This is a genomic window from Polycladospora coralii (assembly GCF_014773435.2).
Classification (GTDB): Bacteria; Bacillota; Bacilli; order Thermoactinomycetales; family Thermoactinomycetaceae; genus Polycladospora; species Polycladospora coralii.
The window spans coordinates 57672-112485 of the sequence record NZ_JACXAG020000007.1 but is presented as its reverse complement, the minus strand read 5'-3'; the positions used below and the strand labels follow the sequence as shown (position 1 = coordinate 112485).

General features: G+C 40.6%; 71 protein-coding genes and 11 tRNA genes (1 of these 82 running past the window's edge). 11 read left to right on the top strand and 71 right to left on the bottom strand.

Features of this window, described 5'->3' with window-relative positions; genetic code table 11:
• Positions 1 to 42 precede the first annotated feature (42 nt).
• The 3 genes from tatC to IC619_RS13625 form a co-directional block, all read right to left on the bottom strand.
• The gene (gene tatC / locus IC619_RS13635) at positions 43 to 762 is read right to left on the bottom strand and encodes a twin-arginine translocase subunit TatC (RefSeq protein WP_191140574.1); all 720 of its coding nucleotides are present in this window, start codon (positions 760 to 762) and stop codon (positions 43 to 45) included.
• An 18-nt stretch (positions 763 to 780) separates the two neighbouring features.
• Positions 781 to 1443, bottom strand: coding sequence for a redox-sensing transcriptional repressor Rex (locus IC619_RS13630; protein WP_191140575.1), 663 nt, complete (start codon positions 1441 to 1443; stop codon positions 781 to 783).
• 196 nt (positions 1444 to 1639) lie between these two features.
• Complete coding sequence (locus tag IC619_RS13625; RefSeq protein WP_191140576.1) at positions 1640 to 2236, bottom strand: 5-formyltetrahydrofolate cyclo-ligase; 597 nt, start codon at positions 2234 to 2236, stop codon at positions 1640 to 1642.
• Positions 2237 to 2416: 180 nt separating this feature from the next.
• On the opposite strand from IC619_RS13625, the gene IC619_RS13620 reads away from it, so the two are divergent.
• Positions 2417 to 4339 (top strand): ABC-F family ATP-binding cassette domain-containing protein, encoded by a 1923-nt coding sequence (locus IC619_RS13620; protein WP_191140577.1) that lies wholly within the window; start codon positions 2417 to 2419, stop codon positions 4337 to 4339.
• 132 nt (positions 4340 to 4471) lie between these two features.
• Here IC619_RS13620 and tsaD read toward each other — a convergent pair whose 3' ends face one another.
• From tsaD to IC619_RS13520, 20 genes are all read right to left on the bottom strand, one after another.
• Positions 4472 to 5506: a tRNA (adenosine(37)-N6)-threonylcarbamoyltransferase complex transferase subunit TsaD gene (tsaD, locus tag IC619_RS13615; RefSeq protein WP_191140578.1), complete on the bottom strand. Its 1035-nt coding sequence runs from the start codon at positions 5504 to 5506 to the stop codon at positions 4472 to 4474.
• Positions 5469 to 5966: a ribosomal protein S18-alanine N-acetyltransferase gene (gene rimI / locus IC619_RS13610; RefSeq protein WP_191140579.1), complete on the bottom strand. Its 498-nt coding sequence runs from the start codon at positions 5964 to 5966 to the stop codon at positions 5469 to 5471. The genes tsaD and rimI overlap by 38 nt, the downstream gene beginning before the upstream one ends.
• Positions 5944 to 6687, bottom strand: a complete 744-nt coding sequence (tsaB, locus tag IC619_RS13605) for a tRNA (adenosine(37)-N6)-threonylcarbamoyltransferase complex dimerization subunit type 1 TsaB (protein ID WP_191140580.1) — start codon at positions 6685 to 6687, stop codon at positions 5944 to 5946. The genes rimI and tsaB overlap by 23 nt, the downstream gene beginning before the upstream one ends.
• Complete coding sequence (gene tsaE, locus IC619_RS13600) at positions 6684 to 7145, bottom strand: tRNA (adenosine(37)-N6)-threonylcarbamoyltransferase complex ATPase subunit type 1 TsaE (protein ID WP_191140581.1); 462 nt, start codon at positions 7143 to 7145, stop codon at positions 6684 to 6686. Before tsaE ends, tsaB begins: the two co-directional genes overlap by 4 nt.
• Before the next feature lie 9 nt (positions 7146 to 7154).
• Positions 7155 to 8153, bottom strand: a complete 999-nt coding sequence (thiL, locus tag IC619_RS13595; RefSeq protein WP_191140582.1) for a thiamine-phosphate kinase — start codon at positions 8151 to 8153, stop codon at positions 7155 to 7157.
• Positions 8154 to 8253: 100 nt separating this feature from the next.
• Positions 8254 to 8327, bottom strand: a tRNA-Gly gene (locus IC619_RS13590).
• A gap of 16 nt (positions 8328 to 8343) precedes the next feature.
• Positions 8344 to 8429: transfer RNA gene (locus IC619_RS13585), tRNA-Leu, on the bottom strand.
• Positions 8430 to 8446: 17 nt separating this feature from the next.
• A tRNA-Leu gene (locus IC619_RS13580) sits at positions 8447 to 8530 on the bottom strand.
• 81 nt (positions 8531 to 8611) lie between these two features.
• Positions 8612 to 8687, bottom strand: a tRNA-Lys gene (locus IC619_RS13575).
• Positions 8688 to 8703: 16 nt separating this feature from the next.
• Positions 8704 to 8778 (bottom strand) — tRNA-Gln (locus IC619_RS13570).
• A gap of 9 nt (positions 8779 to 8787) precedes the next feature.
• Positions 8788 to 8863, bottom strand: a tRNA-His gene (locus IC619_RS13565).
• 10 nt (positions 8864 to 8873) lie between these two features.
• Positions 8874 to 8950 (bottom strand) — tRNA-Asp (locus tag IC619_RS13560).
• Positions 8951 to 8962: 12 nt separating this feature from the next.
• Positions 8963 to 9038: transfer RNA gene (locus IC619_RS13555), tRNA-Val, on the bottom strand.
• A 5-nt stretch (positions 9039 to 9043) separates the two neighbouring features.
• A tRNA-Glu gene (locus tag IC619_RS13550) sits at positions 9044 to 9120 on the bottom strand.
• 14 nt (positions 9121 to 9134) lie between these two features.
• Positions 9135 to 9226: transfer RNA gene (locus IC619_RS13545), tRNA-Ser, on the bottom strand.
• A gap of 4 nt (positions 9227 to 9230) precedes the next feature.
• A tRNA-Asn gene (locus IC619_RS13540) sits at positions 9231 to 9305 on the bottom strand.
• Positions 9306 to 9483: 178 nt separating this feature from the next.
• Positions 9484 to 10188 (bottom strand): Bax inhibitor-1 family protein, encoded by a 705-nt coding sequence (locus tag IC619_RS13535; RefSeq protein ID WP_191140583.1) that lies wholly within the window; start codon positions 10186 to 10188, stop codon positions 9484 to 9486.
• A gap of 185 nt (positions 10189 to 10373) precedes the next feature.
• Entirely contained in the window at positions 10374 to 10697 is a 324-nt protein-coding gene (locus tag IC619_RS13530; RefSeq protein ID WP_191140584.1) for a hypothetical protein, read from the bottom strand.
• A gap of 109 nt (positions 10698 to 10806) precedes the next feature.
• Complete coding sequence (locus IC619_RS13525) at positions 10807 to 11121, bottom strand: ArsR/SmtB family transcription factor (RefSeq protein WP_191140585.1); 315 nt, start codon at positions 11119 to 11121, stop codon at positions 10807 to 10809.
• A 122-nt stretch (positions 11122 to 11243) separates the two neighbouring features.
• Positions 11244 to 11807 carry a thioredoxin family protein gene (locus IC619_RS13520; RefSeq protein ID WP_191140586.1) on the bottom strand — a complete coding sequence of 188 codons (564 nt, stop codon included), beginning with the start codon at positions 11805 to 11807 and terminating at the stop codon, positions 11244 to 11246.
• A gap of 70 nt (positions 11808 to 11877) precedes the next feature.
• On the opposite strand from IC619_RS13520, the gene cmpA reads away from it, so the two are divergent.
• Positions 11878 to 11991, top strand: a complete 114-nt coding sequence (cmpA, locus tag IC619_RS13515) for a cortex morphogenetic protein CmpA (protein WP_191140587.1) — start codon at positions 11878 to 11880, stop codon at positions 11989 to 11991.
• A 23-nt stretch (positions 11992 to 12014) separates the two neighbouring features.
• Here the strand turns inward: cmpA and IC619_RS13510 are convergent, their stop codons facing one another.
• The 14 genes from IC619_RS13510 to IC619_RS13445 form a co-directional block, all read right to left on the bottom strand.
• On the bottom strand, positions 12015 to 14162 hold the full coding sequence (locus tag IC619_RS13510) for a Tex family protein (protein WP_191140588.1): 2148 nt from the start codon (positions 14160 to 14162) through the stop codon (positions 12015 to 12017).
• 108 nt (positions 14163 to 14270) lie between these two features.
• On the bottom strand, positions 14271 to 15059 hold the full coding sequence (sigB, locus tag IC619_RS13505; RefSeq protein WP_191140589.1) for an RNA polymerase sigma factor SigB: 789 nt from the start codon (positions 15057 to 15059) through the stop codon (positions 14271 to 14273).
• On the bottom strand, positions 15022 to 15510 hold the full coding sequence (rsbW, locus tag IC619_RS13500; protein WP_191140590.1) for an anti-sigma B factor RsbW: 489 nt from the start codon (positions 15508 to 15510) through the stop codon (positions 15022 to 15024). Before rsbW ends, sigB begins: the two co-directional genes overlap by 38 nt.
• Positions 15507 to 15839, bottom strand: a complete 333-nt coding sequence (locus tag IC619_RS13495; RefSeq protein WP_191140591.1) for an STAS domain-containing protein — start codon at positions 15837 to 15839, stop codon at positions 15507 to 15509. The genes rsbW and IC619_RS13495 overlap by 4 nt, the downstream gene beginning before the upstream one ends.
• A 30-nt stretch (positions 15840 to 15869) precedes the next feature.
• On the bottom strand, positions 15870 to 16874 hold the full coding sequence (locus tag IC619_RS13490) for a PP2C family protein-serine/threonine phosphatase (protein ID WP_191140592.1): 1005 nt from the start codon (positions 16872 to 16874) through the stop codon (positions 15870 to 15872).
• Positions 16875 to 16981: 107 nt separating this feature from the next.
• Positions 16982 to 17332, bottom strand: coding sequence for a type II toxin-antitoxin system PemK/MazF family toxin (locus IC619_RS13485; protein ID WP_191140593.1), 351 nt, complete (start codon positions 17330 to 17332; stop codon positions 16982 to 16984).
• Between the two features lie 5 nt (positions 17333 to 17337).
• The gene (locus IC619_RS13480; protein WP_191140703.1) at positions 17338 to 17589 is read right to left on the bottom strand and encodes a CopG family ribbon-helix-helix protein; all 252 of its coding nucleotides are present in this window, start codon (positions 17587 to 17589) and stop codon (positions 17338 to 17340) included.
• Between the two features lie 228 nt (positions 17590 to 17817).
• The gene (gene alr, locus IC619_RS13475) at positions 17818 to 19008 is read right to left on the bottom strand and encodes an alanine racemase (protein ID WP_191140594.1); all 1191 of its coding nucleotides are present in this window, start codon (positions 19006 to 19008) and stop codon (positions 17818 to 17820) included.
• Positions 18986 to 19420 (bottom strand): hypothetical protein, encoded by a 435-nt coding sequence (locus tag IC619_RS13470; protein ID WP_191140595.1) that lies wholly within the window; start codon positions 19418 to 19420, stop codon positions 18986 to 18988. Before IC619_RS13470 ends, alr begins: the two co-directional genes overlap by 23 nt.
• A 79-nt stretch (positions 19421 to 19499) precedes the next feature.
• The gene (locus IC619_RS13465; RefSeq protein ID WP_191140596.1) at positions 19500 to 20510 is read right to left on the bottom strand and encodes a LolA family protein; all 1011 of its coding nucleotides are present in this window, start codon (positions 20508 to 20510) and stop codon (positions 19500 to 19502) included.
• A 16-nt stretch (positions 20511 to 20526) separates the two neighbouring features.
• Complete coding sequence (locus IC619_RS13460; RefSeq protein WP_191140597.1) at positions 20527 to 22077, bottom strand: NAD(P)H-hydrate dehydratase; 1551 nt, start codon at positions 22075 to 22077, stop codon at positions 20527 to 20529.
• Positions 22078 to 22200: 123 nt separating this feature from the next.
• Positions 22201 to 22575 carry a holo-ACP synthase gene (gene acpS, locus IC619_RS13455; RefSeq protein ID WP_191140598.1) on the bottom strand — a complete coding sequence of 125 codons (375 nt, stop codon included), beginning with the start codon at positions 22573 to 22575 and terminating at the stop codon, positions 22201 to 22203.
• On the bottom strand, positions 22576 to 23679 hold the full coding sequence (locus tag IC619_RS13450; protein WP_191140599.1) for an ABC transporter permease: 1104 nt from the start codon (positions 23677 to 23679) through the stop codon (positions 22576 to 22578).
• Positions 23676 to 24590, bottom strand: a complete 915-nt coding sequence (locus IC619_RS13445; protein WP_191140600.1) for an ABC transporter ATP-binding protein — start codon at positions 24588 to 24590, stop codon at positions 23676 to 23678. The genes IC619_RS13450 and IC619_RS13445 overlap by 4 nt, the downstream gene beginning before the upstream one ends.
• A 237-nt stretch (positions 24591 to 24827) precedes the next feature.
• On the opposite strand from IC619_RS13445, the gene IC619_RS13440 reads away from it, so the two are divergent.
• The 4 genes from IC619_RS13440 to floT all read left to right on the top strand — a co-directional run bounded on the left by IC619_RS13440 (position 24828) and on the right by floT (position 27743).
• Positions 24828 to 25115, top strand: a complete 288-nt coding sequence (locus IC619_RS13440) for an antibiotic biosynthesis monooxygenase family protein (protein ID WP_191140601.1) — start codon at positions 24828 to 24830, stop codon at positions 25113 to 25115.
• A gap of 14 nt (positions 25116 to 25129) precedes the next feature.
• A complete protein-coding gene (locus IC619_RS13435; protein WP_191140602.1) occupies positions 25130 to 25588 on the top strand; it encodes a DUF2269 family protein in 459 nt (152 codons plus the stop codon).
• A gap of 113 nt (positions 25589 to 25701) precedes the next feature.
• Positions 25702 to 26232, top strand: coding sequence for an NfeD family protein (locus IC619_RS13430; RefSeq protein WP_224749642.1), 531 nt, complete (start codon positions 25702 to 25704; stop codon positions 26230 to 26232).
• Between the two features lie 8 nt (positions 26233 to 26240).
• Positions 26241 to 27743: a flotillin lipid rafts scaffold protein FloT gene (gene floT / locus IC619_RS13425; RefSeq protein WP_191140603.1), complete on the top strand. Its 1503-nt coding sequence runs from the start codon at positions 26241 to 26243 to the stop codon at positions 27741 to 27743.
• A 50-nt stretch (positions 27744 to 27793) separates the two neighbouring features.
• Here floT and IC619_RS13420 read toward each other — a convergent pair whose 3' ends face one another.
• On the bottom strand, positions 27794 to 28831 hold the full coding sequence (locus IC619_RS13420; protein ID WP_191140604.1) for a ketopantoate reductase family protein: 1038 nt from the start codon (positions 28829 to 28831) through the stop codon (positions 27794 to 27796).
• 152 nt (positions 28832 to 28983) lie between these two features.
• Between IC619_RS13420 and IC619_RS13415 the strand changes: the two genes are divergently transcribed.
• The gene (locus IC619_RS13415) at positions 28984 to 29763 is read left to right on the top strand and encodes an SDR family NAD(P)-dependent oxidoreductase (protein ID WP_191140605.1); all 780 of its coding nucleotides are present in this window, start codon (positions 28984 to 28986) and stop codon (positions 29761 to 29763) included.
• A gap of 64 nt (positions 29764 to 29827) precedes the next feature.
• Here IC619_RS13415 and IC619_RS13410 read toward each other — a convergent pair whose 3' ends face one another.
• A complete protein-coding gene (locus IC619_RS13410; protein WP_191140606.1) occupies positions 29828 to 30205 on the bottom strand; it encodes a MerR family transcriptional regulator in 378 nt (125 codons plus the stop codon).
• Between the two features lie 106 nt (positions 30206 to 30311).
• Here IC619_RS13410 and IC619_RS13405 point away from each other — a divergent pair, with 106 nt between their 5' ends.
• Positions 30312 to 31076 carry an SDR family NAD(P)-dependent oxidoreductase gene (locus IC619_RS13405; protein WP_191140607.1) on the top strand — a complete coding sequence of 255 codons (765 nt, stop codon included), beginning with the start codon at positions 30312 to 30314 and terminating at the stop codon, positions 31074 to 31076.
• Between the two features lie 42 nt (positions 31077 to 31118).
• Here IC619_RS13405 and IC619_RS13400 read toward each other — a convergent pair whose 3' ends face one another.
• From IC619_RS13400 to IC619_RS13360, 9 genes are all read right to left on the bottom strand, one after another.
• Positions 31119 to 31286: a hypothetical protein gene (locus IC619_RS13400; protein WP_191140608.1), complete on the bottom strand. Its 168-nt coding sequence runs from the start codon at positions 31284 to 31286 to the stop codon at positions 31119 to 31121.
• A gap of 83 nt (positions 31287 to 31369) precedes the next feature.
• On the bottom strand, positions 31370 to 32026 hold the full coding sequence (locus tag IC619_RS13395) for an ArsR/SmtB family transcription factor (protein ID WP_191140609.1): 657 nt from the start codon (positions 32024 to 32026) through the stop codon (positions 31370 to 31372).
• Between the two features lie 15 nt (positions 32027 to 32041).
• Entirely contained in the window at positions 32042 to 33295 is a 1254-nt protein-coding gene (locus IC619_RS13390) for an MFS transporter (protein WP_191140610.1), read from the bottom strand.
• A 140-nt stretch (positions 33296 to 33435) separates the two neighbouring features.
• The gene (locus tag IC619_RS13385; RefSeq protein WP_191140611.1) at positions 33436 to 34518 is read right to left on the bottom strand and encodes an Mrp/NBP35 family ATP-binding protein; all 1083 of its coding nucleotides are present in this window, start codon (positions 34516 to 34518) and stop codon (positions 33436 to 33438) included.
• A 321-nt stretch (positions 34519 to 34839) separates the two neighbouring features.
• Positions 34840 to 36297: a multicopper oxidase family protein gene (locus IC619_RS13380; protein WP_191140612.1), complete on the bottom strand. Its 1458-nt coding sequence runs from the start codon at positions 36295 to 36297 to the stop codon at positions 34840 to 34842.
• A 49-nt stretch (positions 36298 to 36346) separates the two neighbouring features.
• Entirely contained in the window at positions 36347 to 37390 is a 1044-nt protein-coding gene (locus IC619_RS13375; RefSeq protein ID WP_191140613.1) for a sensor histidine kinase, read from the bottom strand.
• A complete protein-coding gene (locus IC619_RS13370) occupies positions 37390 to 38049 on the bottom strand; it encodes a response regulator transcription factor (RefSeq protein WP_191140614.1) in 660 nt (219 codons plus the stop codon). Before IC619_RS13370 ends, IC619_RS13375 begins: the two co-directional genes overlap by 1 nt.
• Before the next feature lie 449 nt (positions 38050 to 38498).
• Positions 38499 to 39236, bottom strand: coding sequence for an N-acetylmuramoyl-L-alanine amidase CwlD (gene cwlD / locus IC619_RS13365; protein WP_249669864.1), 738 nt, complete (start codon positions 39234 to 39236; stop codon positions 38499 to 38501).
• Positions 39237 to 39350: 114 nt separating this feature from the next.
• A complete protein-coding gene (locus IC619_RS13360) occupies positions 39351 to 39782 on the bottom strand; it encodes a hypothetical protein (RefSeq protein ID WP_191140615.1) in 432 nt (143 codons plus the stop codon).
• Between the two features lie 362 nt (positions 39783 to 40144).
• Between IC619_RS13360 and IC619_RS13355 the strand changes: the two genes are divergently transcribed.
• The 3 genes from IC619_RS13355 to IC619_RS13345 all read left to right on the top strand — a co-directional run bounded on the left by IC619_RS13355 (position 40145) and on the right by IC619_RS13345 (position 43076).
• Complete coding sequence (locus IC619_RS13355; protein WP_191140616.1) at positions 40145 to 41005, top strand: hypothetical protein; 861 nt, start codon at positions 40145 to 40147, stop codon at positions 41003 to 41005.
• Between the two features lie 82 nt (positions 41006 to 41087).
• A complete protein-coding gene (locus tag IC619_RS13350) occupies positions 41088 to 42092 on the top strand; it encodes a hypothetical protein (protein ID WP_191140617.1) in 1005 nt (334 codons plus the stop codon).
• A 522-nt stretch (positions 42093 to 42614) separates the two neighbouring features.
• A complete protein-coding gene (locus IC619_RS13345; RefSeq protein WP_191140618.1) occupies positions 42615 to 43076 on the top strand; it encodes an SRPBCC family protein in 462 nt (153 codons plus the stop codon).
• Positions 43077 to 43262: 186 nt separating this feature from the next.
• Here the strand turns inward: IC619_RS13345 and rpsI are convergent, their stop codons facing one another.
• The 23 genes from rpsI to rplN all read right to left on the bottom strand — a co-directional run.
• On the bottom strand, positions 43263 to 43655 hold the full coding sequence (rpsI, locus tag IC619_RS13340; protein ID WP_191140619.1) for a 30S ribosomal protein S9: 393 nt from the start codon (positions 43653 to 43655) through the stop codon (positions 43263 to 43265).
• An 18-nt stretch (positions 43656 to 43673) separates the two neighbouring features.
• Entirely contained in the window at positions 43674 to 44111 is a 438-nt protein-coding gene (rplM, locus tag IC619_RS13335; protein WP_191140620.1) for a 50S ribosomal protein L13, read from the bottom strand.
• Between the two features lie 138 nt (positions 44112 to 44249).
• A complete protein-coding gene (gene truA / locus IC619_RS13330; protein ID WP_191140621.1) occupies positions 44250 to 45026 on the bottom strand; it encodes a tRNA pseudouridine(38-40) synthase TruA in 777 nt (258 codons plus the stop codon).
• A gap of 173 nt (positions 45027 to 45199) precedes the next feature.
• Entirely contained in the window at positions 45200 to 45592 is a 393-nt protein-coding gene (gene rplQ, locus IC619_RS13325) for a 50S ribosomal protein L17 (protein ID WP_191140622.1), read from the bottom strand.
• 25 nt (positions 45593 to 45617) lie between these two features.
• Positions 45618 to 46562, bottom strand: a complete 945-nt coding sequence (locus IC619_RS13320; protein ID WP_191140706.1) for a DNA-directed RNA polymerase subunit alpha — start codon at positions 46560 to 46562, stop codon at positions 45618 to 45620.
• Positions 46563 to 46697: 135 nt separating this feature from the next.
• Positions 46698 to 47093, bottom strand: coding sequence for a 30S ribosomal protein S11 (gene rpsK / locus IC619_RS13315; protein ID WP_191140623.1), 396 nt, complete (start codon positions 47091 to 47093; stop codon positions 46698 to 46700).
• Positions 47094 to 47114: 21 nt separating this feature from the next.
• Entirely contained in the window at positions 47115 to 47483 is a 369-nt protein-coding gene (gene rpsM / locus IC619_RS13310) for a 30S ribosomal protein S13 (RefSeq protein WP_191140624.1), read from the bottom strand.
• Positions 47484 to 47501: 18 nt separating this feature from the next.
• Positions 47502 to 47615, bottom strand: coding sequence for a 50S ribosomal protein L36 (gene rpmJ / locus IC619_RS13305; RefSeq protein WP_022738894.1), 114 nt, complete (start codon positions 47613 to 47615; stop codon positions 47502 to 47504).
• A gap of 52 nt (positions 47616 to 47667) precedes the next feature.
• Entirely contained in the window at positions 47668 to 47886 is a 219-nt protein-coding gene (gene infA / locus IC619_RS13300) for a translation initiation factor IF-1 (RefSeq protein ID WP_191140625.1), read from the bottom strand.
• Between the two features lie 4 nt (positions 47887 to 47890).
• Positions 47891 to 48205, bottom strand: a complete 315-nt coding sequence (locus tag IC619_RS13295; RefSeq protein ID WP_191140626.1) for a KOW domain-containing RNA-binding protein — start codon at positions 48203 to 48205, stop codon at positions 47891 to 47893.
• Between the two features lie 15 nt (positions 48206 to 48220).
• Complete coding sequence (gene map / locus IC619_RS13290) at positions 48221 to 48967, bottom strand: type I methionyl aminopeptidase (RefSeq protein WP_191140627.1); 747 nt, start codon at positions 48965 to 48967, stop codon at positions 48221 to 48223.
• A complete protein-coding gene (locus IC619_RS13285) occupies positions 48964 to 49617 on the bottom strand; it encodes an adenylate kinase (protein ID WP_191140628.1) in 654 nt (217 codons plus the stop codon). Before IC619_RS13285 ends, map begins: the two co-directional genes overlap by 4 nt.
• Positions 49618 to 49700: 83 nt before the next feature.
• On the bottom strand, positions 49701 to 51002 hold the full coding sequence (secY, locus tag IC619_RS13280; RefSeq protein ID WP_191140629.1) for a preprotein translocase subunit SecY: 1302 nt from the start codon (positions 51000 to 51002) through the stop codon (positions 49701 to 49703).
• Complete coding sequence (gene rplO, locus IC619_RS13275; RefSeq protein WP_191140630.1) at positions 51002 to 51442, bottom strand: 50S ribosomal protein L15; 441 nt, start codon at positions 51440 to 51442, stop codon at positions 51002 to 51004. Before rplO ends, secY begins: the two co-directional genes overlap by 1 nt.
• 32 nt (positions 51443 to 51474) lie before the next feature.
• Positions 51475 to 51669: a 50S ribosomal protein L30 gene (rpmD, locus tag IC619_RS13270; RefSeq protein WP_213260924.1), complete on the bottom strand. Its 195-nt coding sequence runs from the start codon at positions 51667 to 51669 to the stop codon at positions 51475 to 51477.
• Between the two features lie 5 nt (positions 51670 to 51674).
• The gene (rpsE, locus tag IC619_RS13265) at positions 51675 to 52190 is read right to left on the bottom strand and encodes a 30S ribosomal protein S5 (RefSeq protein WP_191140632.1); all 516 of its coding nucleotides are present in this window, start codon (positions 52188 to 52190) and stop codon (positions 51675 to 51677) included.
• A complete protein-coding gene (gene rplR, locus IC619_RS13260) occupies positions 52187 to 52555 on the bottom strand; it encodes a 50S ribosomal protein L18 (protein WP_191140633.1) in 369 nt (122 codons plus the stop codon). The genes rpsE and rplR overlap by 4 nt, the downstream gene beginning before the upstream one ends.
• Before the next feature lie 35 nt (positions 52556 to 52590).
• Positions 52591 to 53127 (bottom strand): 50S ribosomal protein L6, encoded by a 537-nt coding sequence (gene rplF, locus IC619_RS13255; RefSeq protein WP_191140634.1) that lies wholly within the window; start codon positions 53125 to 53127, stop codon positions 52591 to 52593.
• A 27-nt stretch (positions 53128 to 53154) separates the two neighbouring features.
• Complete coding sequence (gene rpsH / locus IC619_RS13250) at positions 53155 to 53553, bottom strand: 30S ribosomal protein S8 (RefSeq protein ID WP_191140635.1); 399 nt, start codon at positions 53551 to 53553, stop codon at positions 53155 to 53157.
• Positions 53554 to 53577: 24 nt separating this feature from the next.
• On the bottom strand, positions 53578 to 53763 hold the full coding sequence (locus IC619_RS13245; protein ID WP_191140636.1) for a type Z 30S ribosomal protein S14: 186 nt from the start codon (positions 53761 to 53763) through the stop codon (positions 53578 to 53580).
• Between the two features lie 32 nt (positions 53764 to 53795).
• Positions 53796 to 54338 (bottom strand): 50S ribosomal protein L5, encoded by a 543-nt coding sequence (gene rplE / locus IC619_RS13240; protein ID WP_191140637.1) that lies wholly within the window; start codon positions 54336 to 54338, stop codon positions 53796 to 53798.
• Positions 54339 to 54367: 29 nt separating this feature from the next.
• Complete coding sequence (gene rplX, locus IC619_RS13235; protein WP_191140638.1) at positions 54368 to 54745, bottom strand: 50S ribosomal protein L24; 378 nt, start codon at positions 54743 to 54745, stop codon at positions 54368 to 54370.
• A gap of 41 nt (positions 54746 to 54786) precedes the next feature.
• Positions 54787 to 54814 carry the 3' end of a 50S ribosomal protein L14 gene (rplN, locus tag IC619_RS13230; RefSeq protein ID WP_191140639.1) on the bottom strand. 341 nt of this gene lie beyond the right edge of the window, so only the last 28 of its 369 coding nucleotides appear in the window; its start codon lies beyond the right edge, outside the window; the stop codon is at positions 54787 to 54789.

The following is a 54814-nucleotide window of genomic DNA, read 5'->3' as shown; positions in this document are numbered from 1 at the left end:
TTATCAGTAGGATATTTAGCACCACTGTCTTTAAGCTGCTTCTTAATCCAGCTTCTTCTCTAAACGCCATGCGAGTAGAATACTAAACTCATAGAGTAAAATCATGGGGATGGCTACCACCAAGTTGGTGATGATCTCAGCTGGGGTAATAATCGCAGCTAGAACGACAATACCTAAATAAGCAAAACGACGTATTTTCTTAAGAATAGCTACTGAGAGTATACGTATTCGGACTAAAAATAGCACAATAACGGGTAATTCAAAGTATATGGAAATGGGTAGAATAATACTAAATACAAAACCAAATGCTTTTTCGATGGTATAAACTTGCCCAATTCCCCAGCCATTTGCAAAGGCATCTAAAAATGTAATGAGAAAAGGAATCACTAAAAAGTAGCCAAAGCTGATACCAAGTATGAACAGCAAGATAGCAAATGGAATGTACATTAATGCGGCCTTTTGCTCTTTCGGATGTAATCCAGGTCTAACAAATTGCCATATATGGTAGAGAATAATCGGAACCGTAATGATTAATGCTCCGACAAAGGCGATCTGCATCCACACTTTTAATGGCCCTGCTAAGGTTATGGTATTTAAAGTGATTTCTTTAAATAGATCACTTTTGATGTATCGATAAATTTTTTCTGCAAAAACAAAGTTACCGATTAAAGCAACTACAAAACTAACCAGTATCCAGATAATTCGGTTTCGTAATTCTGTCAGATGCTGTGTTAGCGGTTCATTACGTTGTTCATCACTCATGGGGTGTAACTCCTTCAATTATGTGGGTTCCGGTTCTTGAATATCTTCTATAACAGGAAAATTTTTCAAAAAATAAATCAGTGTCTGCAATTCTACGGTAAGATCAATATTGTGAATGCGTACATGTGCAGGAGCAGTCAGTCTTGCGGGTGTGAAATTTAATATTCCCCGTATTCCCTTTTGGATGATAAAATCAGCTGTTTGTTGTGCGAAATTGACGGGTACAGTAAGGATCGCAACCTCTACTTGGTGTAACTGAATCACATCTTCCAATCTGTCCATATCATAAACAGTAATACCGTCAATATCCGTCCCCACTTTAGATGAATCACGATCAAATCCTGCTACGATTTTGGTATTATGGCTACGATAGAAATTATAGCGTAATAGTGCTGTGCCTAAATTACCGACTCCTATGAGCACGACACTCGTCACCTCATCCTGCTTGAGAAAGTCACGCAAAAATTGCAATAGATAGGTAACATTATATCCATAACCCTTTTTACCTAACTCCCCCAAATAGGACAAGTCCCTACGAATGGTCGCAGGATCGATTTGTAAGGCATCGCTTAATTCAGATGAGGAAATACGCTGTTTGCCGATCACGTGAAGCTTCTCTAAGTAACGATAATAAAGTGGAAGCCGCTTCGCTGTCACTTGTGGTATTTTTTGATCTGCCATAGCAGAAATGTACACCTCCATTGTAGAAGCTGTTAAATCAGGTGTGTTAATGGACATGATTTATAGGAAATCATCACGCTTTTCCTAGATGAGTATATATGATTATAGGTAGTCAGGAGATTGTGTCTATGTCTTCGCTAAAATATAATCGGTTTATGTGAACCTTATCACAAGATATTTTGAATCAGCGTGCCGTTTATTCCATTGTACACGAATTATTAGAAGGATTGCGTATTGTTTTTGTCGGAGTGATGATTATATCTACTTGTTGATCATGCTTCTCTGGATAAACGGTATCAACCATTTGTTCATCGTATGCGATTCCAATTCGAATGGCTTTTAAAGAAGGGTGTAAAAAGCGATCATAGTATCCACCACCGTACCCTAAACGGTATCCAGATTGGTCAAAAGCTACGCCCGGTAAGAATAACACATCTAGTGCAGTAGGGGGAATCTCTTCACAACGTAATGGATTCGGTTCTGATATGCCAAATGCCCCTACTTCTAAGTCGTCAAGATGCTTCACATGATAACAATATAGTTTCTTCTGTTTTTTATCTGTACGAGGTAAAATCACCTTTACGTTTCCTTGTTCCCATAGCGCTTGTATCGCTTCTTTTAGATCGATTTCATTACGGATAGACATGTATAAAAGGACGTTTTGAGCAGACTGCAATGACTCAAGTTGCACTAGCCTTTGATTTACCAATGCTGACTTATTTTTTACAAATGTGGGTGTAAATTGCGCGCGCCTATTTAGCATCTCTTGTCTAAGTGACTTTTTCCCACTCATATCGCTTCTTACCCCTTTTCCTACAAAACGCCAAGGATATTTTTCGTTTTCACGATTCTTCCATTTTTACTATCGTAACACCTCTGACAGAACGCGTCACTTTTGCTTTCTGGTTTGCTCTGTTTCCATTCCTCATATACACTAATTCTAAAGTGTTTTTGAATGAGGTGGAATGGAAAAATGTTAATACAGGTGAATCAAATCTATAAATCTTTTGCAAGTACGACTGTGTTAGAAAATATTCAATTACAAGTAAATGAAAACGAGCGTGTCGGCCTGATTGGCGTAAATGGTGCTGGAAAGTCTACACTACTTAAAATGATTACTGGTGAGCTCATTCCTGATTCTGGTGAAATACGTATTGCGAAAAAGTGTCGTATTGGATACTTAGCTCAACACACGGGTCTTGACTCTGATCTTACCATTTGGGAAGAATTATTACGATCCTTCGCACACTTTAAAAAAATGGAGGCCGAATTAAAAACCTTAGAAGCCGAGATGGGTAAAGAAGAAGTCTTCTCTCAAGAAGAACGGTACCAAAAGGTATTACAATCCTATGCCAATTTACAAGAGCGCTATGAAAACCAAGGTGGATATGCATATGAAGCGCGCATAAGGGGGGCCTTGCACGGATTGGGGTTGGGATCAATTCCCTATCAAAAAACACGTATATCGGAACTGAGTGGTGGGCAGAAAACAAGAGCTGCACTGGCCAAAATGTTATTAGAAGAGCCTGAGCTTTTAATTTTGGACGAGCCAACCAACTATCTAGATATGCAAGCCATCACATGGTTAGAACAAACACTAAAACAATACAAAGGTGCTTTACTTATCGTCTCACATGATCGTTATTTTCTTGATCGTCTCGTCACCATTATTTATGAAATCGAGCGTCACAAAGCAACTCGCTATGTAGGTAATTACCAAGATTACGTAAAGCAAAAAGAAGCCAATTTACTCCAACAACAAAAAGCATATGAACAACAACAAGAAGAAATACAAAAAATGGAGGATTTTGTTCAAAAAAACCTCGCTCGTGCCTCAACGACGAAACGCGCACAAAGTAGACGTAAAACACTTGAAAAAATAGAGCGTCTTGAATCTCCTACTCAGGATAACCGATTAGCATCGATTCGATTTGACATTGATCGAATCAGTGGGAAACAGGTACTACAAGCCGATCGCTTAACCATTGGTTACGACAAACCTTTATACCAATTTCAACATCTTTTAGTAGAAAGAGGTGAGCGTATCGCTATATTAGGACCTAATGGTACAGGCAAAACAACATTTCTTAAAACCATTTCATCTAAAATAGATCCCTTAGCTGGTTCTTTCACTTTTGGAACAAATGTAACACTTGATTATTACGATCAAGAACAAGACGAATTAACACTTGATAATGAAGTGATCGATGAGTTATGGAATCAAAATCAATCGTTAGATCAGACGACAATCCGTTCCTACTTGGGGCAATTTTTATTTAGTGGTGAAGATGTCTTTAAGCAAGTGAAAGATTTAAGTGGGGGAGAAAAAGCACGTCTCTCTTTATTAAAGCATTTATTGCGAAAAGGAAATTTTATGCTCATGGATGAGCCAACCAACCACTTAGATATGAGAAGTAAAGAAAAGTTGGAAGAAGCGTTAGAAGCATATCCTGGTACGTTATTATTTGTATCTCACGATCGTTACTTTATTAACCGACTTGCCACTCGCATATGGGAGTTAACGCCAGATGGCTTAGTCGAATATGATGGGAATTATGAACGATACCTCGAAAAAAAAGCATTGGAGAAATATGAAGAAGAGCAGCAAGCACAAGAACAAGTCGCCACGCCTATCAGTTCATCTGAACAGTATCGACAGCGCGAGAAAGAAGAGAAAAAATTAAAAAGAAAACGCGAACAAAAAATTACGGGGTTGGAATTAGAAATCGCCCGTTTAGAAAAAGAGATTGCCGAGATTCACGAAAAACTGTGTCAACCGGAAGTCTATAACGATGCCATAAAGAGCGCTTCAATTCGTGCGAATCTCGAGGCAAATGAACTGCTTCTTCATGATAAAACTGAGGAGTGGGCGAAGCTAGCGGATGAATCTTCTTAATACAGTTATCCACAAACTTATCCACAGCTTTATCCACATACCCACATTTTCTAAGTTTTTGCTATTCGGGTATCACCCGTTGGCTCTTTAGGATCTCCCATTTCATCACCTCCTTTTATCATTCGAGCACCCTTATGGGTGCTCTAATGATTTGATCAAAGCTAAATTAGGTTCGGCATTCATATCTAATCCCGCAAAATCTTTAGCTAAATATTGATAGGTGCCCGCAGCAGCAATCATGGCTGCATTATCTGTACATAACTCGAGCGGTGGAATATGTAAATGTATATGCCCGTCAGCAGCACGCTTTTGCAAACCAACCCGTAGGCCTGTATTCGCAGAAACGCCTCCAGCCAACAGTAAATTTTTTACGCCTGTTTGTTTGACCGCAAGCATTGTTTTTTCAATTAAGACATCAAGCACAGCCTGCTGAAAGCTTGCAGCGATATTGGCAGTCACAAGTTCTTCTTCTCTTTGGCGCGCGTTGTGAATCAAATTCATAACCGCCGATTTGAGACCACTAAAGCTAAAATCAAGCGAATTTGATCCTAACCAAGCACGTGGTAAATCATATGTTGGGCTACCATGCACAGCTAAGCGGTCGATTTGAGGCCCTCCCGGATAGGGTAAATTTAGTAATCGAGCCACTTTGTCAAATGCTTCACCCGCTGCATCATCACGTGTTTTACCTAAACGTTGGTACTGATTATGTTTTTCCATATAAATGAGCTCTGTGTGCCCACCCGATACAACGAGTGCCACTAGTGGAAAAGTAAGGGGTTGGATCAAGTGATTGGCATAAATATGCCCTGCAATATGGTGTACTCCTACTAAAGGAATTCCAGTCGCATATGAAAGTGATTTTGCAGCTGTTACACCGATAAGCAATGCTCCCACTAACCCTGGGCCTTGTGTCACTGCAATCGCATCAATATCCTGCATATCAATACGCGCTTCTGCTAACGCCTTTTCAATAATGATGGTCATGCGTTCTACATGTCTTCTTGATGCTACCTCCGGTACGACACCGCCAAACTTTTGATGTACATCAATTTGGGAAGAGACGATATTGGATCGTATACGGGTCCCCGCTTCCACAACCGCAACAGAAGTCTCATCACAGCTTGTTTCAATACCTAACACACGAATTTGATTGTTGTTCTTCATATAATGTCACCCACATAATTATGGCATCTTCTTTATTATCTGTATAATACGCTTTACGTACGCCAGTATTTTCAAACCCTAGCTTTTCATATAGTTTTTGTGCAACTAAATTAGATACACGCACTTCTAGTGTCATCCTTTTTGCCCCTGACATTCGGGCCATCTCCATTACATAGATTAAAGTCATTTCACCAATCCCACACCCTTGGTAATCAGGGTGAACGGCTATATTTGTGATATGTGCTTCATCTAAAATAAGCCAAAAGCCACAATACCCGATAATCTCGTCTGCACATGTTACCACCGTATAACGTGCGAATTGATTAAAGGCTATTTCGTTATAAAAAGCCTTCTGGGGCCACGGGGTTGGAAATGAAGCATTCTCCACTTTGACAATATCAGGGATATCAGATAAGACCATCGGTCTAAACATAATTTTATCTTTCGATCGCCGACTCATCTCTATTTTCTCCGTTCTTCTGCTTTTTCAGCCAGTTTGCCTCTGCTTCTGTAACCTGAAGATAATTAGGGGCGAAGTTAATGCGTTCAGCAGGTTGATGATTAAGCCAACGTCGATATGCACACTCACCAAGCACACTAGCACGCGGTATGTTTTCGTAGGAGCTACCCCAAATGGCTTGATCTCCTAATGTCTGCTCGATTTTACTACGAAATCGCACGACATCATCCCCTAGGAAAAGAATCGGTTCATCCAGTTCTTTTAATTGAGATAACCAGGCGTCCACTCCAACTACTTGCTCTGGGAGAACCGCTTTTAATTCACGATTGTGAAAGCGATAAGCTCCTGTATAGGCTCGTTCTCTCCGTGCATCAAAGATTGGAACAATTACACCTTTAAAATGCACAGCATTCCTAGCAAGCACCGATAAGCTTGATACACTATATAAAGGAATGTTACGCGCCCAAGCCATTGTTTTTGCTGTTGTTATCCCAATTCGCAGTCCTGTATATGACCCTGGTCCTGAGGTAACAGCGAGTAACGCAATTTCTTGTATGGTTAGATCAAGATCCTGAAGCAATTGATCAATAGTAGGCATTAAGCGAATCGAATGATTTTTATGTAGATTGGTGGTCACTTCTCCAAGTACTTTCTGCTCTTTAACATCTAACACTGCGACACTCATCACGAGTGTAGAGGTATCCATCGCTAATAACTTCACCTTACTCCCAACCCTTCACCTATTTCTCGAGCACGAGTCAAATTTCCTCTTATTGAAAGTCTTCTTGTTCCACTCGGTTCAACCTTTAGTTCAATCCAAACTGTATGTGGAGGTAGGATTTCCTCAATACGCGAAGCCCATTCAACGATACAGATGCCATTTCCATAAAAATATTCTTCCAAATCGATTTCTGCTTCAGGCCCTGATAATCGATATACATCCATATGATAAAAGGGAAGTTTACCTCTATATTCTTTGACGATCGTAAAGGTGGGGCTGTCTACTTCCTCTAAAATACCTAATTCTCTTGCAATCGATTTTGTCAAAGTCGTTTTTCCAGCACCTAAATCTCCTTCTAAAGCGATTACGTCCTGCTGTTTTAATTGTTTGGCCAATTTTTTTCCTAAATCGATTGTTTCTTGTTCATTGCGTAATTCAATCGTTACATATGTTTGCATCGCAATCACCTATTTTGCAAAATGGTTATACCCTTTGGTTTGTAATTCCCTTCGTTTTCCACTCACTTCCATCTCTACAGTGCCAGTCCCTGGTTCAACATATCCAATTTGTGTTACTTTCCATCCACATGCTATCGCTTTCTGTTGTAGCTCTTTCCAACCCGCTGGTGAAATGGTTCCTAACAGCTGATAATCTTCTCCACCATTTAAAGCCCATTCAATCGGATTATACTGAATGCGACTGGCATAAGTCTGACAAGCAGTGGAAATAGGGATCCATTCCGGTTGTATCACCAGCTTCACGTGGCTTGCTTCCGCTATTTCATAAGCTTCTCTAGCTAATCCATCACTAACATCATCACACGCTGGTCGATAGCCCGAATGAAGGAGCCATTCACCGATTTGAAGCTGAGCACGAGGACGCTTATGTGCTTCCACCAGCACCGGAAATGCGGCTTGGTAAGTTTCAGATTGAGAAAGCAAAATATGTAGTCCAGCAGCCGCATCTCCTAAATGGCCAGTTACAAAAACAAGATCACCTGGCATTGCTGAGGAGCGTAATAAAGCCTTACCCGGTGGGATTTCACCCAGTATCGTTAAAGTAAGGATAAGCTCTCCACTGGTAGAGACCGTATCTCCACCAATCAGTCTAACCTGTTCTTTCCGAGCTAAATCATTTATCCCTGCGTAAATACCTATCATCTCTGTTTCACTCCAAGTAGGTGGAATCGCAATGGAGAGAAGTATATATTTTCCGACTCCACCCATGGCCGCCAAATCGCTCAAATTTGATGCAAGTAGCTTCCATCCGATATCAAAGGGGCGCATGGTCTCTTTTGTAAAGTGTACATTTTCTACCATCGTATCACAAGCTGTTACGATAGAAAGTGATGGGCTAGGTAAAAAAACAGCTGCGTCATCCCCAGCATCTACTTCGATGGTATGAGACCCCTCTACATCTACACGCTCAGATAGTAGGGATTGGATCAATTCAAATTCATCCTGCATGGATATCCTCATCTCCTCTAGTGAACTTCTATCAGCTAACACGCAAAAGATCACGAAAAAGCGATGCCAATTTTAGCTGGCATCGCTTTGTGAAAATATTTGGAGCGGGTGAAGGGAATCGAACCCTCGCAAACGGCTTGGAAGGCCGATGTTCTACCACTGAACTACACCCGCGTATTATAATCAGATATGGTGCGGTCGGCGAGACTCGAACTCGCACGGCCAGAGGCCACTACCCCCTCAAGATAGCGTGTCTGCCGATTCCACCACGACCGCTCGCTTTTTCATAAACATGGTGCGGGTGGAGGGACTTGAACCCCCACGCCAAAGGCGCTAGAACCTAAATCTAGTGCGTCTGCCAATTCCGCCACACCCGCATGTTTTAAATTTGGATCACGCTGTCGCAGTGATGTTTTACATCTTATCATATCCATCTCATTTTGTCAAGTGTAATAAAATGGTGAGCCATGAAGGATTCGAACCTTCGACAACCTGATTAAAAGTCAGGTGCTCTACCAACTGAGCTAATGGCCCAGACAAAATGTTTAGATGGCTGGGGCGGTAGGGATCGAACCTACGCATGACGGAGTCAAAGTCCGTTGCCTTACCGCTTGGCTACACCCCAACAATAAAATGGGGCGACCGAAGGGAATCGAACCCTCGAATGCCGGAGCCACAATCCGGTGCGTTAACCACTTCGCCACGGTCGCCAAAGTTGAATGGCGGAGCTGACGGGATTCGAACCCGCGATCTCCTGCGTGACAGGCAGGCATGTTAGGCCTCTACACCACAGCTCCACATGGTAATACTGGTGGACGATGACGGGATCGAACCGCCGACCCCCTGCTTGTAAGGCAGGTGCTCTCCCAGCTGAGCTAATCGTCCAAAAATGGTGACCCGTAGGGGATTCGAACCCCTGCATGCCAGCGTGAAAGGCTGGTGTGTTGAACCGCTTCACCAACGGGCCAATAACTTCCTCTATGGCGGAGAGAGAGGGATTCGAACCCTCGCGAGGCTATAAGCCCCCTAATGGTTTAGCAAACCATCCTCTTCGGCCTCTTGAGTACCTCTCCGTAATGGCTCCTCAGGCAGGACTCGAACCTGCAACCTGCCGGTTAACAGCCGGACGCTCTACCGTTGAGCTACTGAGGATCATTTATTAATGAACTCTTACTAATCTAACACATTTAATCTTTAATAGCAAGCGTTTTATTTAAAATTTATCTTGTCGCGCTGGCGACATAAATTAATTTAACACATCTTATAAATAAGGTCAAGCGATTTTTTCAAAAAAATAAATCCCCCATTTTTCAATGAGAGATTCCGGTTATTAATCATCACTATTTAAGATATAAAGAATGTTTTTAAACAAGATGATAAAGTCTAAGTACAACATTAACGCACCGAAAATCGCAAACTTCGCAGCTTGTTCTTCTGTTTGTGCTTCTGCACCATACGATTTAATCTTTTGAATATCCCACGCGGTAATAATACTTATCAAAACTACGAGCGCATAGGAAATAATCAAGTTCATCGGTTCATATGAAATGAAGAAGAAGTTTACAATGGATGCAATGATTAATCCCAGTAACACCATAAGTGCGATCGAGCCAATTTTAGACAGATCAATTTTGGTTACATAACCAAATACAGCAAAAATCCCAAACATACCTGCTGCAATAAAGAAGGCCGCCCCGATGGTACCTAACTCAAATCTAGCTAAAATAAGCGTAAAGGTAATTCCGTTTAAAGCGGCATATAAAAAGAAGCCAAAAGTTGCTGCAAAAACGGACAAGCGATTAATCAAGAAAGATAGACCAAAAACCACGGCCAACTCTGCAATAATGACTCCCCAGAAAAGACCTGGGCTTTCCATTAACATTTTAGGTACATCTTGTGTCGAATTAAGGACCACGGCGATAATCGCTGTCATCGACAACCCTGCAAACATCCATAAGAATACCCGTTGCATCATACTCTGCTGAATAGCGGCTCTAGACCCTGCATTCGTATTTGGAAAATTAGGTTGTTCCACGCTGTTTCTCCCTCCAAATTAAAAAAATATCATTTTAATCCAGTATATTCTTTTCCTGATTTATGTTCAAGATTTGTAGCTTAATAAAAAATATTCCTATCCCTCTTCGATATGCCGAAATGTTCAGTTAACAAAATAAAATACAAATTTAATCAGATGGACATAAAACTCCATCTGATTAAAGATTAATGGATGATTTTACTTCTATGCATAGCTGTTTTCGTCTTGTCTGTTCCTAACTGGTAAATCAATTGATAAATCTCTCTTATTTTTTCATCTTCTACCCGATTTTCCTCACTTTCATTATCAAGATAAGGCGTATTGGCTTTAACAAATGTTTGAAAGTCCATATCTTCGGCTTCTGTAAACAACGTTTCCAGTTGATTGATCTCTTTTTCAGTCGCTTCAATTTCAAAGTCGTAAACGGCATCATTTTCATTTAAGGATTCACGTATTTGCCCCATGGGTGATCCCATATCTAGTGCAACATAGTAAGTTTTCTTTGCCACTACAGCACCTCCCTTTCCCTTTTTATGCTTTACCAATTAGGCTTTATCTCATACATAGCAACTTAAATAGATAAGTTTATATCTATCTATTTAAGGTGCTCACAAGAATTTAGGAACTGCAATTCATTTCTCGAATCGTATCGGCAAGGAGTTGCAAGTTTGATGCAACAATATCGCGAGCTAGCCAATAAAAGACTTCTTGCCCCATTTTCTTACTTTCGAGGATTTGTGCGTCTCTTAAAATTTTTAGGTGATGAGAGATAGAAGGTCTACTAATTTCAAATTCCTTTGCAATCTCACTTACATTTAATTTCCCTCTATCCCCTAATATATAGACAATTTGAAGACGTATGGGGTCTCCCAATGCCGTGAAAAATTTCATAATACTTTGGTAGTCATTTATGTCAATACTATATGGTCCCATGATTTACCCTCTCTTATCCAACTGAATTCAACTCATTTTAAGTCAGGATATAAAATCATTCTATCATGCTATGTAAAAAATGCAATGATAGGGGAATCATGCTCCTCTATCACTGCATACGTTTAAAGATTCCACGATGTCATACTGGAACGGATACTACTTATTACATCCTGCCAAATTGCTGGATCATGGGTAATTTTATGTTTAAACGCACGATACATTTCTTTTTGCTTCGATTCATAATCTGGATGATCAGATTGAGGAAGCGTTGTACGCATGTCATCAATCCAGGCTTGCACTTCCGCCGCGCGTGGTCCCCAAACACCTACTTCTTCACCCGCATGGTTTATGAAAATAAAAATGGGAATCGATCTAGATTTACCATTGGTTAAATATTGATCCATCAGTTCGAGATTTTCATCACGAATTAAGGTACGAATCTCAAAAGAAGCCACTTCAGCAATACGTTTCATAATTGGAAGGCATAACATGGCATCCCCACACCAATCAGCCGTTAAACAAACGACACGTAACTGTTGTTCTTTTAACTGGGAAAAGAACAACTGATCACCAGGTTCTATCGTAACCTGCTCATAAACGTTGAGTAGGCCTGCTTGGTTCACTTTCATATCCGCTACATATTGTTCGTAGGTGTTCCCTTTTTCATACCATTTTTCTAGCCTCATGTTCACTTCCCCTTTCACACGATATGGTACATAAGCATATGATAATCGAAATTCAATAGGAGGAAATCATATGCCCATCTGGATGCTTAAACAACTTCAAAGAGCTTTTCAATACAAAGATAGGAAACAAATTCGCTTTCTAAATGCCTGCTGGTTTAATTATCAAGATAAACATCTCTCATGACAAGTGTATTGATCTACGATCCCTCACTCGCGTTCTGTTGACAACATGCTGAGTCCCACGCGTTCTCGATCTGTATCAACACTTAAGACCCATACATCCACAATATCGCCAACAGATACAATATTCATAGGGTGTTTAACAAATCGTTCACTCATTTTGGAAATATGTACAAGACCATCATTTTTCAAACCAATATCAATAAATGCACCAAAATCCACTACGTTTCGCACAGTTCCTTGTAGTTGCATACCTTCTTTTAGATCTTCCAGCTGTAAGACATCTGAACGTAGCAGTGGGGCCGGCAAGGATTCACGTGGATCGCGACCTGGACGCAACAGCGCTTCCACGATATCTTTTAAAGTAGGTTCTCCACACCCGATTTCTTGAGCGGTATGCTTTATGTCAAGCTGATTCAGCTTATGCTTACCTGCATCAGAAGTAATTTCAGTCGGAGTAAGCCCTATGCTGTCCAATAGCTGTTCAACGATTGCATAAGATTCTGGATGAATCGGTGTCTTGTCTAGCTCATTTTCTCCGTTAAAAACACGTAGGAAACCAATACTCTGTTCATATGTTTTAGCACCTAGTCTCGGTACTTCTTTTAATTGACCTCGTGATTGAAAATGTCCCAATTCATCTCGTTTCTTTACAATGTTTTTAGCAACAGAACTACTTATTCCGGACACGTACTGTAGCAGTGCAGTTGAAGCTGTGTTTACATTTACACCCACAAAGTTTACAGCAGATTCAACCACTTGCGTCAAACTCTCACCTAATTGTTTTTGAGCGACATCATGTTGATATTGTCCTACACCGACCGACTTCGGATCAATCTTCACTAATTCAGCAAGCGGATCTTGCAAACGTCTGGCAATCGAAATCGCACTGCGACGCGCAGCATCTAAATCAGGAAATTCTTCTTTTGCAAGTTTAGAAGCAGAATATACACTAGCGCCCGCTTCATTTACAATGAGATAGTATAATTGACGTTTACTTTCTTTCATCACTTCAGCAACAAATGATTCGGTTTCACGTGATGCTGTACCATTTCCAATTGCAACGATTTCAATCGGATAACGATCAATTAAGGTTAAAATCGCTTCTTTCGCTTCTTTAACTCGGCTCTGTGGAGGAGTAGGGTAGATCACACCCACTTCCAACATTTTGCCTGTGTCATCTACCACTGCGAATTTACATCCCGTACGATAAGCTGGATCGAGACCCAGAACCATCTTCCCTTGCACTGGCGGTTGCAATAGAAGCTGCCGTAAATTTTCTGAGAAAATATGTATCGCTTGCTTTTCTGCTTCTTCTGTGAGTCTTGCTAATACTTCTCTTTCGATTGAAGGTGAAATTAACCGTTTATAACTATCTTGAATGATGAGCTGCGTGTATCGATGGGGTTCAGTAGGGAACCAGTTACTCAGCCGCTTCAAAATCATCTCTTCCTCTACTTCAACCTTCACCTTAAGTATGTCCTCTTTGGAACCCCGATTTACGGCCAGTACGCGATGCGATGGCATTTTTTTTACCGGCTCACTATAGTCGTAGTACATCTCATAAACCGAACGCGCTTCAGGATCTTTTGTTTTTGAAACCAAACATCCATTCTCCCACGTATAGAACCGTACCCACTTACGGATGTCTGCATCTTCAGCTAATTCTTCTGCTAAAATGTCCATTGCGCCTTTAATCGCATCTTCAACCGACTCAATCCCTTTTTCAGGTTGCAGGAATGCAGCTGCTTCTTCATCTATTACATGTGGATCTTCAGTCGTGCGTATCTTTTCAGCAAGCATCATGAGCCCTTGCTCTTTCGCAATAGAAGCACGGGTTTTCCGTTTCGGTCGATAGGGTAGATAGAGATCTTCTACATCTTGTAACTTGATAGCTCCTTCAATCTTCCCTCGTAGCTCATCAGTCAACTGACCCAGTTCTTCAATTTTACGTAGCACTTCATCCTTGCGTTGATTCAATTGCCTCATATAATGATAGCGATCCTCTATCGTTCTAAGTTGTTCCTCATCTAACTCACCCGTTCTTTCTTTTCGGTATCGTGCAATAAAAGGGATCGTATTCCCTTCCTCTATGAGTGAAATACTCGCATCTACCTGTTTAAAAGAAATGGAGAGTTCATCAGCAATATGTTTTTTTATCGATTTTTGATCCATCATAGTGCTCACCTACTTTCTTGTCCTCAATTAGTAAGTCTACTCTTCTACTTGAAAAAATAAAAGGGTAAAAAAAATAACAGCACCTCTGTACACAGAAGTGGACTGCTATTTTATCACCTCAGAAGCTTCCATACGGATCGCCTGACGTAGCTTTTCAAGCGCTCTTCGCTGTAGTCGTGAGACATGCATTTGCGATATCTGTAATTGTTCGCCAGCCTGTTTCTGGCTTAGATTTTCAAAAAATGTTAGCTGAATAATTTCGCGTTCACGCTCAGATAAGACATCAATTACTTTTTCGATCAACATTTTCTGATCGATTTGTTCATATCCATCATCTTCATTTCCCACTAAATCGAGTAAGGTAACTTGGCTGCCATCATTCATCGCCTCGATTGGGCTGTCGACTGAAGCCGCATTATAGCTCCTACCCATCTCCATCGTTTCGAGTACTTCCTCAACAGAGACTTCTAAGTAAGAAGCAATTTCATCTACTTGAGGTGATCGCTGTAATTTTGTCGTCAGTTCCTCTACTGCACGCTTTATCCGCGGTCCCAATTCTTTTATTCTTCTGGGGACATGGACGCTCCATGTTTTATCTCGGATGTGCCGTTTAATTTCACCGACAATAGTCGGAATCGCATATCCTTCAAAGCTTTTTCCCACAGTCAGATCAAACCGCTTAATCGAACCGAGCAAGCCGAGCATGCCAACTTGGGTTAGATCCTCATGGGATTCTGAGCCACGAGCAAACTTATATGCAAGGGTTTCGACCAAACCTTTGAAGTGCTTAACCAATATTTCCTGAGCTTCCTGATCTCCTTGCTCTTGATATTGCCTGATCAGCGCTTCTATCTCTTTATCGGTTCGTTTGGTGGCTTGAGGGTGAGATGCCATAGGACTCCACCACGTCCTTTCGAATAAACTTTGTCATGGTTACAACGACGCCCTGATCTAACTGAATATCCACATCATCCATTAAAGTCTTCATCAAATATAGACCCAATCCACGCTCACGTACTGCGTTTAGTGAGGATTGATGGGTAATGGGACCTGTACGCTCATCGATCTCACTAATATCAAAACTGTTCCCACGATCCATTACATCTACTTGGATTCGATCTGAGAAAATTTTGCATGCTACCTCAATCTCACCATCTCCACCACAATAAGCATGATCTACTGCATTCGTACACGCTTCTGCAACAGCAAGTTTCATATCTTCAATCTCATCATAAGAAAATCCCATACGATTTGCCACGCCTGAAACGGCTAGCCTAGCAATCCCCACGTATTCAGGCTTTGCTGGGATATTTAATCGGATAAAATCAATCTGCTTTTCACTCATGCTTGCCCACCCTCCTGATTTTCTTCAATCTGGATCACACTGTCTAGCCCTGTCACTTGGAATAATCGTTTGATACGCTCATTCATGCCAATAATGATCAGTTTTCCTTCTGTTGCAATCTGGGCCTTATAAGCACCAATTAATACACCTAATCCTGTACTGTCAATATAGTTTACACCTGAGAGATCAATACGAACCAAATCCTCTGTTTCACAGTGTTGCATTAAGGATTCTCTTAATTTTGGCGCTGTATATACGTCTACTTCCCCTTCTACATAAATGGTAACCCCTTGATCTTCTATTTGTTTGGTTTGTACTGTCATATTCATGCGTTATCCCTCCGATCATAGTTCTACGCGCTATGCATTCCGTTTTACAATCAAAATCGTTTGGTCATCGGAAAGCTCATAATGCGTTCGTTCACATAATTTATGATGAATCCTCTCCACCGCTTTTTGAGCAGGAAGATGAATACAGTCTTGGATGGTTTTGAGTAGCTCATCTCTAGTCAGAAAGCCATCTTCCACCTTACATTCCGTTACACCATCAGTCATCAAAATAATGGCATCTTCCACCTGTAGTTGAATTTTATACTCCTCATAGTCTGTTTTTGGATTAACGCCTAACACCAGACCTTTTGCTTCCAATTCAACAAACTCTTGCCTATCTGCACGATAGAGGAGACCCGGTTCGTGCCCTGCTGATGCATAGCAAAATTCATGTTTCAAAGAATCATATACCCCATATACCATCGTAATAAACATACTTGGATCTACATTTCGTTCTACAATCGTATTTAAGCCGCGTAGCTTTTCCCCCGGAGAAAGAGGTTTCATATCTAATCGATCCATGGCATACTTAATCATCGACATACATAATGCGGCTGGTATTCCTTTGCCTATGATATCGGAAACCGCTATCCCCAAATAACCTTCGCTGTGATTAACAAAATTATAATAATCACCGCTCATCCGATTTGCTGGAACACTAATGACACCGATCTCTACCTCATTTAATTGAGGTGGACTTACAGGTAGCAATGTTTGCTGCATTCCTACTGCCACATCAATTTCGTGATCTAGTTGTTTATGTCGATCGATCAGTTTTTCGCTCTCCTGGTAAGCGATACCATAACTAATCATGACTTCCAGCAATAAATCAAAAGAAGATTTTACCTGCTGCGGAATATCTGGAAAAATCGTTTTGATCGTGTTGATATGATAATTGACAAGTTCCTCTGGTGGAATTTTTTGGTCAATAAACCACCTGCTCAATCGTTGTGCACTATATAAATGATCTTCTTTCGGTTCTAATACATAAGACTCCAATAAGTTCTTATATAATTTTTGCAATTGCGCATTCATATAAAATCCCTCATTACGTACGACAAATCATTTGCCGTCACATTTAAATTGTGGAATATGATGAAACAGAAATTAAGAGGACGGGTCTTTCTTTTCCGTCCTCTTAATTAAAAGTCAATCATACCCAAGCTAATTTGAAGCGCTTCATTTACTTTATTCATCATGTCATCGTCTAAATGCGTGATTTTATCAGTTAGTCTTTGTTTATCTATTGTTCGTATTTGTTCCAGTAAAATGACAGAGTCACGATCAAATCCATATGCCTTGGCATTGATTTCGACATGTGTAGGAAGTTTAGCTTTCTGAATTTGTGCTGTAATCGCGGCGACGATGACGGTGGGGCTAAAGCGATTACCAATATCGTTTTGAATAACTAATACAGGTCGCACCCCACCTTGCTCGGATCCGACCACTGGGGAGAGATCAGCAAAATATACATCGCCACGTTTCACAATCAAAGCGATTACACCCCACTAACTAAGCGATCTAAAGCATCCTCAGCTTCTTCTTCCGCCGCAAATGATTCGGAAGCAATGTTTAAATTAATCCTAGCCATTTCCATATAACCTCGTTGCATCATTTCACGGATCATACGTTTTTTGCGCTCTTGTAGATACATTTTCATGGCTTGTCGAATAAATTCGCTACGATTAGAATTATCTCTCGCCACCATTCCATCTACTTCCTGTAGTAAATTTATTGGTAAGCTAATCATAATTCTTTTGGTCCCAGACAAATGACGCACCCCCAACCAATCCTCACCGTTAACTTTTCCCAAATCAATAGTATCATTATGTGAAACGCAATGCAAAAATATACTGTAATGATAAGTTCATACAAAATCTAATGTAATCATATCCCTTTTACAAAGACCGCCGGATTGACTAGCATACTAAAATGTATTCTGGATCTCGCTTAAAATTCCTTCATCATGCATTTAAAATTACTTAGAGCGTAAGCGATTGCGCACTCCAACTTCATTCCCCTGCTTTAAATATACACGTGGAATACGATGATTGAGCATACACGGAATTTCATAATTGATTGTACCAAGTAGTTGCGCAACTTCCTCAACCGTAATCGTCTGATCCCCTTGCTGACCATATAAGACCACTTCATCCCCAGTATACACAGGCATCGCCTCAGTTACATCAACCATCAATTGATCCATGCAAATGGTACCAATAACTGGACAGCGTATTCCTCCAACGAGCACAAAACTGATATTGGAAAGACTTCTAGGATATCCATCTGCGTAACCTACTGGAACAGTCGCAATCCACTCTTTACCAGTCGCCAAATAGGTTATGCCATAGCTGACACCGTGACCGGCTGGTAATTGCTTCAGATGTGAAACACTGGACTTAAAGGTTAAAGCAGGTTGTAAAGAGACATCAGCAGTTGAAACTTCAGTAGATGGATAATATCCATACATACTCACACCTAAGCGCACCATATTGTAGACATGGTGTGGCCATTCGATCGTACCTGCACTATTGGCTATATGAATGTAAGGAATGGACAAACCCATCTGCTCTACCCGTAGCATAATATCAGCAAATAAGTCCCATTGTTTATGCATATAAGACTTATCCGCTTCATCAGCCGTAGCATAATGAGTATACAACCCTTCAATTTCAACATATTTTAGTGCATCTGCGTATTGTAAGAAAGAATCAATTTCTGCTGGATCCACCCCAATACGCCCCATCCCTGTATCAACTTTAACATGGATGGGGATCTTCCTATCCTTTTTCTCTCCATATCCTGCTACTCTTAGAAGCGTCTCTTTCGTATACGCTGTTAAAGTTAACTCATTTTGAAGTGCTAAGGGAATAGCGTGAGGTGAAGTATGCCCTAGCACAAGAATAGGCGCTTCAATACCCGCTTCTCTTAATTCGATCCCTTCATCAACAAAAGCTACTCCGATATACGTAGCCCCTGCTTCAAGTGCTGCTTTAGCCACATGAATCGCACCATGCCCATATCCATCGGCTTTCACAACTGCCATCATGTGCGTTCCAGGTGGTAGAACATTGAAAAACTGCTTGATATTATGATGAATGGCATCCAAATTAACTTCTACTATTGTTTCTCTAGCATAATAGCGTTCATTTTTTAGATCTACGCTCATGCTTCATCACTTCCAAACGTTCATTTAAGTCGCGTAGAAAAGAATCACTTGCCAGTATCGGCGTACGCTTCTTTGCAATAAGAAAATAATAAGGCAAATCAGGCTCCTTTTCAACTTCTGTCAAAGGAATTTCCTTTTTATTTTTTCCAAGCTTCATCTCCAACCGTTGTTCATATAAGCCATATTCGGGTCTCATAACGAATAAATACAGTGCTGGAGATAATAAATAAGTGATGACAGCCCACCCAATCAAGGATATCACCATCTCCGTACTTCTATATTCCGTAAATGCAAAAACAATACCAAACCCCACTAAAAACAAGATCGTTTCTAACCATCTCATCGAGCGATTTTTGCGCACTAACAGCGTCTGGTATTGAACCTTCTCATGATTCACGCATGCATCCTGCATCATTTTTTCATCCTTCATCTTTGTGTTCAAACCATCGCATTATTATACCATAAAAAAAGACAGCACAGAGATGCTGTCACTATTTCATAGGCTCTTTCGAAATTGAATTTGCAATTTTTTGCAAGTCGGCGATTGTCAAATCTCCTAATAATTCATATTCTGTTCCTTCAAATGTCCAACCTAGCTTTTTGTTCTTTTCCGCTTCAATCAAAACACCCATGGTGTGATCTAATTGAATTGGATTTCCGAGCATGGGAAGACTGGCTTCAATCGCTTGTGGATGCTTCTGTGTTAGTGTAAAAGGATGTTCCCCTTTATATCGCATAATGACGACCTGACCATTGGGGCTTTCAACTGTTTGCTCACTTTCTAATTGTGCCCCTTTAGGGATATAGCGAGGTGTTACAGCTTCGACTGGTTTTGTCACTTTAGCCATCACATCTTGATCTTCATTGGGTACAACACCTAAGTTTCGCTTTTGATCAAAAGCATCGGCATCAAACTTGGCATTCTCTTCAAACCGATCAAAAGCCATTTTTACAATTACTTCGTTATTATTGTTCAATACATCTACTTTTTGCGGATACAGCTTTGAATCAAGCCATATTTTTTGTTTTGAGAGATTATGATTTGTAGAATATTGCGCTGCCACTTCAAATTGATAGCCTTTGTCACTCGCTTCAAAAATGCGTTTCTGGTCTTCTACGATACTAGATAATAAGGTCTGGTATAAGTAAACTTGCCCTTGTGCTTCAGGCCAATCACTTTGAAAGCGGAAACTCTTTTTTAAGTGTGGTGTTAATACATAGACACCCTCATCATTTCTCAACAAGATTTGCATAATATCTTTACTTTTATTTTTTAATGCCACACGATAGAAATGCGGCTTTTTATACCACACCTCTATATCATAATCGAGTGGTTCTTGCCCTGTAAGAATCGTCATTTGACCATGACTCATATAGGAGTCCATGTTCTTAGCACGTTCTGATAAATCTTCAACGACACTTTTTTCATCCTTCATACCACAGCCTACAATACTCGTCAAAATAATCATGGCCATGATACAAATCCATACTTTACGCTTCATTTTACTCTCTCCCTCGTCAATTTCCCGGGGAATTTGTCGGTTCGAGCAGTTGACGAATGGAAGCGATGTGGTCGAGTAAATCACGGTAAAGCGCACTATGGGCGTCGACTTCTTCTCCTAGTCGCCCATGTATATATACAGCAATCTGAATTGCAGATTCGACAGGTATTTCCTGCGCTAGCAAGGAACCAATTATACCAGATAAAATATCTCCAGAACCTGCCTTAGCAAGTGCTGGGCTTCCAGTTGTATTCACCACACGTTTTCCATCTGGAAAAGCAATAATCGTATACCGTCCCTTTAAAATGACTACTGAGCGCGTTTGATATGCGAGTTGGAGCGCGACCGCTGCTCTCTTTCGTTCTACTTCCTCCGTTGTGATGCGCAGCAAACGGGCCATTTCCCCTGGATGTGGTGTTAAAATCGTAGGGCAATCATTTGCTCGAAATTGCATGAGATGAGGGTGTTCTGCCAAGATATTAAGTGCATCTGCATCCAACACAAGTGGCCTTTTCACAGTTTGTAAAATTTCTTTGATAAATCGAACTTCACCTGGAAAGCGACCTAATCCCGGACCACACACCACTGCATCATATCGTTGAAACGCTGTTTTTAATTCTTCTGCAATCTCTGGTAAAAAGTGATCTTTTCCAGGCCAACTCCATATCATTTCTTGCGTCACTTTAGCTGCTAGAGCTTCATGCTGCGACTCAGGGACGGTAAGGGTTACCAGCCCACTTCCCATTCGATAAGCAGCCTCTCCAGCCATTGCTACAGCCCCTAGCGTCCCCTTAGCTCCTCCGATGATGAGTACATGTCCATATGTACCCTTGTGCGCCCATTGCTTACGACCACCTAGATACATATTCCAATCATTTGGATCATTCAGTCTCGCATTGGGTGTTAATGCTTTCGTATGTCCTGCTGGTGTTATGCCAATGTCTACCACTTTAAGTTTGCCACAGTACTTCGAGCCAGGGAGCAGATAATGACCCCATTTTGGACAGTTAAATGTAATCGTTTCATCGACTCTTAGTGCCACAGGGAAAACATGACCTTTATCAGCTTCAACCCCTGTAGGCATATCCACAGCAAAAATATAAGACTCGGCATGCTGATTAATCCATTGCACGATGGATGTAAACGGCTCCCGCAACATTCCGGAATAACCGATTCCCAGCATGGCATCTACGATCACATCACACATCATCAAATGTGCTTGTAAGCTTGCTTCACTCTCTTTTTCAGCATGATGAATATTAAGCAATTGTTCACAAGCATGATAGTACAGTTTAGCATCTGATGTAAGCTTAACCGCCGATCCAATTAACCATAAATCCACTTCCCATCCTCGGAACGCTAACCATCTGGCAACAACAAATCCATCGCCACCGTTATTACCCGTACCCGCTAATACCACTACTCGTTTCGGATTCGGAAACCGCTTTACAATCTGATCTACCACTGCTCGACCTGCACTTTCCATTAAAACATGCCCCGGAATACCTAGTTGATTAATCGTATATGATTCGAGATCTCTCATTTCTTGAGCGGTTACTAGATACACCTTTGTCCCTCCTAACCGCGTTATATATGTATGTCCACATTGAATCGGTTATGACCAAGTGTGTTTATTTGCATTATTTTCCCATGTTAATGTCGTGTTTTTAGGATCATCAACACCGCTGCGTTATGACTTATCCTCTAAAATTGCAAATGCAGTAGCCTGATTGGTTGCGTGTGAAATGGATATATGGATATAAAAAGCGTCACCACAAGTTGGGGGCTTCCATTCTGGTTTACAATGTACAATCGGTGCCCCTTTTTCATTTGCTACAATTTCCACATCAGAAAATGTAAAATGTCGCCCAATACCGGTACCAAGTGCTTTGGCAATTGCTTCTTTAGCAGCAAAACGACCCCCTACATACTCCAATCTACGTCGCTCTCCGCTCGGCATGCTATCCCGCTCTCGCTCTGTTAAAATGCGGTGTGCAAGTCGGTCGATCCCGATTTGCGCAAGCCGATCGAGATCTACGATATCTGTCCCGATTCCTCGAATCATTTATTTCACATCCCAACGAAAAGTAAGAGAAGCAATTGTAAATGAAACAACTGTCCAAGCCAATAAAATACTAGTAGGTAATACGAAATCGGCTATGCCAATTCCTTCATTCATGACACCTCGTATCGCTTCTGTTAAGTGACCGATGGGAATAACTTGTACCACATAATTGAGAAAACCTGGCAGATCGCGTATTGGGAAAAAAATCCCTCCCACAAAAATCATCGGAAAAGAGATGAGCCCGGCAATTGGTGCTGCTGTTTCAGGTGTTCTGGCTAGACTAGCCACAATAAAGCCCATGGACATGAAAGTTAATGTTCCAAGTAAAATGAAAAATAATAGCGTAAACCAAGAACCATACACTTGTACATCAAACACAAAATAAGCTACTAACAACACAAATACAGCTTGTACACTATTGATTAAAATGCGGGCTGTCATTTGCGCCGCTATAAAAGTAGAGCTTTTAAGCGGTGTTCCTTGCATCCGTCTTAAGATTCCTCTTTCTCGCCATGAGGCAATGGTTGCAGCTACACCATTTAGGTTGTTTGTCATAATCATCAGTGATAAAATGCCCGGCACTAGAAAGTCCATATAAGTAAGTGGATTCGCTTGAATATTTACCACTTTAGAAGTGACGATGGGGGAATAATCTAGAGCTCGTTTATTTAGCACATCTAATTGTTGGTTAACCATGGCTAGCCCCAATTGTGCAACCGTTGGATTGCTCTCATCCAGATAAACCGCGACAGACGCATTCGTTTGCTCCGAACTTCCATCGAGATAGGTGCCAAAACCTTTTTCAATCACGATCATGGCGTCCAGATCTCCATCTTTTAATCGCGCCATCCCTTCTGTCTGAGCTAGATCAGTTAATGAAAATCCAGAATAAGCGCTCATAAGCGTGCGAAATTCTTGAGAGGAGTTCGTCTGATCCTTATCCACAATACCCATTTTTAATGAAATTTGCTTATTTTCATCACCAATTAATACCCCGAAAGCCAATATCATAAATATGGGGAGCAATAGCGACCAGATCAGCATATTTTTATTGCGTGCAAATAAGCGTAATTGTGCCTTTGTTAGTTGGATGTATGATTTCATACCTCACTTAACCTCTCTCCTGTATGCGCTAAGAAGACGTCCTCTAATGTAGCAGTACGTGTTCCTAGACCATTTAGCGGCAGATGCTTTTCTTTAGCCCATAGGATCAAATCACTTAGCGTCTCAGATAATTCATTCGTATGTAAAGTTACCGTATCATCTTGATCCAGCTTAACATCGGTTACACCCGAAATCCTCTGTAATTCTGGTAGGTATGTCTTGTCTGATAGCAAGAAGGTAATGCGATTCTGACTGCTTAAGTTACGTATCCATTCAGCCGGCTTTCGAACATCGATCATCTCTCCTTTATTCATGATAGCGACTCGGTCACATAATATTTCAGCTTCTTCCATATAATGTGTAGACAAGATAATGGTTCGACCTTCATCTCTCAGTTGAAACACGACATCCCACAAATCACGGCGTGCCTTCGGGTCGAGACCTGTTGTGGGTTCATCTAAAAAAATCACCTTAGGGTCATGCACAACCGCGAGAGCAATCGCCAGTCGTTGGCGTTGTCCACCTGACAAGTGCTTTACACGATCATTCTCTTTTTCTTGTAAGTGAAAAGCTTGCAAAAGCTCACTCGTTTTCCGTGCTTGGGGATAAAAGCTTGCATATAACTCGATGCTCTCTTTTACCGTCAGATGATCAAACAGGGCCGTCGATTGTAATTGTACCCCAATCATGGCTTTCACACTTTGCGGCTGACGGACACCATCTACCCCGAAAAGATCAATACTTCCTTCATCTGGTTTCCGTAATCCTTCTATCATTTCCATCGTCGTCGTCTTTCCCGCACCATTTGGCCCTAGCATACCGAAAATCTCTTGTTCCTGTACATCAAAGGATATCCCGTTAACGACAGTGTGCGGACCATAGCGCTTGGTTAACTGCCTGATTCGAATCATGCACGAGCCTCCTTACCCCATTACATTTACTCTCCATTATATCCCTTTCTCCGCTCTAATTTCGAGTCTTACGCTTTATTTTTCAACTTTAAATATAAATCACCAGGAATTGGATAAGCACATTGCTATCCACCTCATAAGATTAAAATTTGGTGACGCTTTTCTTCATTCAGATTACATCAAAAAGATGTTATAGTATGCTAGAAGTGGGTATAATCGGGTAGAGGAGGGATACATATGTATCAGGTAAACAATCGCATTGATATTCAATCTGATGAACAACTTGCAATGCTTAAAGAACGCTTTCAAAACGCGAATGAATCAATGAAAAAAGTAGATGGTTTTATTTCTTTCCGTTTACTCATTGCAGAAGACCACAGCCATATCATCGCAGAAACAATTTTTGAAAAAAAAGATAATTTCATTGCATGGACCGAGAGTGAGCACTTCAAACGTGCCCACGGAGGTAGAAGTGGCGACGCAAAACGCGCCAACATTGCGAGCTATGAAATCGCTATTTCTTAAAGGAGATAACCCAAATGGAATTTATGAATATTGCACTATTTATACATGTTGTTTGTGTCGCTACCTGGTTTGGCGGTGCTACCATGATGACGATGTTTTTACGAGATGCCACCCGTTCCAATGATGTAACGACGATGGCGAACACTTTAGCAAAAGTTCAACGTTGGAATTTAACGATGTTTCTCCCCACTTCCGTATTGGTATTGATTACGGGTATGTATATGTGGATGGCATATGTAGGTGCAGAATCAAAGCCCTTATGGCTACTCGTAAAAGAGCGTTTTGGGAGCCTATTCATCATCGCTTTTATTCTCATCATCGCTTTCTATGGTAAAAAACTACTAAATCAAGTGAAGGAAAGTGGTGTACAAACGGCAACTGCACAAGCTCTGCTCAAACGATACATCATGCTTTTAAACTTCTCACTCCTATGCATGATTATCCTAATCTTCTTTGTAACCATTAAATTATAACGTTAATTCAACCAGAGCAAGGTTCGTTCTGGTTGAATTTTTTTCTTTTACTACTCCCTTATTTTCCTTATTTTTCGTATAATAGTCTTAATACAACTAAAAGGAGCACCACGATGATTGAAACCATTTTTTGGTATTGTTTAGCTGGTGGTATCCTATTCGCTATTTCGACCTTATTATTAGGCGACTTACTCAGTGGCATTGTAGAAGCCCTTTTTGAATGGGGGATCCCCTTTCTACATCCTTACACGATTGTAGGTAGCATCACTGTGTTTGGCGGAGCAGGCCTTATTTTATTGCGCACTACTGAGCAAGCCCATGTGGTCATCATTCTGATCGCTGCCGGAATCGCTTTTTTCTCTCACTATCTGCTATATATATTTTATGTTAAACCCATACAAAATTCAGAGAATTCAACTGCTTTTCGTTTTTCTGATTTAGTGGGCAGAGAAGGCGAAGTAACGATTTCGGTACCAGAAGCAGGATACGGCGAAGTCATGATTTTTACCAGCGCAGGTCACACCAATCAAATCGCAGCTAGTCATCAACACACACCTATTCCAGAAGGCACCCTAGTCAAAGTCGTTGCGACTCGTGAACACACCCTTTATGTTGTACCTCACTCTCCAATGGAAAGGAATTGAAGCTGTACATGGAAGTTTTACAAATTGCGGCAATTACAGTTGCTGTTGTCCTTATCCTAAGCATCGCTTTTTGGGCGCGTTACAAAACTGTGGGTGCCGATGAAGCCATGATTGTTACCGGTAGTATGTTAGGCTCAGACAATGTCATGAAAGATGAGTCTGGTCGTAAAATTAAGATTATTCGTGGTGGCGGGGCATTTATTGTTCCGATTTTCCAGCAGTCTGAACGACTTAGTTTACTCTCGCACAAGCTTACCGTCTCAACACCAGAAGTGTATACAGAACAAGGTGTGCCGATTTTGGTAGATGGGGTTGCCATTATTAAAATTGGCGGTTCTCTTGAAGATGTGGCGACAGCTGCCGAGCAGTTTATGGGGAAATCCGACGAACTGCTCACCGATGAAGCATGTGAAGTATTAGAAGGGCATTTGCGCGCCATCTTAGGTACGATGACGGTAGAAGAAGTATATAAAAACCGTGAACGTTTCGCACAGGAGGTACAATCTGTGGCTGCACGTGATCTGAAGAAAATGGGACTTCAGATTGTCTCCTTTACGATCAAAGATGTACGTGATAAAAACGGTTACCTCGAAGCATTAGGTCGCCCACGTATTGCCGTAGTAAGGCGAGATGCTGATATTGCAGAGTCCAATGCTGTTCGGGACACCGAAATTGAAACAGCAAAGGCACGTCAAGAAGGAACGAAGGCAACGCTTATTTCCGAAACCAATATAGCAGAAGCCCAAAAAGATAAAGAGCTACGCGTTGCACAATTTAAAATCGAACAAGATATGAAACGTGCAGAAGCTGACCAAGCTTATCACCTACAAGAAAATAAAAATAGACAAGCTGTCGTAGAAGAAGAGATGAAAATTGAACTTGTACGGAAGCAAAAACAGATTGAATTAGAAGAAAAAGAGATTTCACGTCGTGAAAAGCAATATGATGCTGAAGTTCGTAAGAAAGCAGATGCTGACCGTTATTCGAAAGAACAAGCGGCGGAAGCAAGTCGATTTGAGCAAGAAGCTCGGGCACGCGCAGAAGCAAGTGCAATTAAAGCGAAAGGTTTGGCTGATGCCGAAGCGCATAAAGCACAAGGTTTAGCTAAAGCTGAAGTCGAAAAACTAGAGGGGATTGCAGCTGCAGATGTCATCCGCGCACAAGGTTTAGCGGAAGCAGAGGCCAAACAAAAATTAGCAGAAGCATTCGAACAATATGGACAAGCAGCTGTACTAGACCTCGTCGCCAAAATGTTGCCAGAATTAGCCAAACATATCTCTGAGCCACTGGGTAACATTGATAAAATCACCGTAGTTGATGCTGGGAATGATGGAGATGGGGCAACAAAGGTAAGTAACTATGTGACCAAATTAATGGCACAAGCTCCTGAAATGGTGAAACAAGTTGCCGGGATTGATATTAATGAAATGATACATGGCATGACAGACAAACAAGTTAAAGGAACAATTGAGCAACAAAATGAACATCCACCTGAAAAAAATCCGCTCTAATCGTAATGGAGTTTCGTAAAGCCGTAGCAGTTGCTACGGCTTTTTGCTAGTCATTTTTCCATTTCTAATCGGATCCGCTCCCATACCTCTCTTTCCGTTAGGGGTTTAAATGGGGTCTTACTAAACTGCTCTTTGCATAACTGATAGATCGCACGATTATAAGGGACCGCTAGCCCTGCTTGATCAGCTAGTTTAATAAAATAACCATTTAATGAATCTAACTCTGACTCTGTACCTTGACGCTGAATAATATCTTGCCCCATGCTACTCAGTACCATTTTGGCTAAGTTTTTGCGAAAGGCACCATTCGTAACAAATTGAGGGAGTTTCACAATTGAGGTAATTGTAAACCAAGAAGGCATATCCCCGATCTTACATTCCTTATAACCAGTGGCCTTCACAATTTGTACACCCTCATAGAGCAAATTGGTCAATATTTTTTTGAAAATCAAAAAATCAGTAATTTCACGATACTTATGTCCTACCAATGTCGTAAAAGAGTTGGTTAAGTTGATAATCATCTTCGAATAGGCTGCATCTTGAAAGTGGTCTGTTACAATCGTTTCTACTCCCCGCTTAAAAATGGCTTCTACTTCTGCCAATTCAGTAGTTAATTCAGGATGAAGTGTCCCTAGAATATAGGGGCCTTTACTTTGATACCCAATGGTCGCCGGTTCTTCTAACCAAGCATTATATCCGACTACTCCATATATGATATTTTTAAAATACTTCGGTAATATTTCTTGGTTCTCTACTCCATTTTGGAGTGCTACGATAATCGGTTCCCCTTCCACCTGATTTCGCACATGGGTGGCTACTTGGTCAAGACTATAGTTTTTGACAGCTAAAATTATGATATCCACATTTGGTATTTCTGAAATATCGGTAATCGTTTTCACCGGGATGGTCTCAGCATGCTCCCTTCGCCCTTCCGCGAAAACCGTAATCCCGCTCTCCCTTATCCGCTCCGCTACTTCGCCACGATCAAGCATGTATACGTTTTCATTTTGTGGTGTAAGCCATGCACCTAGCGTACCTCCGATTGCTCCTGCTCCAACGATTACGATCTTTTTATCCTTTGATATCATACCCGTTACCCCTTATTTGTATATTTTTCTATCATCATATCATATCTATCTCATTTTGAACGCTATTCTTACTACTTATGATTGTCAAAATTCATGATCAATTTTATACTAAAGTCAATGATTGGGTATTCATACAAGGGAGGAAATATCATATGTATCAAACTGCATTAATTACTGGCGCATCTTCTGGTATAGGAGAAGCTTTTGCTCGAGAATTAGCAAAACAAAAATATCATCTTGTACTTGTGGCCCGCAACACAGAGAAGCTGAATCAAATCGCTTCTGAACTGGCGAAGCAATATGATATATCTGTACATGTCATTACTGCCGATTTGAGTCAACCGCACACAGCCTCTTCTATTTACCAACAAACAGAAGAACGAGGCATTCAGGTCGACTTTCTTATTAATAATGCTGGTTTTGGTACCTTTGGCCCCTTTCATACGATTGATCCCAAAAGCGATCATGACCAAGTTATGGTGAATGTAGCGACACTTGTTGATCTCGTTCATCTATATCTTCCTGCTATGGTTTCAAGAAAACAAGGGCAGATCATTAACGTAGCCTCAATGGCAGGATTTATCCCGTTACCTTACATGGCCGTTTACGGTGCAACCAAAGCGTTTGTCATCTCTTTTTCAGAAGCATTATGGTCAGAATATCGAGAGTATGGCATACATATACTCGCTTTATGTCCAGGCTACACCAAGACCAACTTCTTCCAAACCGCCAACGTCGATGCCTCAGTTCCTAAGAAAGGATTACGAACACCAGAGCAAGTCGTGCAATCTGCCCTCACTGCACTAAAAAAAGGAAAAGATGTAGTGGTGGATGGTAAGGTAAATCGCTCACTCTGGTCCTTGATCAAGATCACGCCGCGTAAGCAGATCACCTCTCTCGTAAAGAAAACATTGGCAAAAGAGTTTAAGTGAGAGAAGAAATGGTGCCTCTCTCCTCACAGTTTCCACATCAAATCATTACAAGGAATGGAACCGATCATGATTTATTTTTTGAGATACGATCACCCAAGTAGCTTTTATAGCGCTCAATTTTTTTATTTAATATTTCCTCTGTTTCCTGTAGTTCTTTCACTTTCTCACTCATAAATATTTGATGTTCTTCTAGTATGCTTAATCGTTCTGCATGGGTATGATCGCCTTCATGAACTAAAGCTGCATATCTTTTTATCTTTGTGATTGACATTTTAGTCCTTTTAAGCCGTAAGACAAACTTCAACCATGATAGATGATCCTCATTATACATACGTTCATTATTTTGATTACGAATTGGAACCACAATACCCTCTTTATCATAGTAACGCAAAGCATGTGTACTTATACCTAGCATTTTTCCTACTTCTCCAATTGAGTACATTAGCATCTCCACTAAATTTAAATTTACCTGTTGCCTTAGAGTGAACTCTAAGCATTACAATTAGATTATAGCACGAACTCACTACAACATACAGGAGGCAGGCTATATGAAATATACCGTTATTACTGGGGCGAGCTCTGGAATCGGATATGAATCAGCGCGCGCATTTGCTGAGCGTGGTAAAAACTTGATTTTGGTAGCGCGAAGAGGAGACAAATTAGAGGAGCTAAAACAGACGATTCATGCAGACTATCCTGATCTTGACATTATCGTAAAAACGAGTGACTTAACCCTTGCAGAAAATGTATCCGCATTTTATGAAAGTCTTCAAGACTACGCCATCGAAACATGGATTAACAATGCTGGCTTTGGAAATTTCGATCCCATTTCTGGGCAAAATCTTACTAAAATTCAATCTTTGATTAGACTAAACATTGAAGCATTAACCGTTCTGTCCACTTTATATGTTCGCGACTACGCTAACGTTGAAGGAACACAACTGATTAACGTATCTTCTGGTGCCGGATATACAATTGTAGCGGATGCGGTTACCTATTGTGCATCTAAATTTTACGTGAGTGCATTCACAGAAGGCCTTGCACATGAACTTAAGTCACAAGGTGCAAAAATGCAGGTAAAAGTCCTCGCACCTGCTGCTACTGAAACCGAATTCGCTCAACGCGCGAGAGATGAAGACACATTTACTTTAGAAGGTGTTATGCCTAAATATCACACCGCCGAAGAAATGGCTTCCTTCATGCTTGACTTATATGATGGCGATAAGATCTTAGGTATCGTGGATACCAAAACATATACATTTAACCTAGTAGATCCTATCTATCCTTATATCGATCCCCTTAACCTTAATTGACGCTATCAAAAAAGCACAGGCCAAGTAGCCTGTGCTTTTGACTTATGATTCAGTGCCTAGTTCCTCTTCCAATACATTGTAATAGCTTACTGCGTACAATGAGCCCTCACTCACCATGTTGTTATCCCCTTCATCATGGGGATCAGGATGGCCCGTATTGGTCGTCACAATATCATTTGGACCTAAGAATGATGGATTTTTCTTGGACAAAGGATGCACCTCCTCAATACTTACGCTGTCTTCCCGAAAAGATTAGGGAAAACTATCTATAGCATGGATAAAGAAGCGTGATTTTATGCCTTTCTGCTTGATTCATCACCAATCATTTTATTTTTCACACCGAGCGGAAATCCGTATTTCTCAGCATCCTCCGTTTTATAGCTAATGATAATCGTCTGGTATGTACCATCTATCTCATGATCTTTATCTTCATCTTCTTTTACTTCCTGATCATCATCTGGAAAAGGCGTACCATCCAAAACCTCTAATGCCCGTCCCAGCCGCTCCTTCCACTCTCGCTTTGTGATTCGATCATATAATATCTGCGCTGATATATCGGGGATTGGATCACGCTCTTTATTAGTTTGAACCACTTGTAATAGCCCAAAAGCAGGCGCTAACAGCTCCTGTAAATAGGTCATAACAAGTGGGGCATATTGATTCGCTTCTTGGAGTCCAAATTGATACACATCATTTATATCCGTTCGCTGATAAAATTTTTCTACTAAATTTCCTTGTGCCTTCGTCTCGACACAGCGAATCAGACCAGCCTCCTCTAGCTTATTGATGTGATAATAAAGTCGTGAGGGTTTTTCTTCTAATACTTCTGCCATTTGCTTGGCAGACATTTTACCTTTGTGGATTAACTGTAAAATACGTGTTTTCTTGGGATCCGTGAGCATCTTAATCAAGCTCATATCTGTTGTTTCTTTAACTTGCTTGTTTTTCAATACGTATCCCTTCCTTCACACTTGATCTCCGGCCCGATATGCTTTGACATAAAACATTGAGATTGTCAGGAAAACCCCGAGTATGCCCGTTATAATAAGTAACATGGATACGGAGACACCAACACTTAGTAATACGCCCATTATACCAAAAGAAACGGGTAGAAGCCCTTGTGCCGCTGTACCCACAAAGCTCATCACACGTCCGATTTTATCTGAATCAATTCGCTCTTGCATGATCGTAATGACTAATACATTGGTCATACCTAGGATCGTACCCGTCACCCATAAGATCACAATCCCATATAAAAAAGTAGAAATACCTGCCCATAATATTTGTGTTAAACAGAGTAATAGTAACAATAGCAGTACCCATGTAGCACGCCTTTTCTTTTGTTTAGATAGACCGATGCATGTCGCCCCTACGATCATTCCCACCGCCATTGCCGCTTCAAAGTAACTGAGTTCAAGCGCACTACCTGCTAATTTTTGCTCTACAATAAGTGGAATGGATGTCATCGCGGGTCCTGCTATCAATAAATTAATCAGGCAAATGAGTGCCATACAAGATAGGATAAAAGTATCCGCTCTTACATAACGGTAGCCTTCTAACCACTCAGCTTTGAAACTTTTTTTCTCTCTTTTTTCGGATGAATCACGACGCTTCACCAGTAAAATCATACAAGCACCCACAAATAAACAAGCTGCTACTACGGAAAATAACATCGTATAAGAGCCTACGAATAAAAGTGTGGCGGCTAACAACGGTCCAACCAACATACAAATTTGCATCGAAGTCTGCATAAAAGCATTTGCCTTTGTTAATTGACTTCTTTCTACGAGTTGTACCACCAGCGAACTACTCGCAGGTTGATATAATCCATCCAAGGTCCCAAAAATAAACGCGAACAACAAAAGTACGGTAATTGGCAATACACCGGTTAAAAGTAACCAAACCATCACGATTAATACACCAACACGACTTAGATCCGCATAAAACATCACTTTTCTTTTATCCAAGCGATCTGCTAGCACGCCACCGACCATAGTTAGAACCACACGCGGAATAGCCGTCATCATCAAGACAAACCCCAGCATGGTTTCCAGCTTTAATTCGTTCACCACATACCAAGTCTCTCCTAGTAAATACATCGAGAAGGCAAGTCCAGTAAACAAACTAGACAGCCATGCAATCACAAAGTTTTTGTTTCGAAATATTGAGCTTTTTGTCTCATGTGGGGCATGTTCACGCGTTAAAAGGGTTTGGTTCATAAGACCCTCCATTAAAATTATTTTTACCGAGTGAATTAATTTTAACGTATGTTATAGCGATAACGCAATACAGCTTTTTTTCCTCTCAAAAAAAAAGAGACTTAACACAAAGTGTTAGTCTCAAACTGAAAATAATGGGTTTATTGGATACCAGCAATCACTTTTCGAGCCAAAGCTTGGTAATCACGGGCTGTTGGATGATTCTCCTCATATACGCCAGGAGCAAACGCTTCATCATCCAAGTCGATATCATTGTCAGGTGCACCAATCGGAATTTGAGCAAGTAGATCGACATTAAGCTCTTCTGCTAGCTTCTGGCCACCACCGCGACCAAAGATATAATGTTTCTTCTCATCTTCTGTTTCAAACCACGACATGTTTTCAACCACACCGAGTAGTTCATGTTTGGTAGCAGAGATCGCCATCGCACCTGCACGTGCAGCCACAAAGGCAGCCGTTGCATGTGGAGTGGTGACGATGATCTCTTTACTCTGTGGAATCATTTGATGAATGTCGAGCGCCACATCCCCTGTACCTGGTGGTAAATCAAGTAACAGGTAATCGAGCTCGCCCCAATGTACTTCACTAAAGAAATTGCGTAGCATTTTGCCCAACATCGGTCCACGCCATACCACAGGTGCATTATTTTCAACAAAGAAACCCATCGACATCACTTTTACGCCAAAACGCTCGACAGGAAGGATGGTTTCCCCGATCACGGTTGGGCGACGTTCGATTCCCATCATATCTGGAACACTAAACCCATAAATATCGGCATCTACAATCCCTACCTTTTTACCGAGACGGGCGAGGGCAACTGCCAAATTGACCGTGACCGTAGATTTCCCTACTCCTCCTTTACCACTGGCAATCGCGATAAACTTGGTTTTCGCATCTTCCGCCAAAAGAGGTGGAATCGCAGGATTGGCTGTAGGTTGTTGCTCTTTGCGAAGCTGTTGTGATAACGCGGCGCGCTCATCATCTGTCATGGAACCAAAGTTCACTTGAACATCTGCTGCACCTGCTTCTCTCACCGCGTTCTCTACATCCTCTTGAATTTTCACTTTTAGAGGACAACCGCGAATCGTTAAAATCACATCAAGCGCAACCTTGTCCCCTTCGATGTTAATGTTACGAATCATATTTAATTCCACGAGACTTTTATTTAGCTCGGGATCATTCACATCTTTTAACGCATGAAGAACTTGCTCTTTAGTTAGCATAGTTACGGACACCTCAAAGCTTATATTAGTTTGCACCTCATTATAACACAACTAAGTGAACATTCGGGTGAACGTGAATGTCTTTCCTCCTTACCTCTTACTTAAGCATCACTTATTCCCACGAAAAGAATATCTAATTTTCGTTCAATTGCCTCCAATTGTTCATGGATTGATTCCTTGGAAGAGGGCTTCCAGATACGATTCCATTTCTGGGCTACGTTAGACCATGTGATCGTAAACATTATACAAGCAGATTCTAGCGTGCTCACAAATATCGTATAGAAAATACAGCTCCACTTTATTTCAACTTGTCATTAGCTATTAATCGACCTTAATTTGTCCCATCATTCCATTATCTTCATGTTCAAGTATATGACAATGAAACATATAGATCCCCTTTTCAGGAAATTTAACAGCAATTTTGGCTTTTTGTCCCGGTTTTAGGGAAATGGTATCTTTTAATCCCGATAAACTACCTACAGGCTCTTTTCCATCAATAGATATCACTTGGAATTGTGTCCCATGAATATGGAACGGATGATTCATACCTTCCATTGCATCTTTCACATTTTCGACTTCCCATACTTGGACTTCATTTTGTTTTTGGGTAAAATCAATTCGATTTGGATCATACTTTTCGTTATTTATGGTTACACTTTTTCCCATTCCAGCCAATTTAATTGTTTTAGTAACTTTTTTACGCTTTACTTGGCTAGAAATTTCTAGATTATTTAATGGCTCCGTAATTTTGGCTTTTTGGGGATTATCTATAGATTCTTTTAAATGAATAGGCAAAATCGTTGTGGCATCCTGATGAACAAGATTAATAACGTCTCTTTTCACCGCTGTTAAATCCACGATTATTTCAACACGTTCAGCAGGTGCAATTTCAATCTCTTCTGTAGTAATGGGTTTATTTAAGAAACCACCATCACTGGCGATTTGTTGAAACGCCATACCATTATCAAAATGTAAGGTATAACTTCTCATATTGGAACCATTTAAAATACGTAAGCGAATTTTTTTACGATCTACTGTTAGTTTAGGATCGACTACCCCATTGATCAAAAGGGTATCTCCTGTTGTCCCATCCTCATTCATCGTCTTGTCATAATCCAGTTGTTTATCAGCTGTAAATGTTTTATCTTGAAGTATAAGTGGGTAGTCATCGTCTCCATAAGTTTTGGGAATATCGAATCTTTCACTATTTTTATCATCGATGTAAAGCAATCCTGCTAATCCCTTAAACACTTGCTCCCCCGTTTTATGCATAGGGTGTGGATGGAACCATAGTGTAGATGCATCCTGTTTAACAGTGAAGTTAATGGTATCAGATTCTCCAGGCTTCAACACGTTATGAGGGCCCCCGTCTTCATTACCAGATACTTCGAGACCATGCCAATGAAAAGTGGTATCTTCTTTTAAATCATTCACCAAATGGATTGTGACGTTCATCCCCTTCTCCACTCGAATCACGGGTCCTAAAAAATCCTCATTATAGCCATATGTTTTTGTTTTAATTCCATCAAATATTTCAGCAGTACCTTGCTGAGCACGAACGGTGTAAGAAATAGAATCTCTATCTTCTTGATCTGGCTTCAATAATTTGGGAGCATTCAATTCATTTACGCCGAGACTGCTCTTTAATTCTGTAATGGTTTCATGTTCCATATTCATAGCAGAGTGATCCATGTTTTTCATATCATTACGATCAAGTTGATCACATGCCCCAAGCATCCCCAAACTGACCACAATACCTGCTAATGCTATTTTTTTCATATATCAACCATTCCTTTCATGGTAAATATACAGAACAGTTGTGTAGGAATTATGTAGAGATGGGCATGTGGATACAAAATGTTGTTCCAATATTTTTTTCGCTCTTTACTGAAATTGTACCCTCATGTGCTTCCACTAGCTTTTGGGTAATGGTCATACCAATCCCGTTACCCGTATATCGATTGCCTCCCCGATAATTTCGTTCAAAGATTTTTTCACTTGTCTCTTCATCCATTCCGACTCCATTATCACGCACAAGAATGATGTAGTCATTTTTTTCAATATATAATTTGATGAATAGACTCCCCTCTTCTTGAATATGGTACATTGAATTTTTTATAATATTGTGTAGAATCTGATTCAATCTCAATGCGTCCACCTTTGCGTGAATGGTTTTGTCTAAATCTAATTTTACCTGTATTTCTTTTGCAAGTAGTTCACTTGCTAAAGATACGACTGATTTCTCAATTAAATCAGCAATCGGTTGAACGCTCATATTGACTTGAAATATAGGACTATTGATATCGTTTAATGTATCTAATTCCCCAACGAGCATGATAAGCCGATCCAGTTCTTCAATACATGCTTGTAAACGATCTGGAGTAGCTGTCCAAACGCCATCTTCAAATGCACTTAAATAGCTTTTAATTGAAGCGAGTGGATTGCGAATTTCATGTGCAAGATCTTGTGTCATTTCTTTACGACGCCATTCATACACATTTAATGTTTCATCCAATTGTTTTAAAGACCGACCTAATTGACCAATTTGATCATTGATGGTATAACCAATGCTTAAGTTACGATCTCCACGCACAAGTTTTAATGCTAAGCCATTTAGTTCTTGAATCGGCCTTGTTATAGCGCTTGCAATTAGAACACTTGAAATTACCGTGACAATAAGCAGTAAACCTAATGACCACAATGCCGTTTCTCTTAATGCCATATCAAAGTGATGGATTACTTCCTTGGAGTTTGAAATACGAAGCATCATCAAATGCTCATGCCCTTTATAAAGTAATATCGCTGTAATAAATACGAGCATACCTGAAGAAAAGATGGCTATAATAGCGGCCACTTTTATGTTAAACTTCATTATCCGTTAACCTTTTCATTTATTTTATATCCTAATCCAAAGACCGTTTGGATATAATCTCCACCTATTTTTTTTCGAATATTTTTAATGTGTTGATCCACAATACGTAAATTTATATCGGAATCCAAACCAAAAATTTTGGTAATGATATCATCTCTGCTAAATACTTTTTTGGGGTTTTCAGCTAGTAATAGTAAAAGACTAAATTCGTGTGGTGTAAACTGAATGCTTCGATGGTTTATTAAACCCTTTCTTTCATCTCGGTAGAGCTGCAATTGACCTAAGCGAATCATTTGCTTTTTCTGTGAATCAGGCAACAATCTTTCTGCTCTTATTAATATCTCTTTAGGGTGAAAGGGTTTAACGACGTAATCATCTGCCCCCATTTTAAATCCTTTCACCTTATCATCAATAGAGATTTTTGCCGTAAGCATAATCACAGGGATATCATAATTTAATTTTACGTATTGGCAAATATCTTCCCCAGCCATATCGGGTAACATTAAATCTAAAATTAGCAGATCGAAAGGTATTTGATCGATAAAGTGGATTGCAGATTCCCCAGTATGTGCAACCCATGTATGATCACCGTTTTCCTCAAAATAAGATGCTAATACATTTGTAATTTTCTCTTCATCATCTACGATTAATACCCTCATTTTACAACTTCACCAACCTGTATATGAGATTCTAATACGATTATAACCAACAACAACAGTAAAAGAAGTTTCATACGAGGCTGAAGCGGCCCACGTCGCATTCTTCACGAATGAACGTTCTACTTCTGAGAGTGGTTTAGACTATTGCCATTTTGAGGGGGTTCCTGTCATCTGTATAGCCATAAGAACAGCTATGAATGCGATCTTTTCGTTCTTTCTCTACCCTTTGATTCCATTCGAAGCAAACTTGTGACCTGTTGTATGGACCTACTTGTATCTCTTGTTACTGCGTTGTCTATGATTCTCAAAAGAGTTGATTACTTTGTCTACATTTCGTTATTTTCCAATTCATTCGTTAAAGATATTCTAATCGGTTACAGACTTTTCGTCTTCTTCTTTCGCTTCTTCTATGATATCATCAGCAGTCATTATGATGATTGTTTTCATTTTTACTTCTCAGTCGGCTCTTCTCCCGTATAGTATTTGATCAGTCCGGTATAAATCGATGCAGCTACTTTTTTTTGATAGCTATCTGTAGCGAGGAGCGCGGCCTCGTCAGGATTAGATAAGAAACCTGCTTCCACAAGTACCGTGGGGACATCTGATGATTTTAAGATATAAATGTCGCTTTTCTGTTTGGCTATCCGGTCTGTGTTTTCTAGGTTTTCAATTAGTTCTGATTGTATAAGCTCTGCTAGCTTCTTATTCTCTTCATGCTTAGGGTTATAAAATGTTTGTGCTCCGTGATAGCGGCTAGAGGGAAAGGCATTCAAATGGATCGTGATCAATGCATCCGCGTTCTTCTGTTTAATGAGACGGACACGCTTCATCAAGTCTTCCGCTTTGCGTCTACTAATCCGTTTGGTATCTGGATCAGCCAAATCTTTATCTTCCTCTCGTGTCATCACGACGTATGCACCTGCTTCTTGCAGATAATCCCGTAAATATTGCGCAATTTTTAATGTAACTTCTTTCTCAACCAAGCCAGCACGGCTCACTGCACCACCATCTACGCCACCGTGACCGGGGTCTATAATAATAAATTTACCAGAAAAAGGCATCGTCCATGTATCTTGATTTTGTTTCTCCCATAACCACTGCGAAACAGGCGTCATGGTTAATAGTAATATAGCAATGAACGATAAGCTTATTATCATTGTTTTTTGGGTTATCCGTTTTACTCTCATCGCTTCGCCCACTCTCCGTACCTATTTACTAAGTATCAGGCGTGTCGATTGGCATCTATGTTGGTTAATCGACACTACTGACTAAATATATATGGGACAGGTTCTGCGATTATGCTACGATTTACTTTGTGCGCCCTTTACAAACCACACATAACTGGAGCGGTCAAATAAGCTGTGCCACACCGCTCTATGCTCAGGCTCGAGCCATGCTGACACATCAAACTCAGCTGTGATTTCAGAGCAAATCAGGGTACATGTTTCCTCATAGTAAAGTTGATACACATCTAACCAGGTATGCCTTGGAACCAAATATTGACGATGTATCGGGATCCGCTTTCTCTCAGCAAATCCATATACATACATTTCAAACATCAATCGGTAAAAAAGTTCCAACATCCGTAACTTACGCGTATCTGACCAATCTCGCATGACTGGTAAAACCATCTGCATCAAATCAAGCTCAGCCTCATCATAGGGAAAAGACGTTAATAAACTTTGTCGCTCTGAAATCCTCCTCGACAGTCGTAAATGCTCAATCTCAACCAAAGTAAACATCTCCTTCACAACCTCTCACACTCGTATTCTTTCTACTAGCATGGACAAGATTGTAAAGAAAGAAACCCCGTTGTACCTTGTAATGTTTCAATTACTAGATCAGAGATCATATGTCCCCTTAATCTCCAATATGTATATCAGCTCGGATTATAAGACTACCGCAGTTGCTTTGTTGTTTGATGACTCATAACTTAGTCGAAAATTCGCTTTTTCTTAGTGTTTACCCTATAAATCCTAGTCAACACTTTTAAACTGTACTTTAAATACTATTTATTTTTTCTTGACAATTTCAATATATATATATATATTGAAATTGTCAGTTTGTTTTTACATTTCCAAAAGGAGTTGATAACATGATACAATATAAAAAATTGATTTTGACATTTCTATTGGCATTTTCCCTGTCAACAGTATCAAATATTGCCTATGCAAATGACCCCATTACCTTCCCACCCCCGAAAGATGGTGAAACTCCAATAAGTAATGTGGGAGAACCTACCGAAGAAGAATTTAAAAAATTCCAAGAAGAAGTTAAAAATGAACTAAGTAAAATCGAGAATGAATTCCCTTTAACAGAGGCCGAAAAAAATGAAGCAAAAAAACTTGATTCTATAAAAGAACAATTATCAAGAGAGTTTGAAGCCAAGAATATTGAATTATCTAAAGATACAAGACCAGTTCCAAATAGCTATGAGGATTATATCAATCTCGATAGAAAAAATGATCCTTTAGGTGATGTTGAAAAAGTACCTCAAAGAATTGCTGGAAGCGCTAAATGGCATTATTTCGGCTGGGGGGATATTGCATTTGCTAAGCCAGGAACGAGTGGGAATTCATTTGACTATGGCACTTTTCGCCATACTGGAATGTGGGATAACGATAAAAAAAGATTAATAACTGCACAACCCTCACCAGGGGTGATCTGGGAGTATCAAACGGAGTGGAACGACAGGTATCCTGAGATATTTGGTTCATGGATTCCGAGTCTAACAGCTTCAGAAAGAGCTAGCGCTACTAGATATGCCGTCGCACAACTAGGTGAACCGTATAGTCTCAGACATGCAAAAACGGTGTCTTATAGATGGTACTGCTCTAAACTACCTTGGGCCGGAATACATGGTCATGGTGTTGATATTGATAGAGATGGTGGATTCTTAGTGTTACCTGATGATATATACTATGATAGTGATGTTTCTAAATTTGTGAATTTCTAGTTAGTGAACGAACCACATCATTCTCCCATAAATTAACTATGGGGGAGTGGTGCTCATTATTCATTAATAAAGTAGGGTTAAAATGAAAAAGCAATTAAACAAATATGTTTTATTCTTTTTTTGTTTGTTAATCATCTTATCCGGTTGCAGTCAAGATTTTCAATGGACACAAGGTGATATTATCGTTTCAGGTGGAGATGAGGTATTCATTGTAAACCCTCAGACCAAAAAAGTACAAAGTATTTTCAAAAAAAATACCTTCATATCGGAAATGAAATATAACGATAAACGAAACTCCATCGTACTAACGACAAAGGCTGCATCAAATTATTATCTCTATGAGATTAGATCTAGTGATATAAACAAGTATGAAGTACCACCTGCACACTTTGCTGATTCTACTAAAAATTATGTAGTATTAAACAGTGATGTAATTCACACGGATTCCAAAGGAGATATTCAAGGCGAGTGGACAGTCTATGATTTAGCTAAAGAAGATTTTGTACTGAAACAGAAAGTATATGGTGATTTTAGATCAATTATTATTTATGATGATAAAGCTTATATATCTACTTTCGGTGATAAGAAGAATAGCTCAAATGTTTATGAAGTTGATCTTAACCATCTCAAATGGAGGCCAATTTTTAAACAATACCAAGCCAGAGCACCAAAAGTATTAAAATCGAGTCAAACTTACGGTTTATATACACACTGGGATTTCGGCCCTAGCAACCAATTAGTCGAATTAAATTTGAATACAGGTAAGACAACTCCAATTGTAAATTTAGATTCTTATGTATGGGATGGAATCATTATCGGAGACTACGCCGTTGTGCTTCATTTTGACGAAAATGGAATCCAAATAGAACCTAATAATCATTTATCAATCATTAATTTAAAAACGAAAGAAATCAAAAAGATAGAGAATACGCGTATTGGTGATCTTTATGATTTGATTCAATATCACGATAAAGTTGCCATAACGGATCTCAATGGATTTCTGCACCTCTTAGATCCCAAGACCCTAGAGCTGGAGTCTATGCAAATCAATAAAAATGGGTTACTAAATATTACTTCTGTACAATAAATTACTTTATTTAAGGGTGTGGTGAATATTTTTGAAGAATGGTTTGGGCCTATCGATACCGGATTTCTGATAAACTTTCACTTTATTTACGCCCCTATCCTTGCGATCTTCATTGGTATGTTCGCACAAATATTCACAAAGCGAATTTGGGTAGGCGTAATTGTAACAAGCATCGTTACTTACATCCTCATTGAGAGTATGGTGAGTTTTGATTGGGGAAATATCATACTCGTTATCCCATATGCCGCAATATCTCTAGTCACATCCATCATAATTCTTTTGGTGATTAAATTGTTTAAAAGAGCCTACAGCACTGCTAAACACTAAAAGCCAAAACTTAAACCCATTATGATTTTACATAATGGGTTCTTTTTGTTGTGGTAAAATTAATCCAAAATATTGATAATAAGTGATATTAATTTACATCATTGTGCGTATCTCAAGGTTTAATGAACATACCTAATTTGCTTAGACAAGCTTCGTAACTTAACGAATCATATGATAGAAAGTAGGATCGTTACCATGCCCATCATTAGAATTGAAGAAAACATACATGCCTCCATCCAAATTTGTTTTGATTTGTCACGTAACATTGATCTTCATATGCAATCCACAGCCCATACAAAGGAAAAAGCGGTTAGTGGTGTAACTTCTGGTCTCATTAATCTCAATGAAACTGTTACATGGGAAGCTGTACATTTAGGAGTCCCGTTTTCTTTAACCTCAAAAATCACACAATTTGTTTACCCTTACTATTTTGTAGATGAGATGGTTGAAGGCCCATTTAAAAGGTTCAAGCATGAACATTTTTTTGTGGATTGTCAATCTGCTACGAAAGTAATCGATATCTTTGATTACAATTCTCCCATGGGTATACTAGGAGACATCTTTGATCACGTATATTTGGCGAACTATATGCGTCAATTTTTATCCACTAGATTGCTTTACTTAAAAAAATATGCAGAGAGTGAACGGGATCTATAACGTATACACTTGTACAGTTGTTCACCCCGTCCAGTTAAAGCACTTCTCCACGCCTCCACTTGCATGAGCTCGTCTTAGCCAGGGCTAAAACTTCGGAGAATCAGATAACGATTCTACTCCACCTGATTCAGTAGCTCAAAAAATAAAAAACCCAACGCATGAAGGTTGGGTTTGAGAGAATATATACTAACGTTTTGAGAACTGTGGTGCACGACGAGCCGCTTTAAGACCGTATTTTTTACGTTCTTTCATACGGGAGTCACGTGTTAGGAAACCAGCTTTTTTAAGGGAAGAACGAAGCTCTCCATCTACTTTGAGGAGGGCACGAGCAATACCATGACGAATTGCTCCTGCTTGTCCGGTATAACCTCCACCATTGACTGTCACTAACACATCGTAGCGATCTGTTGTATCAGTAAGCACAAGCGGTTGTCTTACAATCGCTTTTAGCGTTTCAAGACCGAAGTACTCATCAATGCTACGACCATTGATCACTACGCGGCCATCGCCAGCAACAAGGCGTACGCGAGCTACCGATTCCTTACGGCGTCCGGTTCCATAAAACTGAACTGCTGCCATAATCGATTACCTCCTTTTTTATCCACGAAGATTGTATTCGATAGGTTGTTGTGCACTATGTGGATGTTCAGATCCAGCATACACTTTTAACTTTTTCAATTGTTGACGGCCTAGGCTACCTTTTGGAAGCATACCTTTTACCGCGAGTTCGAGCATACGCTCAGGGCGTTTTTCACGAAGGTCTCTCGCATTGATGGAACGAAGTCCACCTGGATACCCTGTGTGACGATAGTACATTTTTTGATCAAGCTTTTTACCTGTTAACTCGATTTCAGCTGCGTTAATAATCACAACGAAATCACCTGTGTCAACATGCGGTGTAAACTGAGGCTTATGTTTACCACGTAATAAAGTAGCAACTTCAGTAGCGAGACGACCTAAAGTTTTACCTTTTGCATCTACTACGTACCATTTGCGCTCTATTTCAAGTGGCTTAGCCATAAACGTTGTTCGCATGAAAATCCCTCCTTAATCCAAAACGGTTGTTCTTATCCATTCTAGGCCATATTTTGCGCCGATCATGATTTCCACCGGGGCGTATGTGGAAAATACCGTTTTTAATTTTATCCTATTCGTTCGCCACTGTCAATCTGCTCACTCACTTCCAAAATCAGCAATTTGCATATCTGACCATGGCTTATATCCTACATCCATTAAGAACAGCCCGTGTGGAGAAAAAGTAGGACCTGCTGCTTGTCGATCCCGAGCTGCAATCATTCGTTGGATCTCCTGCGGCTGAAATCGTCCTCTTCCTACTCCGACTAAAGTACCTGTCATGATGCGTACCATATTATATAGAAACCCGTTTCCAACTACTTCGATGGTTAAACCAAGCTCAGTTGGTATAACACGACAACGATAAATTGTCCGTACACGATTTTCTACAACCGTTTTTACTGAGCAAAAGGAGGTGAAATCGTGTGTACCCTCAAAATACTTTGTTGCTTCCATCATGTTGTCAACATTAAGCTTTTGTGGAACATGTGCACGAAACCTTCGTTCTAAAAGATTCGGAATGCGAGCAAGATCTATCTGATAACAGTATCTTTTCCAGCGAGCACTAAATTGAGCGTGAAACGAAGGTTCTGCAATGCTTCCCTTCGTAACCACAATATCAATGGGCAAAAAGCGACGTAATACATACGTGTACTTCTCCGCTGGAATCGGTGCATCGGTTTCAAAGTGGCACACCTGCCCTAAAGCATGAACTCCAGCATCTGTACGACCTGAGGCAAATACCGTAATGCTTTCATGGGTAATCTTAGAAAGTGCCTTTTCTAAAGCCCCTTGCACAGTGCGTTGCCCAGGTTGGCGTTGAAACCCGGCAAATTCAGTACCGTCATATTGTATGTCAAGTTTAATTTTAGTCAATGATTGCACACACACTTTCAAAGCGCACAAAGTGCGTCTAAAGAAAACTTGCCGATTGGCAAGCCTTGCTAAAGGCTTAGAGAGCGAACCAACCCTTTTATTTATAAAAAGAAAAAAGGGTCGTGTCAGGACCGGTAGGATCCTGCCCTAACCCTTCAACTTTTGAGCATTGGTCATTTTACGAGCTCAATGAAAACCATTGGAGCTCCGTCACCTTTACGAGGCCCTATTTTTAGAATTCTTGTATACCCACCATTACGTTCTTCATAACGAGGAGCGATTTCTTCAAACAATTTTTTCACTGCATCGATTTGTTTGTTATGGGTAACTTCCTCACCATTTTTTACTGTGTTAGAACGGGTAGTCCGTACGAACGCTGCTGCTTGGCGACGTGCATGTAAATCTCCACGTTTTCCTAAAGTGATTAGCTTATCGATGATGGAACGAAGTTCTTTTGCCTTCTTTTCCGTTGTTTGGATGCGCTCATTGATAATCAAATCAGTCGCTAGATCACGAAACATCGCTTTACGCGCTGAGCTATCCTTACCTAGTTTAGCGTATGCCATTGATTTCCCTCCCCCTCATAACGAATTATTCTTCGTTTCGCAGAGAAAGTTCAAGTTCTTCCAGCTTCTCTTGTACTTCCTCTAACGATTTCCGTCCGAGGTTACGCACTTTCATCATGTCTTCTTCTGACTTCTGTGTTAACTCTTGAACGGTATTAATACCTGCACGTTTTAGACAATTATAAGAACGAACGGAGAGATCTAGTTCTTCAATGGTCATCTCCATAACTTTCTCTTTTTTGTCTTCTTCTTTTTCAACCATAATTTCCACATCGCGTGCTTCATCCGTAAGTCCAACAAAAAGCATCAGATGTTCATTTAAAATCTTAGCTCCTAGACTTACTGATTCATCAGGTTGCAAGCTTCCATTAGACCATACTTCTAGCGTTAGCTTATCATAGTTCGTAACTTGTCCGACTCGTGTATTTTCAACTTGATAATTGACACGCTCAATTGGCGTATAAATTGAATCAATTGGAATTACACCAATCGGTAGATCATCGCTTTTATTCTTATCCGCAACGACATAACCACGACCACGATTTGCTGTCATACGCATCCGAAAACTTGATCCCTCAGCAAGTGTTGCAATGTGTAACTCTGGATTGAGCACTTCTACATCACTATCCGCACGAATATCACCGGCAGTCACACTGCCGCCACCCTCAACATCAATTTCTAACACTTTTTCTTCATCAGAATGAATTTTAAGTGCTAGCTTTTTGATATTTAGAATCAATTCGGTCGTATCTTCAACTACGCCGGGAATAGTAGAGAACTCATGCAATACCCCATCAATCTGTATCGTTGTAACTGCCGCGCCTGGCAAGGACGAAAGCAGGATACGGCGCAGCGAGTTGCCAAGGGTAGTGCCGTACCCGCGTTCAAGCGGTTCCACTACAAACTTCCCATAACGATGATCTTCACGGATTTCGACAGCTTCAATCTTCGGCTTCTCGATTTCTATCATACGGCTCACAAACCCTCCTTCAGAACGTCGCGTTCCGGGCGTTTTATTCACCATAAGTGAACAGGTGTTGTGTAAAACTAGTCCTATCCAGTATACACAAACTTCTCCTTTAATAAACCACGGACTGTAAAACCATTAAACACGACGACGTTTTGGTGGACGACAACCATTATGAGGAATAGGTGTAATGTCTTTAATTAGACTTACTTCTAAACCTACAGCTTGGAGTGAACGAATAGCTGCTTCACGACCAGCACCTGGCCCCTTCACCATGACTTCGACGGTTTTCATTCCATTATCCATCGCAGTCTTAGCTGCTACTTCAGCTGCCATTTGTGCAGCAAATGGCGTGCTTTTACGGCTACCTTTAAAGCCCATTGTTCCAGAACTCGCCCATGCAATCGCATTGCCGCGTGGGTCTGTAATTGTAATAATGGTGTTATTAAAAGTAGAGCGGATGTGTACCACACCAGACTCAATGTTCTTTTTAGCACGACGTTTTACACGTGTAGTAACTTTGCGTTTTGCCACTGTTTTCCCTCCTTACTTCACTTATTTTTTCTTATTCGCTACGCTTTTGCGAGGACCTTTACGGGTACGCGCATTTGTTTTTGAGCTTTGTCCACGAACTGGTAGTCCACGACGATGACGAATACCGCGATAGCTATTGATCTCAATCAATCGCTTAATATTAAGAGCGGTATCACGACGAAGGTCACCTTCTACCATCAAGTTTTTATCGATGTAGCTACGTAACTTCGCTACTTCGTCTTCTGTTAGATCACGTACACGCGTATCTGGATTTACACCCGTTTCAGCAAGCACTTTCTTCGCTTGCGCACGACCAATACCAAAAATATAGGTTAGGGCGATCTCAATACGCTTGTCACGTGGTAAGTCAACACCTTCAATACGTGCCATTCATTACACCTCCCGTCATTAACCTTGTTTTTGTTTGTGCTTTGGATTTTCGCAGATTACCATTACAGCCCCTTTGCGACGAATCACCTTGCATTTTTCGCAAATGGGCTTAACCGACGGTCTTACTTTCATCTCGGTTACCTCCTGTCTATCCAGTCGCCTCATTTACATCAAGGGACCTTCTCTACTTATACCGATACGTAATCCGTCCACGAGTTAAATCATAAGGGGTAAGCTGAACAGTTACACGATCCCCAGTCAAGATTTTGATAAAGTGCATCCGAATCTTACCCGATATATGTGCTAAAACCTCATGGCCGTTTTCAAGTTCAACTTTAAACAATCCGTTCGGCAGTGGCTCTTTAATGACCCCTTCAAGTTCAATCATATCTTCTTTTGACATTGGCTTATTCTCCTTTCTGCTCAGACTGTTTCATCTTGAGCAGGTATTGATTCAGGGCGTACCGTAACTTGGCGTTATTCACTCGACCAGCAACACGTAATACGTCAGCCACTTCTTGGTTTACTGCACGGGTTACTTGGATATGCTTAATGTTCTTTTTCTTAGGACGATCGTATTTACGTTGATCTCCATCCGCTATCAGAACAAAATGCGGGTCATCTCGTCCAATGACAATCGCATACATCCCTACATCTCGCCCACGTTTCACGCGAACAATCTGCCCAAGACGCGGTCGATTATCCACATCTGTCACATTCATCACCCTTCACCTGCACTAAACAATCGTCAATACCTCATGACCTTCGTCCGTAATCGCAATGGTATGTTCAAAGTGTGCACTCAGATTCCCATCTACCGTGACAACTGTCCAGTTATCGCTCAAGGTTTTTACATGCCTACTCCCCATATTCACCATAGGTTCAATGGCAAGTGTCATACCCTTTTTCAGGCGAATCCCTTTGCCAGCAGGACCGTAATTCGGAATACTAGGATCTTCATGTAAGTTTTGACCGATTCCGTGACCCGAATACTCACGAACAATCGAAAAGCCTTCATCTTCCGCAACTTTTTGCACTGCGGCCGAAACATCGCCTAGTCTAGCATTCGGCTTTGCTTGTTTGAGCCCTGCATACAAAGATGCTTCAGTTACATCAAGTAAGCGCTGCGCTTCAGATGAAATCTTACCAACCGGATAGGTCCAAGCTGAATCACCATGATACCCCAAGTAGAAAGCACCAATGTCTATCGTAAAAATATCACCTTCATTTAAGATGCGTTTCCCTGGAATACCGTGCACAAGTACTTCATTTACAGATGTACATATGCTTCCTGAGAAACCATTATACCCTTTAAAAGAAGATTTCGCACCGAGCTTACGAATAAAGCGTTCCGCTACATGATCCACTTCACGAGTGGTAATGCCCGGTTCAATCCATTTTTTGAGCTCTTGATGCGTTAAAGCTACAATTCGACCCGCTTCTCTCATACGCTCAAGTTCATTATTCGACTTGAGTATGATCATACGCCTAACCCTCTTAATAGTGACAAAATACGTTCAGAAACCGTTTCAATCGATTGCTCACCGTCAATCCGTTTCAAGATCCCTTTTTGCTCGTAATAAGCAAGTAGTTTCTCAGTTTGATCCAGATTGACCTTTAAGCGTTTGGAAACTGTTTCACGTTTATCATCTTCGCGTTGATATAGCTTTCCATCACAGCGATCACACTGATCTGCGACTTTCGGAGGAGCAAATATGACGTGATAAGCTGCACCACACTCCTGACAAATACGTCTGCCAGTTAGTCGCTTAATCAACTCCTCTTCCTTCACTTCAATGTAAATCACCATATCTAGCGTACGTTCCAAGTCAAGCGTTAGTTTATCAAGCGCTTCAGCTTGCGGTACAGTACGGGGAAAACCATCCAATAAAAAACCTTTTTCACAATCATCCTCACTTAGACGTTCGCGTACAATCCCATTGGTTACATGATCTGGAACCAGTTGACCTTGATCCATAAAAGATTTCGCTTCTAATCCAAGTTTGGTTTCGTTTTTAACTGCTGCCCGAAACATATCCCCAGTAGAGATATGTGGAATGTGAAATGCATCTACAATATGTGAAGCCTGTGTGCCTTTACCAGCTCCAGGCAAACCCATTAGAACAATATTCAAGTCGATTCCTCCCGGTTATTTAAATACCGGCACTCTCATGCATGATCCCCGGAAATTCGCTTTTCCCGGGGCAACTACCATACTTACTTATTCATAAAGCCTTTGTAATGGCGTTTAATAAGCTGAGACTCAATTGTTTTCATGGTTTCAAGTGCTACCCCTACAACGATGAGTAAGGAAGTTCCACCGATTTGCACAGCTTGTGGTAAGCCAGAAAAGCTAATCAAGAACACCGGAAAAATGGATATCGCTGCTAAGAACAATGCACCCGTTAAGGTTAAGCGATTCAAAACACGAGTCAAATAGGTTGCCGTGTGTTTCCCTGGACGAATCCCTGGCACAAAGCCACCATTTTTCTTCATCTGATCCGCTAACTGAACTGGATTTAGTTGTACGAAGGTATAAAAATAGGTAAATCCTATAATTAATACCACATACATCACCATACCAAGTCCAAACGTGGTGTAATCAATATTCGTGATGATCCAGTCTGCTATCGCACTTTTTCCAGCCCAGAAGTTTGCAATCGTACGTGGAAACAATAGCAGTGAAAGAGCAAAGATGACTGGAATAACACCCGCAGCATTTACTTTAAATGGAATATGCGTAGATTGACCACCATACATTTTCCGACCAACAACACGCTTCGCATACTGAACTGGAATCTTGCGAACCCCTTGTTGAACATAAATAACGGCAATAATAATGGCCAGAACAACTAACAAGAGAATAGCCACTTTCAAAATGCCTAAGAAAATCTGGCTATCGTCTTTAAACCAAGTAGCATAGATCTGCGTTGATGTAGAAGGAATAGCTGAAATGATTCCCGCAAAAATCAAAATCGATATTCCGTTCCCAATTCCTTGATCTGTAATTTGCTCCCCAATCCACATGAGGAAAGCTGTACCTGCTGTTAATGTTAACGAAATTAATGCAAAGCCCCAAAAGGTTTCATTTACTACAAACCCTGGTGCTGTTCTACTGAAACCGATTGACAACCCGATAGATTGAATAATAGCTAACCCAATTGTAAAGTAGCGTGTAAACTGAGCCAGCTTTCGCCGTCCGACTTCTCCTTCTTTCGCCCAACGAGCAAAAGCGGGAATTACATCCATCGTCAATAGTTGCACAATAATCGATGCCGTAATATAAGGCATAATTCCCATCGCAACAATTGAGAAGTTAGAAAATGCTCCACCTGAAAAAGCATTGATCAGGTTAAAAACACCTTCTGTTTGTTGCATCATGGCTCTCAATATATCCGCATTTGTATTTGGTACTGGTACATGTGCAGCAATCCGAAATACAACCAACATTAACAGAGTGAAAATAATGCGACGACGAAGATCTTCTACCTTAAAAATGTTGCCTAGGTTTCTTAACATTAGATTACCTCCGTCGATCCACCAGCGGCGGTAATTTTCTCTTGCGCTGATTGTGAGAATTTATGTGCCTTAACTGTAACTTTAGTCGTAAGATCACCATTACCAAGTACTTTTAAGCCATCTTTTAAGTTCTTCACAATTCCTTTTTCTAGAAGAAGTTCCGGTGTAACTTCGGTATTATCTTCAAAACGGTTCAAAATATCCATGTTAATAATAGCGTATTCGACGCGATTCATGTTATTGAAGCCACGCTTTGGAAGACGTTTGTAGATTGGATTTTGTCCACCTTCAAAACCTGGGCGTACACCACCACCAGAACGTGCATTTTGTCCTTTATGCCCACGTCCCGCAGTTTTCCCTTGACCAGCTGATATACCGCGTCCAAGACGTTTTCTCTTATGGCGAGAGCCAGCGGCTGGTTTTAACTCGTGAAGTTTCATTCATCGCACCTCCTCTTCGTTCAATCTAGCACCTATTCGTTAATTTCTTTTACCTCAACAAGGTGGCTAACTTTTTTTACCATACCACGAATGGCTGGATTGTCATTGTGAGTAACAGTCTGTTCCCTCTTACGGAGACCCAGTGTGCGCAGGGTGACACGTTGCGTTTCCGGACGGCCAATCATGCTCCCTGTAAAGGTAATAGCCAATTTCTTTGCCACGGTCATCCCTCCTATCCTAGCAATTCTTCTACGGTTTTACCGCGAAGTTTTGCTACATCTTCAGGACGCTTTAAGTTCTTAAGCCCTTCAAGTGTAGCTCTTACCATGTTAATTGGGTTGTTAGAACCGGTTGATTTCGTCAAAATATCACCGACACCAGCAACTGTTAATACATCACGAACAGGTCCACCAGCAATTACACCAGTACCCTTTGAAGCAGGTTTCAACAAGACTTCCCCTGCGCCAAAATGACCAATAATTTCGTGTGGAATTGTGTTTCCTGATAACGGAACCGTAATCAAATTCTTTTTCGCAGCTTCCATACCTTTACGTATCGCTTCTGGTACCTCTGTCGCTTTACCGATCCCAGCTCCAACTCTACCTTTTCCATCTCCGACTACAACCAAAGCACTAAAGCTAAAGTTACGTCCACCCTTAACCACTTTTGATACACGGTTAATGTTTACAACTTTATCGATAAACTCAGATTGAGCGGCATCACGCTTACGCTTGTTTTCTTTGCTCAAAAGTCTAGACCTCCTTCCCTTGCACCTTCAGCCAAAGCTTTAATGCGACCATGATAGATATAGCCACCTCGGTCAAACACAACTTCTTTTACGCCTTTTTCAAGTGCACGTTCTGCTACTAAAGCACCCACTGTACGTGCTGCTTCAACCGTTGCTCCACTTTGTTCTTTATCTTTCAATGCTGAATCAATGGTAGAAGCAGCAGCCAAAGTAGTACCGGTCGTATCATCAATCAATTGTACGTAAATATTTTTGGAAGAACGAAATACGCTCAAACGAGGACGCATCGTAGTTCCTGCAATTTTTTTACGTACACGCAAGTGACGTTTTTTACGCTTTTTATTGCGATCCGCTTTTTGCAACACGGTCTCATTCACTCCTTTCTAGTCAAGCTACTCGACTATTTACCAGTTTTACCTTCTTTACGACGAACACGTTCATCGCTGTAACGAATCCCTTTACCTTTGTAAGGTTCAGGTTCACGATGTGCACGAATTTTTGCCGCTTCTTGACCTACTATTTCTTTATCAATCCCGCGAACAATAATTTGTGTAGTAGAAGGCACTTCAAACGTAATCCCTTCAACCGCATCGATATTAACTGGATGTGAATATCCTAAGCTTAGCTCAAGGCCGCTACCTTTTTGCTTAGCACGGTACCCAACACCAACGAGTTCAAGGGTTTTTGCATAACCATTGGTTACACCTTCAACCATATTGGCAATCAAGCTAGCTGTTGTACCATGTAAAGAACGATGTGCACGATGGTCACTTGGACGTTCAACGATTACATGATTCTCTTCTAACTTAATCGCAATATCGGAATGAAATTCACGACTTAAAGTTCCTTTTGGCCCTTTAACCGTAACGTTACTACCTTCAATTTTAACTTCTACACCAGCCGGTACTGCAATCGGCTTTTTCCCGATACGAGACATTCCGTTCACCTCCGTCCTATCAAACGATTACCAGACGTACGCTAATACTTCTCCGCCCACTTTTTGTTGACGTGCTTCTTTATCTGTCAATAACCCTTTATTGGTAGATAAAATCGCAATTCCTAAGCCACGTAAAACGCGAGGGACTTCTGTAGAATTAGCATATACACGTAGACCTGGTTTACTAATACGCTTTAAGTTCGTAATTACTTTTTCATTGCTAGAACCATATTTTAAGAAGATACGAAGTCTTCCTTGTTTGTTATCTTCAACAAACTCAGCGTCGCGAATAAAACCTTCACGCTTTAAGATTTCAGCGATTTCACGTTTCATTCTTGAAGCAGGGAGTTCTAGACTCTCTTTGCGTACCATGTTCGCATTACGAATTTGTGTTAACATATCCGCGATTGGGTCTGTCATCACCATACAAAACCCTCCTTCCTGATCTCTTTACCAACTTGCTTTCTTTAAGCCTGGAATCTGTCCCTTGTGAGCAAATTCTCTGAGGCAAATACGACATAATTTAAACTTACGATATACGGAGTGAGGTCGACCGCAATGTTCGCAACGACTTTGGACCCGCGAACTGAACTTTGGTTTGCGTTTCGATTTCACAACCATCGACTTTTTGGCCAACGGATTCCCTCCTTTACTTGGTATTTTAATGACTACTTACGAAAAGGCATACCCAAATTCGTTAGTAATTCACGCGCTTCTTCATCTGTGTTCGCAGATGTTACGATTACAACATCCATACCACGAACTTTGTCAACTTTATCATACTCGATCTCTGGGAAGATCAACTGCTCTTTTAGACCTAAAGTGTAGTTCCCACGTCCATCAAATGCTTTCGCTGATATTCCGCGGAAGTCACGTACGCGAGGAAGCGCTACATTGATCAACTTATCTAAGAAGTGATACATGCGTTCTCCACGAAGCGTAACTTTAACACCAATCGGCATTCCTTCACGAAGCTTAAATCCAGCAATAGACTTTTTCGCTTTCGTAATAATAGGTTTTTGGCCACTGATTGCTGTCAAATCTTCCACTGCATTATCTAATACCTTAGCGTTTTGAACTGCTTCACCAACACCCATATTGATTACGATCTTCTCAATTTTAGGTAATTGCATAGGTGATTTGTAGCTAAACTTTTTCATTAAAGCAGGAGCTACAACATCTTTATATTGCTCTTTCAACCGTACTGCCATTAGGTGTGAACCTCCTTTCATCAATCATACTACTTATCAAGAATCTCTCCGGATTTCTTAGCAAAACGAACTTTTTTCTGTTGACCGTTTTTACCTTCAACAAACTTATAACCAACACGTGTCGGTTGTTTTGTTTTAGGGTCTTCGATCATCAAGTTTGAAAGCTGAATCGGAGCTTCTTTTTTGATAATCCCGCCTTGTGGGTTTGCTTGAGATGGACGCGCATGCTTATCCACCATATTTACTCCCTCAACAAGTGCGCGGTTCTCTTTTGCTAAAACTTTAATTACGCGGCCTTTGGTATATACCTTTTTGCCTTTTTCATCAAAATGTGGAGCTTCCTTCCCACGCATCACTAGCACAGTATCTCCAGTTTTGATGTGAACTTTGTTCGGTTTTTTGGACATGCTCTGCACCTCCTTACTTTCTGAAGCGTAAACTTACTCATTTATAGCACTTCTGGTGCGAGTGAGATG

Excerpts from the sequence above, each read along its gene's own strand:
- tsaD (WP_191140578.1), bottom strand. The coding sequence starts at position 5,506 with ATGAAGAACAACAATCAAATTCGTGTGTTAGGTATTGAAACAAGCTGT.
- sigB (WP_191140589.1), bottom strand. The coding sequence starts at position 15,059 with ATGGCATCTCACCCTCAAGCCACCAAACGAACCGATAAAGAGATAGAA.
- cwlD (WP_249669864.1), bottom strand. The coding sequence starts at position 39,236 with ATGAGAGTAAAACGGATAACCCAAAAAACAATGATAATAAGCTTATCG.
- tsaE (WP_191140581.1), bottom strand. The coding sequence starts at position 7,145 with ATGCAAACATATGTAACGATTGAATTACGCAATGAACAAGAAACAATC.
- IC619_RS13470 (WP_191140595.1), bottom strand. The coding sequence starts at position 19,420 with ATGCAGGATGCATGCGTGAATCATGAGAAGGTTCAATACCAGACGCTG.
- rplE (WP_191140637.1), bottom strand. The coding sequence starts at position 54,338 with ATGGCAGTACGGTTGAAAGAGCAATATAAAGATGTTGTAGCTCCTGCT.
- rpsM (WP_191140624.1), bottom strand. The coding sequence starts at position 47,483 with ATGGCACGTATTGAAGGTGTTGACTTACCACGTGACAAGCGTATTGAG.
- IC619_RS13480 (WP_191140703.1), bottom strand. The coding sequence starts at position 17,589 with ATGATTAGCTTACCAATAAATTTACTACAGGAAGTAGATGGAATGGTG.
- IC619_RS13390 (WP_191140610.1), bottom strand. The coding sequence starts at position 33,295 with ATGAACCAAACCCTTTTAACGCGTGAACATGCCCCACATGAGACAAAA.
- secY (WP_191140629.1), bottom strand. The coding sequence starts at position 51,002 with ATGTTAAGAAACCTAGGCAACATTTTTAAGGTAGAAGATCTTCGTCGT.
- IC619_RS13490 (WP_191140592.1), bottom strand. The coding sequence starts at position 16,874 with ATGAATGCGCAATTGCAAAAATTATATAAGAACTTATTGGAGTCTTAT.
- acpS (WP_191140598.1), bottom strand. The coding sequence starts at position 22,575 with ATGATTCGAGGAATCGGGACAGATATCGTAGATCTCGATCGGCTTGCG.
- rplF (WP_191140634.1), bottom strand. The coding sequence starts at position 53,127 with ATGTCTCGTATCGGGAAAAAGCCGATTGCAGTACCGGCTGGTGTAGAA.
- IC619_RS13375 (WP_191140613.1), bottom strand. The coding sequence starts at position 37,390 with ATGAAGTTTAACATAAAAGTGGCCGCTATTATAGCCATCTTTTCTTCA.
- IC619_RS13415 (WP_191140605.1), top strand. The coding sequence starts at position 28,984 with ATGTATCAAACTGCATTAATTACTGGCGCATCTTCTGGTATAGGAGAA.
- rplM (WP_191140620.1), bottom strand. The coding sequence starts at position 44,111 with ATGCGAACAACGTTTATGGCTAAGCCACTTGAAATAGAGCGCAAATGG.
- floT (WP_191140603.1), top strand. The coding sequence starts at position 26,241 with ATGGAAGTTTTACAAATTGCGGCAATTACAGTTGCTGTTGTCCTTATC.
- IC619_RS13520 (WP_191140586.1), bottom strand. The coding sequence starts at position 11,807 with ATGAGGCTAGAAAAATGGTATGAAAAAGGGAACACCTACGAACAATAT.
- rplQ (WP_191140622.1), bottom strand. The coding sequence starts at position 45,592 with ATGGCATACGCTAAACTAGGTAAGGATAGCTCAGCGCGTAAAGCGATG.
- IC619_RS13430 (WP_224749642.1), top strand. The coding sequence starts at position 25,702 with ATGATTGAAACCATTTTTTGGTATTGTTTAGCTGGTGGTATCCTATTC.
- IC619_RS13380 (WP_191140612.1), bottom strand. The coding sequence starts at position 36,297 with ATGAAAAAAATAGCATTAGCAGGTATTGTGGTCAGTTTGGGGATGCTT.
- IC619_RS13630 (WP_191140575.1), bottom strand. The coding sequence starts at position 1,443 with ATGGCAGATCAAAAAATACCACAAGTGACAGCGAAGCGGCTTCCACTT.
- IC619_RS13320 (WP_191140706.1), bottom strand. The coding sequence starts at position 46,562 with ATGATAGAAATCGAGAAGCCGAAGATTGAAGCTGTCGAAATCCGTGAA.
- rpmD (WP_213260924.1), bottom strand. The coding sequence starts at position 51,669 with ATGACCGTGGCAAAGAAATTGGCTATTACCTTTACAGGGAGCATGATT.
- cmpA (WP_191140587.1), top strand. The coding sequence starts at position 11,878 with ATGCCCATCTGGATGCTTAAACAACTTCAAAGAGCTTTTCAATACAAA.
- IC619_RS13420 (WP_191140604.1), bottom strand. The coding sequence starts at position 28,831 with ATGATATCAAAGGATAAAAAGATCGTAATCGTTGGAGCAGGAGCAATC.
- IC619_RS13450 (WP_191140599.1), bottom strand. The coding sequence starts at position 23,679 with ATGAAATCATACATCCAACTAACAAAGGCACAATTACGCTTATTTGCA.
- IC619_RS13405 (WP_191140607.1), top strand. The coding sequence starts at position 30,312 with ATGAAATATACCGTTATTACTGGGGCGAGCTCTGGAATCGGATATGAA.
- tatC (WP_191140574.1), bottom strand. The coding sequence starts at position 762 with ATGAGTGATGAACAACGTAATGAACCGCTAACACAGCATCTGACAGAA.
- rplO (WP_191140630.1), bottom strand. The coding sequence starts at position 51,442 with ATGAAACTTCACGAGTTAAAACCAGCCGCTGGCTCTCGCCATAAGAGA.
- rsbW (WP_191140590.1), bottom strand. The coding sequence starts at position 15,510 with ATGAGTGAAAAGCAGATTGATTTTATCCGATTAAATATCCCAGCAAAG.
- IC619_RS13625 (WP_191140576.1), bottom strand. The coding sequence starts at position 2,236 with ATGAGTGGGAAAAAGTCACTTAGACAAGAGATGCTAAATAGGCGCGCG.
- IC619_RS13440 (WP_191140601.1), top strand. The coding sequence starts at position 24,828 with ATGTATCAGGTAAACAATCGCATTGATATTCAATCTGATGAACAACTT.
- rplX (WP_191140638.1), bottom strand. The coding sequence starts at position 54,745 with ATGTCCAAAAAACCGAACAAAGTTCACATCAAAACTGGAGATACTGTG.
- IC619_RS13525 (WP_191140585.1), bottom strand. The coding sequence starts at position 11,121 with ATGGGACCATATAGTATTGACATAAATGACTACCAAAGTATTATGAAA.
- infA (WP_191140625.1), bottom strand. The coding sequence starts at position 47,886 with ATGTCAAAAGAAGATATGATTGAACTTGAAGGGGTCATTAAAGAGCCA.
- IC619_RS13345 (WP_191140618.1), top strand. The coding sequence starts at position 42,615 with ATGCCCATCATTAGAATTGAAGAAAACATACATGCCTCCATCCAAATT.
- IC619_RS13495 (WP_191140591.1), bottom strand. The coding sequence starts at position 15,839 with ATGAATATGACAGTACAAACCAAACAAATAGAAGATCAAGGGGTTACC.
- IC619_RS13465 (WP_191140596.1), bottom strand. The coding sequence starts at position 20,510 with ATGAAGCGTAAAGTATGGATTTGTATCATGGCCATGATTATTTTGACG.
- IC619_RS13385 (WP_191140611.1), bottom strand. The coding sequence starts at position 34,518 with ATGCTAACTAAAGAGCAAGTTCTTCATGCGTTAAAAGATGTGAATGAT.
- IC619_RS13295 (WP_191140626.1), bottom strand. The coding sequence starts at position 48,205 with ATGAATGTGACAGATGTGGATAATCGACCGCGTCTTGGGCAGATTGTT.
- rpmJ (WP_022738894.1), bottom strand. The coding sequence starts at position 47,615 with ATGAAAGTAAGACCGTCGGTTAAGCCCATTTGCGAAAAATGCAAGGTG.
- IC619_RS13620 (WP_191140577.1), top strand. The coding sequence starts at position 2,417 with ATGTTAATACAGGTGAATCAAATCTATAAATCTTTTGCAAGTACGACT.
- IC619_RS13370 (WP_191140614.1), bottom strand. The coding sequence starts at position 38,049 with ATGAGGGTATTAATCGTAGATGATGAAGAGAAAATTACAAATGTATTA.
- IC619_RS13435 (WP_191140602.1), top strand. The coding sequence starts at position 25,130 with ATGGAATTTATGAATATTGCACTATTTATACATGTTGTTTGTGTCGCT.
- IC619_RS13410 (WP_191140606.1), bottom strand. The coding sequence starts at position 30,205 with ATGTACTCAATTGGAGAAGTAGGAAAAATGCTAGGTATAAGTACACAT.
- IC619_RS13355 (WP_191140616.1), top strand. The coding sequence starts at position 40,145 with ATGATACAATATAAAAAATTGATTTTGACATTTCTATTGGCATTTTCC.
- rimI (WP_191140579.1), bottom strand. The coding sequence starts at position 5,966 with ATGAGTCGGCGATCGAAAGATAAAATTATGTTTAGACCGATGGTCTTA.
- IC619_RS13350 (WP_191140617.1), top strand. The coding sequence starts at position 41,088 with ATGAAAAAGCAATTAAACAAATATGTTTTATTCTTTTTTTGTTTGTTA.
- rpsI (WP_191140619.1), bottom strand. The coding sequence starts at position 43,655 with ATGGCAGCAGTTCAGTTTTATGGAACCGGACGCCGTAAGGAATCGGTA.
- rpsH (WP_191140635.1), bottom strand. The coding sequence starts at position 53,553 with ATGGTGATGACAGACCCAATCGCGGATATGTTAACACAAATTCGTAAT.
- thiL (WP_191140582.1), bottom strand. The coding sequence starts at position 8,153 with ATGCAGGATGAATTTGAATTGATCCAATCCCTACTATCTGAGCGTGTA.
- IC619_RS13510 (WP_191140588.1), bottom strand. The coding sequence starts at position 14,162 with ATGGATCAAAAATCGATAAAAAAACATATTGCTGATGAACTCTCCATT.
- map (WP_191140627.1), bottom strand. The coding sequence starts at position 48,967 with ATGATCATACTCAAGTCGAATAATGAACTTGAGCGTATGAGAGAAGCG.
- alr (WP_191140594.1), bottom strand. The coding sequence starts at position 19,008 with ATGAGCGTAGATCTAAAAAATGAACGCTATTATGCTAGAGAAACAATA.
- IC619_RS13445 (WP_191140600.1), bottom strand. The coding sequence starts at position 24,590 with ATGATTCGAATCAGGCAGTTAACCAAGCGCTATGGTCCGCACACTGTC.